The sequence below is a fragment of the Shinella lacus genome (assembly GCF_010994755.1).
GTDB classification, from domain to species: Bacteria; Pseudomonadota; Alphaproteobacteria; order Rhizobiales; family Rhizobiaceae; genus Shinella; species Shinella lacus.
In genome coordinates this window covers 113,954-170,313 of the sequence record NZ_WHSB02000011.1, presented here as the reverse complement: position 1 = coordinate 170,313, position 56,360 = coordinate 113,954, and the positions used below count along the sequence as shown (strand labels likewise).

Sequence of the window (56,360 nt, the reverse complement as noted above, 5' to 3'; positions counted from 1 at the left end):
CCGAGCGCGAAGGACAAGAGGGTGAGCGGAATGGTGAAGACGAGTGCGGCCCAAAGGAGCGGCACAAGCGAGTCCAGCATCAGTTGAAGCCACGGCGGCACGGGCAAACCTCCGGAAATGCGGCTGGCCGGGGGCGATCCCCGGCCAGTTGATGCGTTTATCTATATGCGAGGAACGGGCCGCCGCGAAGCGGCCCTTGAGGCAAGAATTACTTCGAGACGTCCTGTCCGAAATACTTGTCCGCGATCGCCTTGTAGGTGCCGTCGGCCTTGATCTCGGTCAGCGCCTTGTTGATGGCTTCGAGCAGTTCCGGCTCGCCCTTGCGGATGATCACGCCGGAATAGTCGGCATCGGCCTGTTCGGCGGCGATCTTCACGTTGGCGTCAGGCTTGTGCTTCTTGAAGTCGAGGAAGGACAGGCTGTCGTTGATCGTGGCATCGGCGCGGCCGGTCAAAACGAGCTGGATCGACTGGTCGAAGCCGTCGGTGCCGACGAGCTCGGCGCCGGCGCGTTCCGCGATTTTGCCGAAGTTGCTCGTCAGCGACTGGGCGGATTTCTTGCCCTTGAGGTCGGCGAAACCCTTGATGCTGTCATCGTCGGCGCGCACGATCAGCACAGCCTTGGAGGCGATGTATGGCTCGGAAAAGTCATACTTCTGCTTGCGCGCATCGGTGATGCCGACCTGGTTGATCACGGCGTCGTAGCGGTTGGCGTCGAGGCCGGCGATCAGGCCGTCCCACTTGCCTTCCAGGAACTCGGCCTTGACGCCGAGCTTCTTGGCGATCGCCTCGCCAATCTCGACGTCGAAGCCGACCAGCTTGCCGTCGGTGTCATGGAAGGTGAAGGGTGCGTAGGTGCCTTCGGTGCCGATCTTCAGCGCGCCGGCAGCCTGGATGGCGGCGAGGTTTTCGCCGGCATGCGCGGGGGCGAGGATTGCGACCTGGAGAGCCGCGGCGGCGGCGATGGTCTTCAACCAGTTCATCTTGGGACTCCGTTTTTGCGTGAATTCGATTGGGTTCTGCGTGAATTCGATTGGGCGATTGATCGCAGAAATCCGTGCAAAACGATGGGCAGAAAACTGCGAATAAATTCGGCGATTTGAAATATTCTTCTCAATTTTTTTGTCGGATCGGGCTTGAGGCCCTCGTTTTGCCCGGTTTGGCGGGCCGCGCGGGAGTTGAGCCGCGGGTGTGCATTTCCTGTTTTTGGGGACTTGCCAAGCGCGAAAACAGGGACAATTGATTGGGCACCCAAAAAAACAACGGGGAAGGAAAACAAAAAATGGCAAACAGACTGATTGGCTTTCGTGCAGCGCTTCTGGCCGGTGCGATCCTGCTTGGCGCAGGTCCGACGCTTGCAGAAACGGTGCTTCACCGCGGTAATGCCGGCGAGCCGCAGACGCTCGACCAGGCGCACACCTCCATCAATATCGAGGAATTCATCCTCAAGGACCTCTATGAGGGCCTGACGATTTATGACGCCGCCGGCAAGATCGTTCCCGGTGCCGCCGAGAGCTGGACCGTGTCCGACGACGGCACGGTCTACACGTTCAAGCTGCGCGAAAACGCGAAATGGTCGGACGGCTCGCCGGTGACGGCGGAAGACTTCGTCTTCTCCTTCGCCCGTGTCGAGGACCCGAAGACGGCGGCTGGCTACGCCAACATCCTTTACCCGATCAAGAATGCCGAAAAGGCCAACAAGGGCGAGGTCGGCCTCGACCAGCTCGGCCTCAAGGCCGTCGACGCCAAGACGCTGGAAGTGACGCTGGAGCGCCCGACGCCCTTCTTCCTCGAACTGCTCGCGCACCAGACGGCGCTGCCGGTCTCCAAGGCCAGCGTCGAGAAGAACGGCGCAGACTTCGTCAAGCCCGGCGTGATGGTGTCCAACGGCGCGTTCAAGCTCGTCAGCCATGTGCCGAACGACAATCTGGTAATGGAAAAGAACCCGAACCATTGGGACGCCGCCAACGTCAAGCTCGACAAGGTGATCTTCTACCCGATCGACGACCAGGCTGCCTCCGTGCGCCGCTTCGAAGCTAAGGAAATGGACCTCGTCTACAATTTCTCGGCCGACCAGATCGACCGCCTGAAGACGAGCTATGGCGAACAGGTCCACGTTTCGCCGACGCTTGCGACTTACTATTATGCCTTCGACACCCGCACGGAGCCCTATAGCGACGTCAACGTGCGCCGCGCGCTCTCCATGGCCGTCGACCGAGACTTCCTGGCCAAGGAAATCTATTCGGGCTCGCAGCTCCCGGCCTATTCCATGGTGCCCCCGGGCATGGAAGGCTACGAGCCGGCAATGGCCGATTTTGGCTCGCTCTCGCAACTCGACCGCGAAGACAAGGCGCTCGAACTGATGAAGGCCGCCGGCTACGGCGAGGGCGGCAAGCCGCTCAAGATAGAAATCCGCTACAATACCAACCCGAACCACGAGCGCGTGGCGACGGCGGTGGCCGACATGTGGAAGAACACGTTTGGCGCGGAAGTGTCGCTGGTCAATCTCGACGTGTCCTCGCACTACGCCTACCTGCAGGAAGGCGGCGCGTTCAACGTGGCGCGTGCCGGCTGGGTCGCCGACTATGCGGATGCCGAGAACTTCCTGGCGCTGAGCGTCAGCACCAACAAGACCTTCAACTACGGCAAGTTCAACAATGCCGACTACGACGCGCTCATGAAGAAGTCGTATGAAGAGCGTGACCAGGCGGCCCGCGCCAAGGTTCTGCATGAGGCCGAAGCCCTTCTCATGAAGGAACAGCCGATCGCGCCGTTCCTCACGCAGGCCGACCTCTGGCTCGTTTCGAGCAAGGTCCAGGGCTGGCAGGACAATGCCGCCAACCAGCACCTGAGCCGCTTCCTCAGCGTTTCGGAATGATCCGCTGACGGGTGCGCGGCTCCAGCGAGCCGCGCACCGTTTGCTCGGGAGTCTTGGCCATGCTTGCTTTCGTTCTACGGCGCCTCGCTAGCGCCGTGCCGACGCTATTCATCGTCGTCACAATTTCGTTCTTCCTGATGCGCTTTGCGCCCGGCGGACCGTTCAACCTCGAACGCCCCCTTCCGCCCGCCACGATGGAAAACCTGATGCGGGCTTATCAGCTCGATCAGCCGCTCTGGCGACAATATCTCACCTATATCGGCAATGCCGTCACCGGCGATTTCGGTCCGAGCTACATCTACAAGGACAATTCCGTCGCCGAGCTCATCGGCAAGGGCCTGCCCTACTCGATCGAACTCGGCTTCTACGCGCTGCTGCTGGCGCTGATCGGCGGCGTCACCGTCGGCACGATCGCTGCCCTTCGCCAGAACAGCGTGCTGGATTTCGCGGTCATGTCGGTCGCCACCGTCGGCGTCACGGTGCCGAATTTCGTCGTCGGCCCCGTGCTGACGCTGATCTTCGCCATCGTGCTCGCCTGGCTTCCGGCCGGAGGGTGGGGCGACGGGTCGCTGCGCTTCCTCATCCTGCCGATGATCGCACTGGCGCTGCCGCAGCTCGCCGTCTTCGCGCGGCTCACGCGCGGCTCGATGATCGAGGCCTTGCGCACCGACCATATCCGCACCGCGAGGGCCTATGGCCTGCCGGCGAAATCGGTGGTGATCACGCACGCCATGCGCGGCGCCATGCTGCCGGTGGTGTCCTATCTGGCACCCTGTGCGGCCGCACTTCTCACCGGCTCGGCGGTCGTCGAGACGATCTTCACCATCCCCGGCGTCGGGCGTTATTTCGTCCTCGGCGCGATCAACCGCGACTATACGCTCGTCATGGGCACCGTCGTGCTGATCGCGATCTTCGTCATCGTCTTCAACCTGGCTGTCGACATCCTCTATGGCCTGCTCGATCCGAGGGTTCGCCATGACTGATGCCGTCATTTCCCCCGTTCCCGACAGCGAGGTGAAGGGGCGCAGCCTCTTCCAGCTCGCCGTCATGCGCTTCCGCCGCAACCGCCCCGCCATGGCAGGTTGCGTCATGCTGGTGCTGATCGCGTGTTTCTCCTATTTCGGGCCGTTTTTCATCAGCCACAGCTATGACCAGGTCTTCTCTTCCTACGTGACCATCCCGCCGAGCCTCGAGCCGCGGCCGGGCGAGGATTCGCTGGAAGAGGCGATGAACGGTGTCGCGACGCGCGCCCGCGTCGAGCTCCAGTCCTTCTCCGTCGAGGGCGAGACCTTCACGGCCGTCATCACGGCTGCCGAACCGATCGATCCGCGCACCACGCGCTACTTCGACCGCGCCAACGAATTCGACAAGACCGCGGTCACCGCGACCGAGGACGATGGCCGCAAGTTGACGCTGGCCGGCGTCGTCGACCGGGAATATTTCCTGTTCGGCACCGATACCAACGGCCGCGACCTGATGGCGCGCGTCATGCTCGGCGGGCAGATCTCGATTGCCGTCGGCCTGCTCGCCAGCCTCGTCTCGCTCGGCATCGGCGTCGTATACGGCGCGATCTCGGGCTATATGGGCGGGCGCGTCGACAACGTCATGATGCGCTTCGTCGAGATCCTCTATTCGCTGCCCTTCGTCTTCCTCGTTGTGGTGCTCGTTGTGTTTTTCGGGCGCAGCTTCGTGCTGATCTTCATCGTCATCGGTGCGGTGGAATGGCTGGACATGGCCCGCATCGTGCGCGGCCAGACGCTGTCGCTCAAACGTCGCGAATTCATCGGCGCAGCGGAAGCCCTGGGCATGACCGACTGGCAGATCATCCGCCGGCACGTCATCCCCAACACGATCGGGCCCGTCGTCATCTTCGTGACGGTCATCGTGCCGAAGGTCATCCTGCTCGAAAGCTTCCTCTCCTTCCTCGGCCTCGGCGTCCAGGCGCCGCTGACGAGCTGGGGGTCGCTGATTGCGGAAGGCGCCAACAATATCCAGTCGGCGCCGTGGCTGCTCATCTTCCCCGCCATCTTCTTCGTCCTCACGCTCTTCTCGCTGAACTTCGTCGGCGATGGCCTGCGTGACGCATTCGACCCGAAGGACCGCTGACATGGCAGATACCACGAAAACCATGGAACCGATTCTCGCCGTGCGCGGCCTGAAGGTCTCCTTCACGACGCCGGACGGCGACGTGAACGCGGTCAAGGGCATCGATCTCGACGTGCGCCCGGGCGAGACGCTCGCGGTCGTCGGCGAATCCGGTTCCGGCAAGAGCCAGACCATGATGGGTATCATGGGCCTGCTCGCCTCGAACGGCCGGGTCACGGGTTCGGCGAAATACCGGGGCCGCGAGATGGTCGGCCTGCCGCCCAAGGGCCTGAATGAGATCCGCGGCGCCAAGATCACCATGATCTTCCAGGAGCCGATGACCTCGCTCGATCCGCTCTACCCGGTCGGCAAGCAGATCGCCGAGGTGATCGTGCATCACCGCGGCGGTTCGCGCCGGGCGGCCCGCCCGCGCGTGTTGGAACTGCTGAAGCTCGTCGGCATTCCGGAGCCGGAACGCCGCATCGACAGCTATCCGCATGAGCTTTCGGGTGGCCAGCGCCAGCGCGTGATGATCGCCATGGCGCTTGCCAACGAGCCGGACATTCTGATTGCCGACGAGCCAACGACGGCGCTCGACGTGACGATCCAGGCGCAGATCCTAAAACTGCTCCGCGATCTCCAGACGCGTTTCGACATGGCGATCGTGCTCATCACGCACGATCTCGGCATCGTCCGGCATTTTGCAGAGCGCGTCGCGGTCATGCGGCGCGGCGAGATCGTCGAGCAGGGGGCGACGGCCGATATCTTCGAGAACCCGCAGGCCGATTATACGCGCATGCTGATCGAGGCGGAGCCGCACGGCCGCAAGCTTGCGCCGGCGGACAATGCGCCGATCATCCTCGAAGGCCGCAATGTCGTCGTCGACTACAAGATCGACGGTGGCCTGCTCAAGAAGCGGGCCTCCACCTTCCGCGCCGTCGACAATGTCAGCATCAGCCTGCACGAGGGCCAGACGATCGGCGTTGTGGGCGAATCCGGTTCCGGCAAGTCGACGCTGGGCCGGGCGCTGCTGCGGCTCATTTCCAGCAAGGGCGCCTATCGTTTCGGCCGGACGGATATTTCCAACCTCGACCGCAATGGCATGCGGCCGCTGCGCCACAGCATGCAGCTCGTCTTCCAGGACCCCTACGGTTCGCTTTCGCCGCGCCAGACGGTGGGCGAGATCATCACCGAGGGGCTTTACGTGCACGAGCCGCAGCTTTCGCGGGCCGACCGCGACAAGCGGGCGATCGAGGCGCTGAAGGAGGTGGGGCTCGATCCGGCGGCGCGCAACCGCTATCCGCACGAGTTTTCCGGCGGCCAGCGCCAGCGCATCGCGATTGCGCGCGCCATGATCCTTAAACCGCAGGCCGTCATCCTCGACGAGCCGACCTCGGCGCTCGACCGTTCGGTGCAGGGCCAGGTGATCGAGCTTCTGCGCGATCTCCAGGCCAAACACGGGCTGTCCTACGTCTTCATCAGCCATGACCTCTCGGTGGTGCGTGCCATGTCCGACTATGTGGTGGTGATGAAGGACGGCAAGATCGTCGAGGAAGGGCCGACGGACGCCATTTTCAGCGCGCCGCGGGCAGACTATACAAAGACCCTGATCGGCGCCGCCTACAATATCGGGCCGTAGTCCAGGGGGATCGATGGCCGAGAGCCGCTTGCCGCATATCGTGCTCTTTTCGGGCGGCACCGCGTGCCGTTCGACAAACCTGGCGCTGCTGTCCAAGCCGGTGCGGCTGACGCGCATCGTGCCAGCCTGGGACAGCGGTGGCAGTTCCAAGGTCATCCGCGAAAGCCTCGGCGTGCTCGCCGTCGGCGATATCCGCCAGGCGCTGATGACCATGGCCCACGGCGAGGGCCGGGCGGGCGACGTCGTCAAGGTCTGCAACGCCCGCATGACCAGCGGCACGGAGGAGGATGCCCGCACGGAATTCGCGCTCTATGCCGAGGGCGTGCATCCGCTTCTGGAGCGCATGGAGCCGGGCCTGCGCGGCGCGATCCTCAACTATCTGCGCACGTTCCGCGCGGCGATCGGGCCGGATTTCGATTTCCGCAACGGCAGCATCGGCAATTTCATCCTCACCGGCGCGCATCTCGCCCACAACAGCGACATCAACACCGCGATCTTCGTCTTCCGCAAGCTGTGCGACATAGAGGGCCATGTCTGGCCGTCAACGGCGGCCGATGGCGTCGACCTCTCGGCCGTGCTGAACGACGGCACCCGCGTCGATGGTCAGCATCGCGTGACGGCGCTTGACGACGTGGAAAGCGACGTCGGCATTCGCGAGATCGTGCTGTCCGGCAAGGACGGGGCGGGCGTGCCGGCCAACGAGGCAGTGATCGAGAGCCTGGAAAGTGCCGATGCCATCGTCTTCGGTCCGGGCAGTTTCTTCACCAGCGTGCTGCCGCATTTCTTCGTCGAGGACATCGTGCCAGCCATGGCGCGCAACGTCCATGCCCGCCGGATCTTCATCGGCAATATCCTGCAATGCCGTGAGACGCGCGGGATGGACGTGGCCCGCATGCTGGAGGCGGCGGCCGAGGTTTGGCGCGCGCGGGGCGGGGCGGATGTGCGGCCGTTCACCCATGTGTTGGCGAACCGCCAGCTGCTGCCCTTCGAAAAGACCGTCGGTCCCTTTGCCTATCTCGGCAACGGCGCGCTGGAGGATGTGGGCACCCGGCTTGGTGCCGAGGTGCTGATCGGGGAGTTCGAGGACCCTTGGCAACGCGGCCAGCACGATGGCCGCACGGTCGCGGACGTGCTCAGCTCGCTTTTACCGCCGTCGGCTTAGTTTTCGGCATCCATGCGCGCGCCTTGGCGAAGGCGAGGAAATCCTCCGCCCCCATCGGCCGCGCAAAGGCGTAACCCTGCAGCGTATGGCAGCCGAGGCGGCGCAGCAGCTCGGCATGGGCGAGCGTCTCGACGCCTTCCGCCACCGTCTCGATATCGCGCACCTTGCCGATCTCGATGATAGAGCGCACCAGGCTCTGCTGCGCGGTCGATTCCAGAAGCGGCTGCACCAGCCGGCGATCGATCTTCAGCCGCTTCGGCGACAGTTCGAGCAGGCTGATGATGGAGGCATGGCCGGTGCCAAAATCGTCGATCTCGATGTCGATGCCGAGCGCCTTGATCTCCTCGATCGCCTGTTTCAGCCCATCGTCCGCCGTATCGAATGAGATCGATTCCAGGAGTTCGAAGGTTAGCGTGCCGGGCCTGATGTTCATCGCCTTGAGCTTGGCGATCAGGTTTTCGTCGCGCAGGCGCTGGCAGGAGACGTTGACCGAGACGCGCGGAATGCCGAGCCCGTGGCCCTCCCAGCGCATTGCCTGGAACAGCGCCTGGCCGAGGATTGCCTCATCGATTCGGGCGACGACATTGAGGCTTTCGGCGACCGGCAGGAAGGTATCCGGCGCGATGAAGCCGCGCGTCGGGTGGTTCCAGCGCGCCAGCGCCTCGACGCCGACGATCTCCAGCGTTTCCGCATCGAACTGCGGCTGGAAGAACGGATGGAATTCGCCCCGTTCCAGGCCGCGCAGAATATCGTCGCTGAGCCGCTTCACCTCCACGGTGCGCAGGCGCAGCTCGTCGTTGAAGGCCTCGACGCGGTTGCGGCCGCGGCGCTTGGCCTCGTAGAGCGCGATATCGGCATTGACGAGCAGCTGTTCGGCGGATTCTTCCGCCTCGTTGCGCGTGGCGATGCCGATGCTCGCGCCGATGCGACAATCATGGCCCTCGATCGTCATCGGCTCGCTGATCGCCTCGATGAGGCGGGCGGAAAGCGCGCTGAAATCGGCCTCCGCCGGGTCCCGGCGTGACAGCAGAACGAACTCGTCGCCGCCGATGCGGGCGATGAAATCCGCGGCCGGAACGTGGGCGCGCAGCACGCCAGCCGCCTGTTTCAGCACCTCGTCGCCGGCGGCGTGGCCGAGCGTGTCGTTGATGTCCTTGAAGCGGTCGAGGTCGATGTGGAGCAGGGTCAGCGGGCGCCCATCGCCGACGGCACCGGCCAGGGCGAGCTGCTGGTCGAGGAAGCGCCGGTTGGGAAGCCGCGTCAGCGCGTCGTGCAGCGAATTGTGCTCCAGCACCAGGCGGGCGTCTTCGAGCGCGCGGTTCTGCGCCTCGGCGTTGAGCTTGGCCTGCAGCAGCTCGGCTTGCAACCGGATGTCTTCGGTCACATCCCAGTTGGCGCCGACGATGCGTTTTGCGCCGGAGGAGGCGTGGTAGGTCATGCCGTGCGCACGAATGTGGCGTGCCGCGCCGCTGGGCGTCAGGACGCGAAACTCGGTGATGTAAGGCTCTTCGGTTTCGATGGCGCTTGCGAAGACCCGTTCGGCTTCCTCGATATCGTCGGGATGCAGGGCCTTGCGCCAATCCGCATAGCCGCAGATCAGCTGCTTCGGCGGCACGTTGTAGATCTCGCGCATCCGGGCATCCCAGGTGAGCGTGTCATGCTGCGTGTCATATTCCCACACGCCGACCCGCGAGGCGTCGAGCGCCAGTTGCAGCCGCTGCGAGACGATTTCGAGCCGGTCTTCCCGATCCTGGAGCGCCAGGATATGCCGGTGGCGGTCCTTCATCAGGTAACCGGCCCAGAAGATCGGCACGACGATGATGAGGGCGATCGCCAGAAGCCCGCCGCGGAAGAGGCCGAGATCGGCGGAGGGCTGCTGCCAACCCTTGAGCGGCGCGGCCGACAGGGTCCAGGCCTCGTGGCCGATGTCGATGGTCATCACGACCGGGTCTGCATCGACGGCGGCCGCGGAATTGAAGAAGACCTTGTTCTCGCTGCCGTCATGCGCCCCGCTGGAAAGCGATACGGCGATCTTCAGCGCGCTCTTGAAACCGCTTTTCTCAAGCAGCTTGTCGAGGTCGATGACAGCAGACGCGATGCCGATGAAGCCATTGTCCTTGCCGGCATGGATCGGATAGCGCGCGATCACGCCGCGCCCGCCCTGAACGAGATCGACGGGGCCGGTGACGACCATGCGGTCGAGCTCCTGCACCTGCAACGCCGCGGCGCGCTGGCGCTCGTTCTTGCGATAGTCGAGGCCAATGCTGCGCTCGTTGCCCTTGACCGGGTAGACGAGAGAGACGACGAAATCCGGAGCGATGGCCACGCTGCGCAGCTGCGTCTCTTCGCGGAAAAGGCGTCCCGCGAGGTCCGCATAACGCTCCGGCGACATGTCGGGTTCGGTCGACACCGTCGCAACCAGGCCCTGAACCAGCTTGACGTCGCCGAGGATATTGCCTTGCAGGCGGGAGCGGAGCAGGCCGAGCTGTTCCGTGGTGAAGGAGCGCAGATACTCCTCCTCCAGCCGGCGCTTCTGCGCATCGGCCAGCAGAACGGCGATCAACACGGCGAACGCAACGACGATGGCGGGGACGTAGTATCCCAACCCCCGGAAGGATAGTTGCGCATTCCGGTCGTTCATCGCGGTCCGTTCGTCTCCATTCGGGGTTTTCGGGCGGGATTTTTGGCTATCGGGAGACCATTGCAGATGCAGCTTAATATTTACTGACGAGAGGCGTGCCTCTGCGGCCAGGTTGCGGGATGGCCCTATCTTGTCCAACGGGCTTTGCCGGCGGGGCCATTCTGGGGTAGTCCTCGGCGCAATCGAAATCACAGGGGGCAGGTTTGCCGGAGAACGACAGGGCGGAAAGCGCATTCGGCGCGCTCATCCGGGCGATCATCGAGGAAAGCCCGCTGAAGGCCGCCGGCTTCATCGTCACCATCTATGGCGACGTGGTAGAGCCGCGCGGCGGCGTCGTGTGGACCGGCAACCTGATCGAGACCTGCGCCGATGTCGGCATCAGTGAAACGCTGGTGCGCACCGCCGTCTCGCGGCTTGTCGCCGCCGGGCAATTGTCCGGCGAGCGGGAGGGGCGCCGCAGCTTCTATCGGCTGGCAGCACCGGCGCGCACCGAATTTGCCGCCGCCGCCCGCATGCTCTTCGGCCCGCCGGAGGTGGCGGACTGGCATTTCGTGCAGTTGACGGGTTCGGCGCCGGACGAGGCGATGCAGGCGCTGGAGCGCGCCGGCCATGCGCGGCTGGGGCCGAGGCTTGCCGTCGGCGCACGACCTATGCCGTCCTTGAAACAGCCGGCCGTGCTTTTTCGGGCGGAGGTCGTGAGCGGTGAAGGCGACCTCGGCGCCTTTGCGGCCGACCACTGGAACCTTGCGCAGCATGCGGATGCCTATCGCGGCTTCATCGGAAGGTTCAGGCGGCTTGCCGATTTGCTCGGTGGCGGCGCGCGGCTGGGTGCGGCCGACAGCCTTGCCGCCCGGCTGGTGCTGGTGCATCAGTTCCGCCTCGTTGTGCTGCGTGATCCGCGCCTGCCGCAGGCAGCGCTGCCGGCGGACTGGCCGGGCGAAGAGGCGCGGCGGCTGTTCAACGATCTCTACCTTCGCCTTTCGCCCGAGGCGGACCTGCATGTGGCGCACCATTTCGTGACGGCGGATGGTGCGTTGCCCGAGGCGAGCGAGGCGACGCTGCGCCGTCTTTCGCTGTTGCGCGACGCCATCTGAGGCAGTTTTCACACGGAAAAACACCGTTTGTGCTATGATGTCAGCTGCTGGAATGAAACATCACAGAATCTGGAGAAATTGCCATTGATTTGTGACGCATTGGGTGGTAAATAACCAACCGATCGGTCGGCGAATGTTTCGGGAGAGGCAAGCCGGCCCTCGGTACAGGGAGGAAACCGCGTGTCCGAAGCCTTTATCTGCGATGCTGTCCGTACCCCCATCGGCCGTTATGGCGGCCTGTTGTCGTCGGTCCGTGCCGACGATCTGGCGGCCCTGCCGCTTTCGGGCCTGATGGCACGCAATCCGGACGTCGACTGGTCGAAGGTCGATGACCTCATCTATGGCTGCGCCAACCAGGCCGGCGAGGACAACCGCAATGTCGGCCGCATGGCCGTGCTGCTCTCCGGCCTTCCCGTTTCCATTCCCGCCACCACCGTCAACCGCCTCTGCGGCTCCGGCATGGATGCCGTCGGCATGGCCGCCCGCGCCATCCGCGCGGGAGACTGCGATTTCGTCATCGCCGGCGGCGTCGAGAGCATGAGCCGCGCGCCCTTCGTCATGCCGAAGGCTGAAAGCGCCTTCTCCCGCACCAACGCCGTCTATGACACGACGATCGGCTGGCGTTTCGTCAACCCGAAGATGAAGAAGGCGTTCGGCGTCGATTCCATGCCGGAAACGGCCGACAACGTCGCCACCGATTTTGCCGTCAGCCGCGAGGACCAGGACGCCTTTGCCGCCCGCAGCCAGGCCCGTTGGGCCACCGCGCACGAGGGCGGTATTTTTGCCGATGAGATCGTGCCCGTCCATGTGCCGCAGAAGAAGGGCGATGCGCTCGTGGTCGACCGCGACGAACATCCGCGTCCCGGCACGACCGCCGAGCAGCTCGGCAAGCTCAAGGGCGTCAACGGCCCGGACCTGTCCGTCACCGCAGGCAATGCCTCGGGCGTCAATGACGGCGCGGCTGCGCTGCTCATCGCCAGCGAAGCCGTTGCCAAGGCGCAAGGCCTAACGCCGAAAGCGCGTGTCGTCGCGATGGCGGCTGCTGGTCTTGAGCCGCGCATCATGGGCTTCGGTCCCGCGCCGGCGGTGCGCCGGGTGCTGGAACGCGCCGGCCTGTCGCTCGGCCAGATGGACGTCATCGAACTCAACGAGGCCTTCGCCTCGCAGGCGCTCGCCGTGCTACGTGATCTCGGCCTGCCGGACGACGCCCCGCATGTGAACCCGAACGGCGGCGCCATCGCCATCGGCCATCCGCTCGGCATGAGCGGCGCGCGGCTCGTGACGACAGCCACCTATCAGCTCCATCGCCAGGGCGGGCGTTATGCACTCTGTACCATGTGCATCGGCGTCGGCCAGGGCATTGCCATCATTCTCGAACGCGTCTGACGCGCACAGCCTGAGGAGAAGACCATGTATGCACAGATGGTAAAGACTGACGCGGCCCGCGTCCGGTCCCTCGACGAGATGGATCCCGTGGAGCGCGCCTTCCAGGAGCGCGTCGACGCCGGCCAGAAGATCGAGCCGAAGGAGTGGATGCCGGAAGGTTATCGCAAGACGCTGGTGCGCCAGATCAGCCAGCACGCCCATTCGGAAATCGTCGGCCAGCTGCCGGAAGGCAACTGGATTTCCCGCGCGCCAACCCTGGAGCGCAAGGCGATCCTGCTTGCTAAAGTGCAGGACGAGGCGGGCCACGGCCTCTACCTCTACTGCGCCGCCGAAACGCTCGGCATCAGCCGCGACCAGATGTACGAGCAGCTGCATTCCGGCAAGGCGAAATATTCCTCGATCTTCAACTATCCGACGCTCACTTGGGCCGATATCGGCGCGATCGGCTGGCTGGTCGATGGTGCGGCGATCATGAACCAGGTGCCGTTGCAGCGCTGTTCCTACGGCCCCTATGCGCGGGCCATGGTGCGCATCTGCAAGGAAGAAAGCTTTCACCAGCGCCAGGGTTATGACGCCCTGATGCGCATGGTGAAGGGCACGCCGGCCCAGAAGGCGATGGTGCAGGACGCACTGAACCGCTGGTGGTGGCCGTCCTTGATGATGTTCGGCCCCTCGGACGATGCCTCCGTGCATTCGGCCCAGTCGATGGCCTGGAAGATCAAGCAGAATTCCAACGATGAGCTGCGCCAGAAATTCGTGGACCAGACCGTGCCGCAGGCCAAATATCTCGGCCTCACCGTGCCGGACCCGGACCTCAAGTGGAACGAGGAAAAGGGCGGCCACGATTTCGGCGAGCCGGACTGGGAAGAATTCTTCAACGTGATCGCCGGCAACGGTCCCTGCAATGCGGAGCGCCTCGACGCCCGCAAGAAGGCCTGGAATGACGGCGCCTGGTTCCGCGACGGCCTGACGGCCCATGCCGAAAAGGCCGCGGACCGCCGCGCCGCCGCAAAAATCGCCGCCGAGTAAGGGAGAGAGCACGATGTCCAGCGAATGGCCGCTTTGGGAAGTCTTCATCCGGGGTCAGCACGGCCTCAACCATCGCCATGTCGGCAGCCTGCACGCGCCCGATGCCGAAATGGCGATCAACAATGCGCGCGACGTCTATACGCGTCGCAACGAGGGTGTCAGCATCTGGGTGGTGCGGTCGTCCGAGATCACCGCCAGCGCGCCCTCGGAAAAAGGTCCGCTGTTCGACCCGTCGAATTCCAAAGTCTACCGTCACCCGACCTTCTTCGACATTCCGGATGAAGTGGGGCACATGTGATGGCGACCGCGGCGCTTGAACCGGCGGTCGATCGGGCCGCGCTTCTCGAATTCCTGCTGCGCATCGGCGACAATGCGCTGATCCTCGGCCATCGCGTTTCCGAATGGTGCGGGCATTCGCCCGCGCTGGAAGAGGATATCGCGCTCGCCAACACCGCACTCGACCTGATCGGCCAGACGCAGCTCTGGCTCGGCCTTGCCGGCGAGGTGGAGGGCAAGGGCCGCTCGGCGGACGACCTCGCCTATCTGCGCGATGGCTACGACTTCCGCAACATCCTGCTCGTCGAGCGCCCGAACGGCGATTTCGGCAAGACGCTGATGCGGCAGTTCCTGTTCGATGCCTGGCATTATCTGCTGCTGAAGGCGCTGAAAGGTTTGACCGAGAAACGCATCGCCGAGATCGCGGAAAAGGCCTTCAAGGAGGTCTCCTACCATCTCGACCGCAGCCGCGACCTCGTCATCCGCCTCGGCGACGGCACGGCGGAAAGCCACCGTCGCATGCAGGAGGCGCTGGACGACCTCTGGCCCTATACGGGCGAGATGTTCGCCGCCGACGCGGTGGATGCGGCCCTCGTGGAAGCCGGCGTCATCCCCGAACCGCAGAGCCTGAAGGCCGGCTGGGACGAGATCGTGGCCGAAGCACTGACCGAAGGCACGCTGAAGAAGCCCGCTGACGGCTACATGCACAAGGGCGGCCGGCGCGGCGTGCACACGGAGCATCTCGGTTTCATCCTGTCGGAGATGCAGTTCCTCCAGCGCGCCTATCCGGGCGCCACCTGGTAGGGGGCGGCCATGGACCCGGCGCTCCGTCCCTCGATCGATGAGGTCTGGCACTGGCTGGCTGAAGTGCCGGATCCGGAAATCCCGGTGATCTCGCTCACCGACCTCGGCATCATCCGCGATGTCGTCTGGCGGGACGATACGCTGGTGGTGACGGTGACGCCGACCTATTCCGGCTGTCCCGCCACGACGATCATCAATCTCGATATCGAGACGGCGCTGGCCGAAAAAGGTCTTTCGAAGGTGCGGCTGGAACGCCAGCTCTCGCCCGCCTGGACGACCGACTGGATCAGCGCCGAGGGTCGCGAAAAACTGCGCGACTACGGCATCGCCCCGCCGATCGACGGCACGGCGGCCGATGGCGTGCTGATGAAACGCGTCGACCGGCTTTCGGGCCGCTCGAACCTGACGATCGCCTGTCCGCGCTGCGGATCGACGAACACCGAAAAGATCAGCCAGTTCGGCTCGACGCCCTGCAAGGCGAGCTATCGCTGCACCGACTGCCTGGAACCGTTCGACTATTTTAAGTGCATCTGACCCATAGGGAGAGGGCCTACGCATGGCACGTTTTCATCCCCTGACCGTAACCGATGTTCGCCGCGAGACGCGCGATGCGGTCGTGGTCACGCTTAGGCCCGCCGACGAGGACCGCGCCGTCTTCGATTTCACGCAAGGCCAGTACCTGACCTTCCGCCGCAAATTCGAGGACGAGGAGCTGCGCCGCTCCTACTCGATCTGCGCCGGCAAGGATGAAGGCGTGCTGAAGGTCGGCATCAAGCGCGTCGATGGCGGCTGCTTCTCCACCTGGGTCAACGAAAACCTGAAGCCCGGCGACACGCTGGAAGCCATGCCGCCGATGGGCGCCTTCTTCACGGCGCTGGAGCCCGAAACGGCCAAACACTATCTCGGCTTTGCCGGCGGCAGCGGCATCACGCCCGTGCTCTCGATCATCAAGACGGTGCTGTCGCGCGAGCCGCGCGCCCGCTTCACGCTGGTCTATGCCAACCGGCAGATCAGCTCGATCATGTTCCGCGAGGAGCTGGAGGACCTGAAGAACATCTATCTCGGCCGCCTCTCCGTGCTGCATGTGCTGGAGAGCGAGGCGCAGGATATCGACCTCTTCACCGGCCGCATCGATGGCGCGAAATGCGCGGCGCTGTTCAAGAACTGGATCGACCCCAGGTCGGTGACGACGGCCTTCATCTGCGGCCCGGAGCCAATGATGCTGGCGATTGCCGCAGCGCTGCGCGAGCACGGCCTGCGCGACGACCAGATCAAGTTCGAACTCTTCGCCTCCTCGCAGCCCGGGCGCGCGCAGCGCAAGGTGGAGCAGGTCAACGGTGCTGATCACGCCGCCGCCTGCGAGGCGACCGTCACGCTCGATGGCGCAACCCGCATCTTCAAGTTCCCCAAGCACGGCCAGAGCCTGCTCGACGCAGCGCTCGAAAACGCCATGGACGCGCCTTACGCCTGCAAGGCCGGTGTCTGTTCCACCTGCCGCGCCAAGGTTCTGGAAGGTGAAGTCGAGATGGAGACCAACCACGCGCTGGAAGATTACGAGGTGCGCCAGGGTTATGTGCTGACCTGCCAGTGCTATCCGCTCACCGACCGCATCGTCGTCAGCTACGACCAGTAAGGGGAACGCGCATGTCCGATACGATGCCGATCGAGGATTATCTGGCGCAAGGCGGCGTGCTGTCGTCGCCGGCCAATGTGCCGCCGCGCTATCGTGGCGAGCTGCTGCGCCTGATGGCGAGTTTCGTCGACAGCGAGCTTGCGGGTTCCGCTGGTTTTGCCGATACGATCAACGATGCGCCGGGCATCCAGGAGCGCATCTCCGCCGCCCGTATCGTGCTGGAAAAGGCCGATCACGCCGGCAAGGTGCTGCGGGTGATGGAAACCTTTGGCGCGGATGGCGGGCGTTATGCCGTGCATCATCCCTGGGCCGTGCGGCTCGCCCGCGAGGCGGATATCGGCGCGGCGCGACAGGGTGGCGACATGCGCCTTTCCGTCTTCCACTATCCGCTGGAAGGCTGGGTGGATGCCGTGGTCATGAACGTGCTGATGGGCCGGGCGAGCGTCGTGCAGCTCAAGGAATTGTCGCGCGTCTCCTACCAGCCGCTCGCCGAGGTTTTTCGCGCCATCCTGCCGCGCGAGACGCGGCATGCGGAACTCGGCCTCGCGGGCCTCATCCGTATCGTCGATGATGTGGAAGGCCGCGCAAAGGCCAAGGCCTCCGTCGCCTACTGGTATCCGCACGTCGCCGCCAGTTTTGGCCATTCCGGCTCGGCCCGCTTCGAGACGCAGTCGCGTTTCGGCCTGCGGCACACACCCAACGAGACCCTGCTTGCCGAATGGCGGGCGGAGGTCGACGCGCAGCTTTCTGCGCTCGGACTGAAGTGAGAGGATAATGAGATGAATGTCATGGCAAACCGGCCGCGCCGGCTCGAAAGCTATGTCGGCGGCCATTGGGTCGCCGGTGCGAAGGAAGGCGTGCCGCTGCTGGATGCCTCGACGGGCGCCCCGGTGGCCTTCATCGATTCCACCGGCGTGGATTTCAAGGCGGCGCTCGCCTATGGCCGCGAAAAAGGTGGCCCGGCGCTGCGGCGCCTCTCCTTCCACGAACGTGCCGCCATGCTGAAGGCGCTCGGCCAGGCCCTGATGGAACGGAAGGAAGAGTTTTATGCGCTTTCGACCGCCACCGGCGCCACCCGCGCCGACAGCTGGGTCGACATCGAAGGCGGTATCGGCACGCTGCTGTCCTACGCTTCCAAGGGCCGGCGCGAATTGCCGAACACCCGCGTGCTGCTTGACGGCGATGTGGAGCTGCTTTCCAAGGATGGCACCTTTTCCGCGCAGCATATCCTGAGCCCGTTACAGGGCGTAGCAGTGCATATCAACGCCTTCAACTTCCCCTGCTGGGGCATGCTGGAAAAGCTGGCGCCGACGCTGCTCGCCGGGGTCCCGGCCATCGTCAAGCCGGCGAGCCAGACAGCCTATCTCACCGAACTCATGGTTCGCCGTATCGTCGAAACCCGTATTTTGCCGGAAGGTGCCTTGCAGCTCGTCTGCGGTTCGGTCGGCGATCTGCTCGACCATGTCGAAGGCCAGGATGCCGTGACCTTCACCGGATCGGCCTCGACCGGCCAACGTCTCAAGACGCACAAGGCGATCGTCGAAAACTCCGTGCGCTTCACCATGGAGGCCGACAGCCTCAATGCCGCCGTGCTTGGCCTCGACGCCGCGCCCGGCACGGAGGAGTTCGACCTCTTCGTCAAGGAAGTCGCGCGCGAGATGACGGTGAAAGCGGGGCAGAAGTGCACCGCGATCCGCCGCGTCATCGCGCCGCGCGCTTTTAGCGAGGCGCTCATCGAAAGCCTGCGCGCCCGTCTCGGCAAGACGGCGCTCGGCAATCCGGCGGACGAGGCCGTCCGCATGGGTCCGCTCGCCAGCCTCGACCAGCGCGAGGAGGTTCGCGCCCGCATTCGCGATCTCTCCGCCGATGCGGAAATCGTTGCCGGCAATCCGGACAATCCGAGCATCACATCCGGCGATTCGACGGCCGGCGCCTTCCTCAACCCGGTGCTGCTCTATTGCGACAAGCCGGGTTCTGCCCGCGCTATCCACGATGTCGAGGCTTTTGGCCCGGTCAGCACCGTGATGCCCTATGACACCGCGGAAGAAGCGGTGGACCTCGCCCGACGCGGCAAGGGCAGCCTCGTCGCCTCGGTCTTCACCAATGATCCGGCCTTTGCTGAAGAGGTCGTCCTGGGCCTTGCGCCGTTCCACGGCCGCGTGATGATCGGCAACCGCGTCAGCGCCAAGTCGTCCACCGGTCACGGTTCGCCGCTGCCGGGCCTCGTTCATGGCGGCCCCGGCCGCGCGGGTGGCGGCGAGGAACTGGGCGGCATGCGCGGCGTCAAGCACTACATGCAGCGCACCGCCATCCAGGGCGCGCCGACCCTGCTTTCCGCCGTCACCGGCCGCTGGCTTCCGGGGGCCGAGGCGCGGGCGGGCGGCGAACACCCGTTCCGCAAGTCGCTGGCCGAGCTCAAGATCGGCGACCAGCTCATCACAGCGACGCGCACGGTGACGCTCGACGATATCGAGCATTTCGCGAATTTCACCGGCGATACATTCTACGCCCATATGGACGAGGAAGCCGCCAAGGCGAACCCGTTCTTCGACGGGCGCGTGGCGCATGGCTATCTCATCGTCTCCTTCGCCGCCGGCCTCTTCGTCGATCCTGCGCCCGGCCCGGTTCTCGCCAATTACGGCGTCGATAACCTGCGCTTCCTGACACCGGTCAATCCGGGTGATACGCTGAAGGTGCAGCTCACCTGCAAGGAGATCAATCCGCGCGCCAATGCCGAACACGGCGAAGTGCGCTGGGATTGCAACGTGACGAACCAGACGGGCGCCACCGTCGCGCAATACGATGTTCTGACGATGGTGGCCAAAACGAGAGAGTGACCGCATGACGCCGATCGAGCAGGACCCGCGCCGCCTGGAAATGACCGTGTTGATGACGCCCGACATGGCGAATTTTTCCGGAAAGGTTCACGGCGGCGCGCTGCTCAACCTGCTCGATCGCGTCGCTTTCTCCTGCGCGTCGCGCTTTTCGCAGCAATATGCGGTGACGCTTTCGGTCGACCAGGTGATGTTCAAGGAACCGATCAATGTCGGTGAACTCGTCACCTTCCGCGCATCGATCAACCATACGGGGCGCACCTCCATGGAGGTCGGCATCCGCGTCGAGGCGGAAAACATCCGCACCGGCCATCGCCGTCACACCAATTCCTGTTATTTCACGATGGTCGCGGTCGACGAGGCCGGGAGGCCGGTGCGCGTGCCGGAGCTGGAGCCGAAGAGCACGGTCGATATCCGGCGCTACAAGGCGGCGGAGTTGCGGCGCACGCTGCGGCGCGAGTTCGCAGAGCGGCTGGAATCGGTCGCCGCGACGGGCAAGGATGTCGAGCGGTCGGAGGACGGTTAGGTAAGGCTTACGTAACGGCCTTGACGCCCTCAAGGATCAGCGTCGTCGCGATATCCGCATATTCGTCCCGCGTGATCGGCCCGTTCGGGCGGAACCACATGTAGACCCAGTTCATCATGCCAAAGAGCGACATGGTGACGGGCATCAGCAGCGGGCGGTCCTTGTTGAGGTCCGGGTTGATGTCGCGGATGACGCCGGAGAAGCGTTTCACGATCTGCCGCTCGATCGCCTGCAATTCGGCGAGTTGCGCTTCGGACAACGCGCTGGTGCCGTTGAGCTGAACCTTGTGCTCGTTGTCGCGGCCCTCGTAATTCGCCAGCACGGCCTTGACTAGCAGGCGCAGCCGCTCCTGCGGCGCGACGTCGGGGCGGTCGGCGGCTTCGATTGCGCTTTCCAGTTCCGAAAGGTGCGTGCGCACGATGTCGAAGATCAGCGCGTCCTTGCTCGGGTAATAGTGGTAGAGCAGGGCCTTGGAGACGTTGCTGTGCGAGGCGATCAGCGACATGGAGGCCTTCTCCATGCCCATCTCGGCGAAGACCGCCGCGGCACTCGACAGAATGCCCCGCTGTTTTTCCTCGAAATCCACTGCGCGCGTGCGTGCCATGTCGTCCTGCTCTGCTTATTCCAGGCTGATTGGGTCGCGGGAAGGGCGGCCGCCCTTCCTATACACAGTCAAGCCGGTGCCGGGCTATCCCGGCGTTTCATTCTTTCGGGCGGTTATCGACCACACGTTTTGCCTTGCCCTCGGAGCGCGCCACGCCGCCCGGCTCGTGCACGAGGATCTTGGTGGAGACGCCGACCACGCTCTTGATGTGGTGGGCGAGTTCCTTGGCCGATCCCGCCCGCGCGCCTTCGTCGGTCGCGTCCAGCGTACATTCGACATGGACCGTCATATTGTCCATACGGCCGGTGCGGGTCAGCTCGATCTGGAAATGCGGTGCCAGCCCGCGACATTTCAGGATCTGCTCCTCGATCTGTGTCGGGAAGACGTTGACACCGCGCAGGATCATCATGTCGTCGGAGCGGCCGGTGATCTTTTCCATGCGGCGCATGGCGCGGGCGGTGCCGGGCAGGAGCCGCGTCAGGTCGCGCGTGCGGTAGCGGATGATGGGCAGGCCTTCCTTGGTGAGCGTGGTGAAGACCAGTTCGCCCATCTCGCCATCCGGCAGCACGTCGCCCGTCACAGGGTCGATGATCTCGGGGTAGAAATGGTCTTCCCAGATGTGCAGCCCGTCCTTCGTCTCGACGCATTCGTTGGCGACGCCCGGACCCATGACTTCCGAAAGCCCGTAGATGTCGACGGCGTGCATGTCGAAGGCCTGCTCGATCTCTTCGCGCATAGCGTTCGTCCAGGGCTCGGCGCCGAAAATGCCGACCGCGAGCGAGCTTTCGCGCGGGTCGATGCCATGCTTGCGGAATTCGTCGAGGATGGAGAGCATGTAGGAGGGGGTGACCATGATGATGCGCGGCTTGAAATCCTGCATCAGCGTGACCTGGCGCTCCGTCATGCCGCCGGAAATCGGCACCACGGTGCAGCCGAGCTTCTCTGCGCCATAGTGCGCGCCGAGGCCGCCGGTGAAGAGGCCGTAGCCATAGGCGACATGCACGATATCGCCGGCCCGGCCGCCCGAAGCGCGGATCGAGCGGGCGACGACGGTCGCCCAGGTGTCGATGTCCTTGGCCGTGTAGCCGACGACGGTCGGCTTGCCGGTCGTGCCGGAGGAGGCGTGGATGCGGGCGAGCTTTTCGCGCGGCACGGCGAACATGCCGAAGGGATAGGTGTCGCGCAGGTCCTTCTTGGTGGTGAAGGGGAATTTCGCGAGGTCCGACAGGGTCTTGAGGTCGGAGGGGTGTGCGCCGGCCTCGTCGAAGCGCTGACGGTAGAAGGGGGAATTCTCGTAGGCGTGGGTCAGCGACCATTTCATGCGCTCAAGCTGCAGCGCGGAAATCTCGTCGCGCGACGCCGTCTCGATGGCTTCGAGCTCGCCGGGGCGGGGGGACAGGTCTTCCATGGAAATCTCCTCCGAGAATGCGGGATGGTCTGCCTCACTCCGGCAGATGGGTGCCCTTGACTGTTCGCGAGTGGCCGCGGAATTCCGCGACGTGCTCGCCCTCCTGATTGGTGATGCGGATATCGTAGATGCCGCCCCGCCCGCGGCGCGACACTTCCCGCGCCGTCGCCGTCAGCCGGTCGCCCCGGAAAGCCGGTGCGAGGAACGTTACCGAACAGTGCTGGGCGACGGTGCGCTGGTTGTAGGTGTTGCAGGCAAAGGCAAAGGCGGAATCCGCCAGCGTGAACATGTAGCCGCCATGGCAGGTGCCGTGGCCGTTGGTCATGGTTTGCGCAATCGTCATGGTGATCGTCGCCTCGCCGGGGGCGACGGAGACGAGCTCCATGCCGAGATGGCGGGTGGCGTTGTCGTCGTCCCACATGGCTTTTGCGCAGGCTTCGGCCAGCGCCTGCGGGGAAAGGCCGGCGGCGCTCATTTGCCCTTGAACTCCGGCTTGCGCTTTTCGAGGAAGGCGGAGACGCCTTCCGCATAGTCGGCGCTGCGGCCGGCCTCGCGTTGCAGGTCGCGTTCAAGGTCGAGCTGTTCGTCGAGCGAATTCGTGGCGGCGGCCTGGATGGCGCGCTTCGTCATGCCGAGGCCGCGGGTCGGGCCCGCGGCGAGGCGGGTGGCGAGTGCGGTTGCCTCTTCCATCAGCTTGTCGTCGTCGACGGCACGCCAGATGAGGCCCCAGTCGGCGGCGGTATCGGCGCCTAGCGGTTCGGCGGTCAGCGTCAGCGCCTTGGCGCGGGCCTCGCCGATGAGGCGCGGCAGGCTCCAGGTGCCGCCGGAATCCGGCACGAGGCCGATCTTGGCGAAGGCCTGGATGAAGCGGGCGGAGCTGGCGGCGAGCGTGATGTCGCAGGCAAAGGCGATGTTGGCGCCGGCCCCGGCGGCGACGCCGTTGACGGCGCAGATCACCGGCTTTTCGAGGCTGCGGATGAGGCGCAGCAGGGGATTGTAATAGGTCTCGATCGTGTGGCCGAGGTCGGGTACGCCCTTCTTCGGGTCGCGGTCGCCAAGATCCTGGCCTGCGCAAAACCCGCGGCCGGCGCCGGTCAGCAGCACGGCGCGCACGCTCTCGTCCGCATGCGCCTGCTCGAAGCCGGCGCGCAGTGCAAGGTGCATCTCTTCGTTGAAGGCGTTGAGCTTGTCCGGGCGGTTCAGCGTGAGGCTGAGGACGCCATCGGCGAGCGCCGACAGAATGGTGTCGGATTGAGACATTTTTCCTCCCTGTCGCCCTTCCCAGCGGCGACCGTAAAAAAACTCTTGCATAAACCGACCGGTCAGTCAATTATAAAAGCACTGACTGGGAGGAGCCAGAGATGACCGGACTTTTCGAGCGCCATCGCCCGACGCTGCAAGCGGCCCTTGCTGCCGCCGTCAAGCGTGACTTCTGGTCCGCCTATCCCGAAGTCCCGAGCGGCAAGATCTATGGCGAGACCGCCAAGGACGACGGCCTCGCTGCCTATGAGGCGCGGCTCGGCAAAGCCTTCGAGCTGCCCGACCATCCGTCGGAAGGCATGGTCGGTGCGGAAGTCTCGCCTTACGGATCGTCCCTCGGCACCACCTATCCCGCCGCTTCCGCCGACATGCTGATCATGGCCTCGCGCGCCGCCGCGCCGCAATGGGCCGCCGCCGCGCCGGAGGTGCGCACCGGCATCTGTCTCGAAATCCTTGCCCGCCTCAATGCCCGCAGTTTCGAGATGGCGAATGCCGTCATGCACACAACCGGCCAGGCCTTCGCCATGGCCTTTCAGGCTGGCGGGCCGCATGCACAGGACCGCGGCCTCGAAGCCGTGGCCTATGCCTATGCCGAGATGAGTCGCATACCGGCGCAGGCGACCTGGACCAAGCCGCAGGGCAGGGGCGAGCCGATCGTCATGGAAAAACACTGGCGTATCCTGCCGCGCGGCGTTTCGCTTGTCATCGGCTGCAACACCTTCCCGACCTGGAACAGCTATCCCGGCCTTTTCGCCAGCCTTGCCACCGGCAACACCGTCATCGTCAAGCCGCATCCGGCCGCGATCCTGCCGCTCGCCATCACCGTCGAGATCGCCCGACAGGTGCTGGTGGAGGAGGGTTTTGCCGCCGATATCGTGCTGCTCGCCGCCGATGCGCCCAGTGCCGAAATCACCAAGGACCTCGTGCAGCATCCGGCGGTCGCCATCGTCGACTACACTGGCTCCAACAGCTTTGGCAGCTGGGTGCGTGAAAACGCCGGCGGCGCCGATGTCTATACGGAGGAAGCCGGCGTCAATTCCATCGTGATCGGCGCCACCGACAATTTCGCCGGCATGTGCGGCAACATCGCCTTTTCGCTGTCGCTCTATAGCGGTCAGATGTGCACCGCGCCGCAGGATATTTTCGTGCCCCGCGGCGGCATCGAGACGGATGAGGGCCACAAGAGTTTTAACGAGGTCGCGGCCGGAATCGCCGCTGCAGTCGATGGCTTGTTGGCCGATCCGGCGCGCGCCGCCGGCGTCTGCGGGGCCATCGCCAACCCGGCGACGCTCGCCCGCATTGCCACGAGCCGGCCGCTTGGCCGCATCGTGCGCGACTCGGGGTCCGTGGAAGGCCTGGACGATGCGCGCACCGCGACCCCGCTGATCCTCGCCGTCGATGCGGCGGATGCGGAGGCCTATGGGGAGGAGCGTTTCGGGCCGATAGCCTTCGTCGTCGCGGTCGATGACGTGACCGACGGTGTGAACCGCGCCGCTGACCTCGCCGAGCGCAAGGGCGCCATTACTGCTGCCCTCTACGAGACGGACGAGGCGCATATCCTCGCCGCCGCCGATCGTTTCGCAACGGCGGGCGTCAATCTTTCGGTCAACCTGACCGGCGGCATCTATGTGAACCAGAGCGCCGCCTTCAGCGATTTCCACGTCACCGGTGCGAACCCCGCGGGCAATGCCAGCCTGACGGATGCGGCTTTCGTCGCCAACCGGTTCCGCGTGGTGATGTGGCGTCGCCCCGCGGCGGCGTAAACCTTTGTCTTTGTTGGGAGGAGAAACCGACATGAAACTTTCGCTCACCACAACTGCGCTTGCTCTCGTGCTCGGCCTTGCCGCGCCGGCCCTTGCCGATATCAAGATCGGCGCCACCATTTCCGAAACCGGCCCCGCCTCCTTCCTCGGCGATCCGGAGGCGAAAACGCTGAAGATGCTGGTCGAGGAGATCAATGCGGCCGGCGGCGTCAACGGCGAGAAGCTGGAACTCGTCATCTATGACGACGGCGGCGACCCGAACAAGGCGCGCACCTTCGCCACCCGCCTCGTCGAGGACGACGAAGTGGTCGCCGTGATCGGCGGCACGACGACCGGCACCTCCATGGCCATCATCCCGGTCTTCGAAGATGCGGAAGTGCCCTTCATCTCGCTTGCCGGCGCCATCGAGATCATCGATCCCGTCAAACCCTATACCTTCAAGACGCCGCACACGGACCGCATGGCCTGTGCGAAAATCTTCGAAGACATGAAGAAGGCCGGCATCAGCAACATCGGCATGATCTCCGGCTCCGACGGTTTTGGCGCCTCGATGCACAAGCAGTGCCTCGCGATCATCGGCGACTACGGCATCGAGGTTCTGGCTGACGAGACCTATGGCCCGACCGACGCCGACATGACGCCGCAGCTCACCAACATCAAGGGCAAGGAGGGCATCCAGGCCGTGCTGAACCCGGGCTTCGGCCAGGGGCCGGCGATCGTCACGCGCAACTATGCCCAGCTTGCCGTCGGCCTGCCGCTCTACCAGTCGCATGGCGTCGCTTCGGATGGTTTCATCGAGCTTGCCGGGGCCGAGGCCGCGGAAGGCGTTCGCCTGCCGGGCACGGCGCTGCTCGTCGCCGGCCTGCTGCCGGAAAGCGACCCGCAGCGCGCCGTGGTCGTCGCCTATAAGGAAGCCTATGAGAAGGCGACCGGCAAGCCGGTCTCGACCTTCGGCGGTTATGCCCATGATGCGCTGCGCATCCTCGTCGATGCGATCAAGCGGGCGGGCAGCGCCGAGCCGTCGGCGATCCGCGATGCGATCGAAGGCACGTCCGGCCTCGTCGGCACGACGGGCACGGTGACCATGTCGGCGGAGGATCACCTCGGCCTCGATCTCTCGGCGTTCCGCATGCTGCAGATCGAAAAGGGCGGCTGGAAGATCGTCGAATAATCCTCTCGTGCCACCGGCCTGCACGATGGTGCGGCCGGCGGAACCATCGCGCGGACCGCGGAGGCATCCATGCCCGAACTCCTGCAATTCCTTCTGTCCGGGATCACGGTCGGCGCGGTCTATGCGCTGGTCGCCCTCGGCTTCACGATCATCTACAACGCTTCCGACGTCGTGAACTTCGCCCAGGGCGAGTTCGTCATGCTCGGCGGCATGATCACCTTCTTCGCGCATGCCGCCGGCCTGCCGCTGCCGCTTGCCGCACTCATCGCCATCATCGTGACGGCGGGCATCGGCGTGGCGCTCAACAAGCTCGCCATCGAGCCCGCGCGCGGCGCGCCGGTCGTCTCGCTCATCATCATCACTATCGGTGCTTCCATCTTCATTCGCGGCGCGACGCAGCTCGTCTTCGACAAGCAGATCCATCGCTTCCCGGCCTTCTCCGGCGACCAGCCGATCCTCATCGGCGGCGCGACCATCCTGCCGCAGAGCCTGTGGGTCATCGCCGGCGCGCTCGCCGTCTTCGTCTGTCTCTGGCTGTTCTTCACGCGCACGCTGATCGGCCGCGCCGTGCTGGCGACGGCGAACAACCGCGTCGCCGCGCAGCTCGTCGGCATCAACACGAATTATGTGATGACGCTCTCCTTCGCCATGTCCGCCGCCATCGGGGCGCTCGCTGGCGTGCTGGTGACGCCGATCACGCTGACGAGCTACGATGTCGGCCTCGCGCTGGCGCTCAAAGGGTTTGCCGCCGCCATGCTCGGCGGCATGGGTAACCCCAAGGGCGCGCTGGTCGGCGGCCTGCTGCTCGGCATTCTTGAGGCGATGACGGCCGGCTATATCAGCTCGCAGTATAAGGACGCGGCCGCGTTCGTCGTCATTCTCGCGGTGCTCTTCGCCATGCCGCAGGGCCTGTTCGGCCGCAAGTCGACGGATCGGGTGTGACCATGCGGCTCTCCAGCAAGGCAACCACGCTCCTCATCCTCGCAGCGGTCATCGCGATCGCGCCGGTGTTCTTTCCGTCGTCCTATTATTTCCGTGTCGGCTCGCTGATCTTCGTCAACGGCCTGGCGGTGACGGGCCTCGTCATCCTCATCGGCTATGCCGGTCAGATCAGCCTCGGCCACGCCGGTTTCGCCGGCATCGGCGCCTATGCCTGCGCGCTGGCGCCCGTGCATCTCGGCCTGCATCCGGCGCTTGCCGCCGTGCTCGGCGCGCTTCTCTCCGCCGCCATCGCCTTCCTCGTCGGCCGGCCGATCCTGCGGCTCAAGGGCTATTATCTCGCCGTGGCCAGCCTCGGCTTCGGCATCCTCGTTTCCATGGTGCTCTCGAACGAGGCGCAGTTGACCGGCGGGCCGGATGGCATGGCGGTGCCGGAACTGGGCCTGCGCGCCGTGCTGAAGGCCATCGGCATCGACCTGTCGAACACCGAATTCTGGTATGCCTTCTCCGGCCTCGTGCTGGTGATCGGCGCCTGGCTGGCGCTCAATCTCTACCACAGCCCGACCGGCCGGGCGCTGCGTGCGCTGCATGGGTCGGAGGTCGCCGCCCGCACGGTCGGCGTCGATGTCGCGCATTACAAGCTCGTCGCCTTCGTCATCTCCGCGGTCTATGCCTCTGTGTCCGGCTCGCTCCTGGCATTGCAGAACAAGTTCATCACGCCTGACGTCGCGGGCTTCATGCATTCGATTGAGATGGTCACCATGGCGGTGCTCGGCGGCGCCGGTTCGGTGCTCGGCGCCATCCTGGGGGCGGCGATCCTCACGACGCTGCCGCAGGTTCTGACGGTCTTCCAGCAATATGAACAGCTCATGCTCGGCCTCGTGATGATGCTGGTCATGATCTTCATGCGCGCGGGCCTGTTGCCCTCCATCGCGCGCCGCATCCGGGGGAGAGCAGAATGAGCCTGCTTCAGATCGAAGGTTTGGGCATCGATTTCGGCGGCCTGCGCGCCGTCCACGATGTCGGCTTCTCCTTGAAACCCGGCGAGATCGTCTCCGTCATCGGCCCGAACGGCGCCGGCAAGACGACGCTGTTCAACATGATCTCCGGCGTCTATGCCCCGGCGCGTGGCCGCGTCGTGCTGGATGGCGAGGACGTCACCCGCATACCGCCGCACCTTCTGGCGCGGCGCGGCCTTTCGCGCACCTTCCAGAATTTGCAGATCTTCCAGTCGATGAGCGTGCTCGAAAACGCCGTCGCCGGCCATCACCTGCACGAGCGCGGCTCGGTCTTCGCCGACCTCTTCTCGCTGCCCGCCGCGCGCCGCCGCAGCAAGGCATCGGAGGACAGCGCCCGCACGCTGCTCGACCGCGTAGGCCTCGGCCGTGCTGCCGAGCAGGAGGCGGGCTCGCTCTCATACGGCGCGCTGAAGCGGCTGGAGATTGCGCGTGCGCTGGCGCTGAAACCGCGCGTGCTGTTGCTCGATGAGCCCGCCGCCGGCTGCAATGCCGTCGAGACGGAGGAGATCGATCATCTGATCGCCAAGGTCGCGGCCGAGGGCGTGTCGATCCTGCTGGTGGAGCATGACATGAAGATGGTCATGCGCATTTCCAACCATATCGTGGTGCTCGATCACGGTGAGAAAATCGCAGAGGGCGAACCCGCGGCGATCTCGCGCAATCCGCGCGTCATCGAAGCCTATCTCGGCGCCCAGGCGACGGAGGTCCAGAATGCTGACGGTTGAGGGACTGCGTTCACGCTACGGCCGCATCGAGGTGCTGCACGGCATCGATCTCGACGTCGCCTCCGGCGAGATCGTCACCGTGGTCGGCGCGAACGGCGCGGGCAAAACGACCTTGCTGAAATGCCTCTCCGGCATCCAGCCGGTGTCTTCGGGCTCCATCGTCTTCCGTGGCGAGGCGCTGACGACCGTGCCGGCGCATGCCCGCGTGCGGCGTGGCCTCGCCCAGTCGCCGGAGGGACGGCAGATCTTCACCAACCTGACGGTGGAGGAAAATCTCCGGCTCGGCGCTTACCTCTTCGCCGATGACAAGGTGGAGCGCGACATGCAGGACGCCTTCGCCATGTTCCCGATCCTCAAGGAGAAGAAGAACCTTGCGGCGGGTGGCCTTTCCGGCGGCCAGCAGCAGATGCTGGCAATTGCCCGCGCGCTGATGGCGCGCCCCTCCTGCCTGCTGCTCGACGAGCCGAGCATGGGCCTCGCCCCCATCCTCGTCGCGCAGATCTTTGACGTGGTGAAGAGCCTGAAGGCGCTCGACGTCACCGTGCTTCTCGTCGAGCAGAACGCTTTTGGCGCGCTTTCGGTCGCCGATCGCGGTTATGTCATGGAGACGGGGCGCATCACCATGGCCGGCCCCGCCGCCGCACTGATCGCGGACGAACGCATCCGCGCCGCTTACCTGGGAATATGACACCATGACCGTCACCATCGCCCGCGAAAACGCCATCGCCGTCGTCACCGTCGACAACCCGCCCGTCAACGCCCTGTCGCAGGCGCTGCGGCAGGCGCTCGTCGAGGCGGTTGCAGAGCTGGATGCGGACGCGACGGTCAAGGCCGTCGTGCTCATCTGCGCCGGACGCACCTTCATCGCGGGGGCGGATGTCAGCGAATTCGGCAAGCCGCCGCAGCCGCCGCATCTGCCGGATGTGGTCGCGCGCATCGAGGCGGCGAAAAAGCCCTGGGTCGCGGCGATCCATGGCAGCGCGCTTGGCGGCGGGCTGGAAGTGGCGCTCGGCTGCGCCTATCGCGTGGCGATTGCCTCCGCCAGCCTCGGCCTGCCGGAAGTGAAGCTCGGTATCATTCCTGGTGCCGGTGGCACGGTGCGCCTGCCGCGGCTGATCGGCCCCGCAGCGGCCGTCGATCTTGTGACGGGCGGCAGCCCGGTCGGCGCCAGGAAGGCCGAAGGGCTCGGCCTCATCGATGCGGTTCTTGACGGCGATCTCAGGGCCGGCGCGATCGCCTTCGCCGGGGACGTGGCGGAAAAACCCTTGCCGCAACCGATCTCCAGCCGCGAGGTGCCGCCGGTCGAAGCGGGTTTCTGGGAAAGCGCGGAGAAGGCGGTCGCCGCCAAGGCCAGGCGCGAAATTGCGCCGCTCAGGGCGCTCGCTTCCGTGCGCAAGGCGAGCGAAACGGATTTTGACGATGCCATGGCCTTCGAGCGCGAGACCTTTTTGGATTTGCGCGGTTCCAAACAGGCGGCGGCGCTGCGCCATGTCTTCTTCGCCGAGCGTGCCGCGCCGCGCCCGCCGGAGCTTGCCGGGGTCACGCCGCGCGACACCCGCTCTGCGGCGGTCATCGGTGGCGGGACGATGGGCGCGGGTATCGCAGCCGCGCTGCGCGACGCCGGCTTGCCTGTGGTTCTCATCGAGCGGGATGCGGCGGCGGTCGAGCGCGGGCTTGCCAATGTGCGGGCCATCTACGAGGGGTCGGTGAAGCGCGGGCGTATGACGCAGGCGGTCGCTGATGAGCGCATGGCCAGCGTCACCGGTGGTGACGATTATGGCCTGCTGGCCGATACGGATCTCGTGATAGAGGCGGTGTTCGAGGACCTCGCCGTCAAGCGCGCCGTCTTCGAAAAACTCTCGTCGGTCTGCCGGCCGGATGCGGTGCTGGCCACCAACACTTCCTATCTCGATCCGAATGCGATCAGCGAAGGCGTAAGCCATCCCGAACGCTTCCTCGGCCTGCATTTCTTCAGCCCGGCACATATCATGAAGCTGCTGGAGATCGTACCGACGGAAACGACGGCACTGGACGTTCTGGCAACCGGCTTCGCGCTCGTCCGCCTCCTGGGAAAAATCCCCGTCCGCGCCGGCATCTGCGATGGCTTTATCGGCAACCGCATCCTGAAGGTCACACGCGCGCAGGCCGAGCGGCTGCTGCTTTCCGGCGCGACGCCCTCTGCCGTCGACGCCGCCATGCGCGCCTTCGGCCTGCCGATGGGGCCGTTCGAGGCGCAAGATCTCGGCGGTCTCGACATCGCCGCCTTCCAGCGCAAGGCCGCCCGCGCACGCGGTGAAACGCCCTTCGCGCCCGTTGCCGAACGGCTTTGCGCCATCGAGCGTTTCGGCCAGAAATCCAGCGGCGGCTGGTACGATTATCAGCCGGGCGACCGTGCGCCACAACCGTCGGAAGCGGTGGCGGCGATCATCGCCGAAGAGGCGGCGGGCCAGCCGCAGCGCGTGTGGAACGAGGCCGATATCGCCGACGCCATCTTGCTGCCGATGGTCAACGAGGCGACGCGCATTCTGGAGGAGCGCGTGGCGCTGCGCGCGGCCGACATCGATCTCGTGAAAATCCACGGCTATGGTTTTCCGCGCTGGCGCGGCGGGCCGATGCATTATGCCGAAGCGCGTGGGCTTTCCGAGGTTGTGGCGGTGCTCGACCGGCTCGCTTCGGACGGCCTTGCCGATCCACCTTGCGCAGGCCTGCGCCGGGCGGCGGAAGCCGGCAGTTTTTCAGCGCTTGCGAAATAGAGAACGATAGGCAAGCGCTGCGGACTGTGATGAGATAGTTTGGGAGTGTGGGCATTCTGCTGGAGCCGGGGAGGGCGCGATGCAGTCGCTGATGACGCCGGGACACAAGCCGGTGGCGGTGGAAATTCTGGAGGCCGAGATCCGCCGGGTCTGCGGCTCCTTCGACCTGGAGCCGATGCGGCGGGGCGGTGTCGTCAATGGCGACGTCACCACGCGGCGCGTCGGGCCGTTCGATACGGCGATCGTGGCGCTCGATGCCTCCGAGGTGGCGCGCAACACCCGCTCTATCCGGCAGGACCCCGGCGAATATTTCTTCCTGCTGGTGCAGGATGCCGGCCAGTGTCGCGTCGAGCAGGGCGATCATGTCGCGGAGCTCTCGCCCGGCGACATGTTCCTCGTCGATTCCGTCAAACCCTCGACCTTCCTCTATCGCGGCGAGCGCTCGAACCAGGTGTCGCTGCACATTCCGCGCGACGAGATGGTGCACCGCTTCGGCAATGCCTGCACCGGCGGGCTTTCGATCTCGCGTGATGATCCGCTCTGGCTCGCCATGCGTGCCGTCATCGCCAAGATGCTGATGGAGGAGGGCGCGCAGGCGCAGCTTGGCGAAGCGTTCCTCTGCCTGATGGGCGCCTACCTGCATTCGACGCGCGTGATGGGCGCCGCCAGCCCGGCCGAGACGCTGCTGTCACGAGCGCTTGCGATGATCGATCGCCACCGTGCGGACCCGGCTTTCGGCCCGCGCGAACTGGCCTCTCGCCTCAACGTGCCGGAGCGCACCTTGCAGCGGCATTTCCGGCCGCTCGGCGAGACGCCCGGGCACCGGCTGCTGAACCGCCGGCTGGAGCTTGCCCATGCGCGGCTTTCCACCCGCAAGGGGGATCAGCCGGCCGAAGGGGTGACGGCCGTCGCCTTCGATTGCGGCTTCAACGACCTTTCCTATTTCTACCGCGAGTTCCGCAAGAAATACGGCACGACGCCGGGTGCGGTCGCGCGCTGCCATTGACGCTTTTGTCCAAAAGGCGGGACGGCACCGTCCAAGTCTGACGCCCCGCCAACGCCTATTCTCTGCCACCAGATGTGCCCGCCGGAGGTGGGCCGTTCCTTGGAGGAGGCGGAAATGATGGAATTCAAGGCAACGATTGGCGGCAAGCCGGCCAGTGTCGGCTCGGACTTTGCCGTGCTGAACCCGGCGACGGGCGAGGAAGTCGGCCGCGCGCCGAACATGGGCGGAGCGGAACTCGATGCCGCCGTCGCCGTCGCCAAGGCAGCGTTCGTGACGTGGTCGGCGCAGAGCGACGAGGCCTTGCAGGCCGCCTGCGCCGCCGTGACGGCGAAGATCGAGGAGCATGCGGCGGAACTCGCCGAGATCATCACGCTGGAGCAGGGCAAGCCGCTGAACGGGCTCGGTTCGCGCTGGGAGATCGGCGGCGCCGTCGCCTGGGCCGGTTACACGACCGGGCTCTCGATCCCCGTCAAGGTATTGCAGGACAACGAGCAGGGCCGGATCGAGCTCACGCGCAAGCCGCTCGGCGTCGTCGGCTCCATCACGCCGTGGAATTTCCCGGTGATGATTGCCGTCTGGCACATTCTTCCGGCGCTGCGCACCGGCAATACGGTCGTCGTGAAACCCTCGCCCTATACGCCGCTTTCGACGCTGCGCCTCGTCGAGATCATGAACGAGGTGCTGCCGCCGGGTGTCGTCAATGTGGTGACCGGTGACGACAAGGCGTTCAATCTCGGCGGTGCCATGTCGGCGCATCCGGATATCCGCAAGATCGTCTTCACCGGCTCCTGCGCCACGGGGCAGAAGGTCATGCAGTCCGCCGCCGAGACCATGAAGCGGCTGACGCTCGAACTCGGCGGCAACGATGCCGGCATCGTGCTGCCGGATGCCGATCCGCAGCAGATCGCCGAGGGCCTGTTCTGGGGCGCCTTCATCAACAACGGCCAGACCTGCGCGGCGATGAAGCGGCTCTATGTACACGACTCGATTCATGACGCCGTCTGCGATGCGCTCGTCGCCTATGCGAAGGCGATCCCGGTCGGCAACGGCATGGAGGAGGCAAGCATTTTGGGGCCGATCCAGAACCGTATGCAGTTCGACAAGGTTTCGCGCCTCGTCGCGGATGCCAAGGGGCGCGGCAAGGTGCTGCTCGGTGGCGAGCCGGGCGAGGGCCTGTTCTTCCCGCCCACCATCGTTTCCGGCCTTCGCAACGGCGATGCGCTGGTCGACGAGGAGCAGTTCGGCCCGGCGCTGCCGATCATCCGCTACTCCGATGTTGAGGAGGCGATCCGGCTTGCCAATGACAGCCCGAACGGGCTCGGCGGCTCCGTCTGGTCCTCGGATATTGCGGCGGCGAAGAAGGTCGCGAGCCGGCTCGCCTGCGGCTCCGTCTGGATCAACAAACACGGCGCCATCCAGCCGAATGCGCCCTTCGGCGGCGTGAAGGCCTCCGGCATCGGCGTCGAGTTCGCCGAAGAGGGGCTTGCCGAATACACCGATATCCAGGTGGTCTTCGCCTGACAGAACCAAGCAAGAAGAGGGAACGATCATGAGACTTTTCAAACACCTGGCCTCGACGGCGCTGGCGCTCGGCCTTGCCGCCGGTGCCGCGGCCGCGCATCCGCTCGACGGGCTGACGGCCGAGGAATACCAGAAGATCAACCAGATCCTGCGCGGTGAGAAGGTCGCGGACGACAACACGCTCTATCCGCTGATCGAGCTGAAGGAGCCCGCTAAGGCCGACGTGCTGGCGTGGAAGGAAGGCGATAGCCTCGACCGGAAGGCGACGGTCTATTTCACCAGCGCCGAGGGGTTCAGCGAGGCGGTCGTCAACATCACCAAGGGCACGGTCGAGAGCAACGCCAAGACGGCCGGCCAGCCGATGGTGCTTTTCACCGAGTTCATGAATGCGCTGGAAGGCGCGCTCGGCCATCCGGACATGGTGGCGGGGCTTGCCAAGCGTGGCCTGAAGCCGGAACAGGCCTTCTGCCTGCCGCTGACCGGCGGCAACTTCTTCACGGAGGAATACCAGAATTCCCGCCTGATGAAGGTGCCGTGTTACCAGGTGCCGGAAGGCTCCAATTTCTATGCCAAGCCGGTCGAAGGCCTCTTCGCCGTCTACGATATCGGCAAGAAGGAAGTGCTGCGCGTCATCGATACGGGCGTCGTCGAAGGGCCGAAGGATGGCTGGGGTTATACGGAAGAGGAGGTCGCCAAGCGCCTGCCGCTCAGGCCGGAAACCAAGCCTGTCAAGCTCGTGCAGGAAGGCGGCCCGAACTACAAGATCGATGGCAGCCATATCGAATGGGACATGTGGCGCTTCAACTTCCGCGTCGACAAGCGCCCCGGCCTCGTCGTCTCCAATCTCGATGTCAACGATGCCGGCACCTGGCGATCGGTCATCTACCAGGCGCATCTTTCCGAAGTCTTCGTGCCCTATATGGACCCGACGGAAGGCTGGTACTGGCGCACGTACATGGACAGCGGGGAATATGGTTTCGGCCTGTTCCTGAGCCCCTTGCGCGCCGGTATCGATTGCCCCTCGCACGCGACCTTCCTGCCGGCGACGATTGCCGACGACAAGGGCGCGCCGCTCGTCATTCCTGATGCGATCTGCGTCTTCGAGCGCAATATCGGCGATCCCGCATGGCGCCATTTCGAAGTCTTCGCGCAGACGCCGGAAAACCCGGTGCCGGCGGAAGGCCGCCCGGCAACGGAACTCGTGGTGCGCACGGCCTCGGAAGTCGGCAACTATGACTACCTGATCGACTACCGCCTGCAGCAGAACGGCCAGGTCAACATCTATGTCGGCGCCACCGGCCTCGATGCAGTGAAGGGCGTTGCCTCCACCTCGATGAAGGACGCGACGGCCAAGGCGGACACGGCCTATGGCACGCTGATCGCGCCGAACCTGGTCGCCGCCAACCATGACCACTACTTCAACTTCCGCATCGACTTCGACGTCGACCAGCCGATCAACCATTTTTCGACGATGGATATCGTGCCGGCGAAGCTCGATGCGTCGAGCCCGCGCAAGTCGATGTGGACGGTCGAGCACAAGATGCCGATGACGGAAATGGAAGCGCGCTACAAGCTTTCGTCCTCGCAGCCGCGCTACTTCCACATTTCCGACCCGTCGCGTGAAGGCTATCTCGGCCATGAGCCGGGCTACATGATCCACCACGGCGACGTGTCCTATGGTCCGTTCGACTTCGAGAACGACCCGCCGATGAAGCGCAACGCCTATATCGAATATTCGGTGTGGAACACGGTCTACGATCCGGAACAGCGTTATGCCGGCGGCAAGTTCGCCATGCAGAGCGATGGCTCCGATACGCTCGCCGAATGGGTGAAGAAGGACCAGAGCCTGATGGGCAAGGACATCGTCACCTGGTTCTCCGCCGGCTTCCACCACATTCCGCGCATGGAAGACTGGCCGGTCATGTCGACGGAGTGGAAGACGGTGCATATCATGCCGCACAACTTCTTCGCCCATAACCCGGCGCTGACGATCAGGAAGTAGCCTCGGCGCTGCCCCTCACAAACGTAAAAAGCCCGGGAGCGACCCCGGGCTTTTTTCATTCCACCGGCTGCATGTCCCCGAACACCGTCGGAATCAGCTCCGCCACCGTCGGGTGGATATGCACCGCATGCGTGATCGTCGTGTAGGGCTTGCCCGCATACATGACGTCCAGGATGCTCTGCACCGCCTCGTCGCAGCCGGTGCCGAGGAGGGAGGCGCCGAGGATTTCCTTGGTCTCGGCATCGGCGATCACCTTCATGAAGCCGAGGGTTTCGCCCTTCTCCTTGGCGCGGCCGACCCGTGTCATCGGGCGGGTGCCGACGAGCAGCTTGCGGCCGGTCTTGCGTGCCTCCGCCTCGCTCATGCCGGCGCGGCCGAGCGGCGGGTCGATGTAGAGCGCGTAGGTCTGGATGCGATCCGAGACCTTGCGCGGCTCGTTGTCGAGCAGGTTGGCGGCGACGATTTCGAAGTCGTTATAGGCCGTGTGGGTGAAGGCGCCGCGGCCGTTGCAGTCGCCCATGGCGAAGATGCCGGGCACGTTGGTTTCGAGCCGCTCGCCGACGGTGATGTAGCCGCGTTTGTCCACCGCGACACCCGCCTTGTCGAGGCCGAGATCGTCGGTGTTCGGCCGCCGGCCGGTTGCAAGCAGGATGTGCGAGCCGACGATCTCCGGCGGGCCGGCCGTGCAATCGACGCCCACCCCGACGCCATCCTCCTGCCGGAAGAAACGGATGCATTCCGCCCCGGTGCGGATATGGATGCCCTCGCGTTCGAGAATGTCGCGCACGGCGGCGCTGACGTCCTCGTCCTCGCGGGCGATCAGCCGCGGGCCTTTCTCGACGACCGTGACCTCCGAGCCGAAACGGCGGAACATCTGGGCGAATTCCAGCCCGATATAACTGCCGCCGATGACGACCAGGTGTTTCGGCACCTCGGCCAGGTCCATCATCGACACATTGTCGAGATAGGGCACATCACCGACGCCCGGGAAATCCGGCACCACGGCCCGGCCGCCGACATTGAGGAAGATCTGTTTCGCCGACAGCAGCTCGTCGCCGACGCGGATCTCGGTCGGGCTTTCGAAACGCGCATGGCCACGGATGAAGGTGAGGCCCTCCATGCCCATCAGCCAGTCCTCGTTGCCCTTGCGGGCATCGAAACGCACCTTGTCCTTGCGGGCCATGACCTTGGCGAAGTCGATCGAGATATCCCCCGTCACCACGCCATACTCGGCGCCGCGGCGGGCGAGGTGGGCGGCGTAAGCGCTGGCGACCATGGCCTTGGTCGGCATGCACCCGGTGTTGACGCAGGTGCCGCCGACGAGTTTTCGCTCGATGAGGGCGACCGTCTTGCCGGCAGCCGTCAGCCGGCCGGCAAGCGACGGGCCGGCCTGGCCTGCGCCGATGATGATGGCGTCGAACGTGCGCATCAGACGACCGACGAGACGACGAAGAGACCGAGCAGCACGGCGACGGCATCTTCCAAGAGCGCGATCGGCAGGTCCCTGCCGCCGGTGGCAGCCACGAGGCGCTGGCGGGCTTCCGCGCCGCCGAGCGTGCCGATGACCGCGCCGATGACGCCGGCAACGAGGCCGCCGATCAGCGCGCCGCCGGCCGTGCCGATGACCGCGCCGCAGAAGGCGCCGCTGACGATGCGTGCGCCGAATTGCTGCGGTACCTTGCGGCTCGGCGTGCTCGGCAACTGGTCGGTGACGAATTCGACCAGCGCCAGGATGCCGAAGATATAGGGCGTGAAGCGATAGCCCATGAAGGCCGCCCAGGTGCCGGAAACCGGCAGCCAGCCGAGTGTGGCGCCGATGCTGACGGCGGCCGGTGCCGTCATCGCCCGAAGCCCCGCCACCACGCCGATCAGCAAGGCAAGAATATAGATGCTCATGTGTCCCCTCATGAAATCTGCGCCGGACATCGGCCCGGGATGTTTCCCCGGCAAGGTGATGAAATACGGTCTTTGAAAATGGGAGCGGGCCTTCGCGAAGAGTGTCGGATGCGACCGGCAATTGCAACGCGTTTCTGTTGCCAAAACCGTTCTCGTCGCACAATCTTGAAAGCGCTTTGAACGCGGCAACAAACGTCGTGCAAAGTCTCGCTGGCGCGGTCTATTTTTTGCGATTCACTGCCATATATGAAATGCTTTGCCCGGACGAGCGTTCCCAAACGTGGTCTGAATGCCACTCCGGGTTCCCGCACAGAACGAAAGGTTTTCTCATGCGCCCTGCAGTCAAATTCATCGGAGCCGCTCTGGCCCTCGGCCTCATGGCTGGTGCCGCCCAGGCCCAGGTCGTCGTCTCGTCGAAGATCGACACCGAGGGCGGTGTGCTCGGCAACATCATCCTCGCGGTGCTGAATGCCAACGGCATCGAGACGACGGACCGCGTGCAGCTTGGTGCGACCCCGGTCGTGCGCCAGGCGATCATCGCGGGCGAGATCGACATCTACCCGGAATATACCGGCAACGCGGCCTTCTTCTTCGAGAAGGCCGACGACCCGGCCTGGAAGGATGCGGCCAAGGCCTATGAGCTCGCCAAGACGCTCGATTTCGACGCCAACAAGATCGTCTGGCTGACGCCGTCGCCGGCCAACAACACCTGGGCGATCGCGCTGCGCAAGGATGTGGCCGAGCCGAACAAGCTCGTGACGCTCACCGACTTCGGCAAATATGTCGCCGGTGGTGGCCAGGTGGTGCTCGCGGCCTCCTCCGAATTCGTGAACTCGGCTGCGGCCCTTCCGGCCTTCCAGACGACCTATGCCTTCACGCTGAAGCCGGAACAGCTGATCACGCTTTCGGGCGGTGACACGGCTGCCACGATCGCCGCCGCCGCAAACCAGACCAACAATGCCAATGCCGCGATGGTCTACGGCACGGATGGCGGCATCGCGCCGTCGGGCCTCGTCGTTCTGGAAGACGACAAGGGCGTGCAGCCGGTCTACCAGCCGTCGCCGATCATCCGCGAGGAGGTGCTGAAGGCCAATCCGCAGATCGAGGAAATCCTGAAGCCCGTCTTCGAAAAGCTCGATCTCGTGACGCTGCAGGATCTTAACGGCCGCGTCCAGGTCGGCGGCGAGCCGGCCAAGGCCGTTGCCGAGGACTTCCTGAAGAAGAACGGCTTCATCAAGTAAGCTCGCTTGTCCTCCGCCCGGCCGGGCGGAGGACGTCTCTCCCCGAAAGGTGCGCATGCGGTTCAGGATCGACAAGCTCGGCGTGGTGATCGCCGCATTGCTGGCCTATGGCGCGTTTCTGGCGCCGTTCGCCAATTTTCGCGCAAACCGCATCGTGCCCGGCGAGGCGCGGTCGATCATCGAGGCGCTTCCCGCGGGGCTGGGTGCCGCGTTCCTCGCCTTTGCTGTCGTCGCCGTCGTCCTCATTGTGGCGAAGACGCCGACCCTCTTCCGGCTGGTGCTCGGCCTTGTCGCGCTGCTTGCGTTGGCCATCCTCATCGGCCTTGCCGCCGGCCACCTGACGCCACCGGAAAATACCTATGCCCGCGTCTCGCCGGCCTCGGGCTTCTGGCTCACGAGCTTCGCCTTCGCCCTGGTGACCACCGATGCGCTGGCGCGGCTGAAACTCTCGCCGCTTGCCCGGGTCGCGCTGCTCGCCGCCGTCGCTGCGGCTGCCGCAGCACTGCTGATGTCCGGTGTCTGGGATGGCCTGTCGATCCTCAAGGAATATGGCAGCCGCGCCGAAACCTTCTGGCTGGAGGCGAGCCGGCATGTCGTGCTGGCGCTCGGCTCGCTGGCGGCGGCAGTGCTCGTCGGCCTGCCGCTCGGCATCCTCTGCCACCGCGTCGAGGCGCTGCGGGCCGGCGTGCTCAATGTGCTGAACATCATCCAGACGATCCCGTCGATCGCGCTGTTCGGCCTGCTGATCGCGCCGCTCGGCTGGATCGCGCTCAATGTGCCCGGCGCCGCGGCAATCGGCATTCGCGGCATCGGCGCAGCGCCCGCTTTCGTCGCGCTCTTTCTCTATTCGCTGCTGCCGGTCGTCGCCAATACGGTGGTCGGCCTTGCCGGCGTGCCGCGGGACGCCAACGATGCCGCGCGCGGCATCGGCATGACGGATCGCCAGCGGCTCTTCGGCGTCGAACTGCCGCTCGCCTTCCCGGTCATCCTCACCGGCATCCGCATCGTGCTCGTGCAGAATATCGGGCTTGCGACGATTGCGGCGCTGATCGGCGGCGGCGGGTTCGGCGTCTTCGTCTTCCAGGGTATCGGCCAGACGGCCATGGACCTCGTGCTGCTCGGCGCGGTGCCGACCGTCGCGCTCGCCTTCGCCGCCGCCATCGTTCTCGATGCCGCGACCGAACTTTCCAGCAACAAACCCGGCAGGGCCGCATGATCGAGATCGACACCATCACCAAGCGTTACGGCGAGACGACCGTCGTCGACACGGTCTCGATGACGATCGCGCCGCGCACGATCACCGTCATCGTCGGCACGTCCGGCTCCGGCAAGACGACGCTGATGCGCATGATCAACCGCCTCGTCGAGCCGACGTCGGGAAAGATCCTGATCGACGGCGAGCCGAACAGCGCGATCCCCGGCTACGAGCTGCGCCGCCGCATCGGCTATGCCATCCAGGGCCATGGCCTCTTCCCGCATCGCACCGTCGCGGAAAACATCGCCACGGTGCCGACGCTGCTCGGCTGGGACAAATCCCGCATCGACGCCAAGGTCAAGGAACTGCTGACGCTGTTCCAACTCGACCCCGCCGCCTTCGGCCCGCGTTATCCGCACGAGCTTTCCGGCGGCCAGCAGCAGCGCGTCGGGGTGGCCCGTGCGCTTGCGGCAGAGCCGAACATCCTGCTGATGGACGAACCTTTTGGCGCGCTGGACCCGGTCATCCGGGCGAAGGCGCAGGAGGACCTGCTGGCGATCCAGAAACATTTCGGCACGACCATCGTGCTCGTCACGCATGATATGGAGGAGGCCTTCCATCTCGCCGACAAGATCGCCGTCATGGACAAGGGCAAGATCGTGCAATATGCCGCGCCCCAGGACATGCTGGTGAACCCGGCGACCGATTTCGTCGAGACACTGATCGGCGCCGGCGAGCGCCCGTTCCGGCTGCTGTCGATCGGCACCGTCGCCGATGCCGCGGAGGCCGGCGAGGCGGACGGTGAACCGATCGCCGCAGCGCTCAGCCAGCGCGATGCGCTTTCCGCGCTGCTCTGGTCCGGCCGGCAGGCCCTGCCGGTCGTCGGCGCGGATGGCGCGCCGCTCGGCCGCGTGACGCTCGCCTCCCTGACGCGCCGTGCCGCGAGGCCGCAATGAAGCGGCTCCTGCCCAATCTTCTGCGTCTGGCGGTGCTGGTGATCCTGATCGCCTTCCTCTTGCAGCCCATGCTGTTCGAGCCGTTGCTGAAGCCGCTCGTGCAGGCCAATGCCCCGGCGGTCTATAACCAGGGCAGCCTGCTGTCGCTGACGCTCTCGCATCTCGCGACGGTCTTCACCGCGACGCTCGCCGCGACCATCGTCGCCGTCGGGCTTGCCATTCTCGTTACAAGGCCGATCGGCGCGGAATTCCTGCCGCTGTCGCGCAGCCTGGTGAATATCGGCCAGACCTTTCCGCCCGTCGCGGTGCTGGCGCTCGCCGTTCCCGCCGTCGGTTTCGGCGAGAAGCCGACGCTGATCGCGCTGTTCCTCTACGGCCTGCTGCCGATCTTCGAGAATGCCATGACGGGCCTCTCCACCCTGCCGCCGGCCATCGTCGAGGCCGCGCGCGGCACCGGCATGACGGCCTGGCAGCGGCTGATCAAGGTGGAGCTCCCGCTGGCGCTGCCGGTCATTCTCGCCGGCATCCGTCTCTCGGTGACGATCAGCCTCGCCACCGCCACCATCGGCTCGACGGTGGCGGCCAAGACGCTCGGCGAGGTCATCATCGCTGGCCTGCAATCCAACAATCTCGCCTTCGTGCTGCAGGGCGGCCTGGTCGTCGCCGTGCTCGCGGTGTTGATCTACGACGCCTTTTCCGCCGTCGAGCGGGTGTTGTCGCGTCGGGCTGGACGGGTCTAGAGCATTTCCGCTTTTCTTCGAATCGCGAAAACGCTCTATCTCTTTGTTTTTACGCAATTCCGGACGCAAAACCGCTGCGCACTTTTGCTGGAATTGCTTTAGTCGTCGGTTTCGAGGTCGTAGACGAGGATGCCCGCGATGCCGCCTTCGGCGGCGGCGACGAGCCGGCCGCCGGTCTGCTTGTGCTCCGGGTCTTCCAGATAGGCATCCCGCGCGAAACTGTCGGCGAAGTCGACGATGAATCCGTCGGCAAAGCCCTTGTCCATGCCCTCTTCCGGGCTGACATTCGTGCCGATATGCACGGCGAGCATGCCCGGCAGGCGCTCCTTCAGGGCGTCGATCTCGTTGAAGAGCTCGGCCTTGTAGTGGGCGGAAATGGTCGGCTTGAAGTGGATGAAGACGCAGTGGCGGATCATGGTATCCCCTATCTTATGTCGGCGCGGGCACGGGGCCGCGCATCGTTGCGTTCATGCAGGAAGACCTGAGCCGGCAGCGCCGGCAGGCCGCGGATGATGTCGGCGCCCTTTTCGCCCACCATGATGGTCGGCGCATTGGTGTTGGACGAAGGAACGCGCGGCATGACAGAACTGTCGCAGACGCGCAGGCCTTCAAGCCCGTGCACCTTCAGATCGAGGCCGACAACGGCGTCCGCCCCCGTGCCCATCTTGCAGGTGCCGACGGGGTGGTGGTCGGTCTTGGCATTGGCGCAGCCGTAGGCAAACAGGTCCTCTTCGGTCATCGCCTTCGGCCCCGGCAGGCGCTCGGCCAGCACATAGGGTTTCAGCGCGGCCTGCTGCATGATCTCGCGGGCGAGCTTCAGGCCTTCGATCGACATTTTCCGGTCATGCGGGTCTTCCCAATAGTTCGGGTCGATCAGCGGCGCGGCGGAGGGATCGGCGGAGGACAGCCGGACCGTGCCGCGTGAGCGCGGATGCAGGTAGGCGGAGTTCAGCGTCACGCCGGCATTCTTCAGCTTTTCCACGCCCGCCTCGATGCCGGAGCCGAGGCCGAGGTGGAACTGGATGTCCGGCGAGCGGGCATCCGGATCGGCATACCAGAAGCCGCCGGTCTCGAAGAGCGAGGAGGCGACGGGGCCGGAGCGGAACAGCACATATTGCAGGCCGGCCCACAGCGTGCGATGCAGCTTGGCGACGCCGTCATAGGTGTGGTCGCCGGTGCATTCGGAAATCACGAACAGGTCGAGATGATCCTGCAGGTTGGAGCCGACGCCGGGCAGGTCGTGTTTGACCGCGACGCCGACGGATTTCAGGTGGTCGGCCGGGCCGATGCCGGATTGCTGGAGCAGTTTCGGCGAGCCGATCGCGCCGGAGGAGACGAGCACCTCGCGTTCCGCTCGGATCGTCTCCATGCCCTTTGTTGTGACAACCTCGACGCCGATGGCGCGCGTGCCTTCCAGCACAATGCGGGCCACGCGGGCGCCGGTGCGGATCGTCAGGTTCTTGCGATCCTTGATCGGCGAGAGGTAGGCGAGCGAGGCGGAGGAGCGGCGGCGGTTGCGCTGGGTCAGTTGGTAGAAGCCGACACCCGCCTGCTGGCGGCCGTTGAAATCGTGGTTGTAGGGAATGCCGAGCTCCTGGCCGGCGCGCAGATAGGCGTCGCAGATCGGCAGCGCCGAAACCGGCATGGAGACGCCGAGCGGCCCGCCATAGGAATGGTAGTCGTCGGCAAAACGCTGGTTGTCTTCGGCGCGCTTGAAATAGGGCAGGATTTCCCGGTAGCTCCAGCCCTCGCAGCCGTCTTCGCTGGCCCAGAGGTCGTAGTCGGCGGCATTGCCGCGGGCATAGAGCTGCGCATTGATCGAGGAGCCGCCGCCGAGAACTTTCGCCTGCGTATAACGTAGCACGCGGCCCTTCATATGTTTTTGCGGCACGGTCTCCCAGCCCCAGCTCGCAACACCCTTGGTCATCTTGGCGAAACCGGCCGGCATGTGGAACAGCGGGTTCCAGTCCCCGCCGCCGGCTTCCAGCAGCAGCACGCGCACGCTCGGATCTTCCGAAAGGCGGTTTGCCAGCACGCAGCCGGCAGGCCCGGCGCCGGTGATGATGTAGTCGTAGGTCATGCCTTGGTCCTCAGAATTTTCAGAGCCGGCCGATCGAGAGCCCGCCGTCGAGATTGATCACCGAGCCGGTGGCGAAGGCGAACTGGCCTGTTGCGAGCGCGGCGGCGGCGGAGCCGATGTCGTCCGGTTCGCCCCAGCGCTTCATCGGCACGAGGCCGCCCTCGATCAGCGTGTCGTATTTTCCCGAAACGCCGGCCGTCATGTCGGAGCGGATGATGCCGGGGCGGATTTCGAAGACGGAAATGCCGGTGTCAGCCAATCGCAGCGCCAGCCCCTGGCTGAAGGCGGCAAGCCCGGCCTTTGTCATGCAGTAGTCCAGCCGTTCCGGCGAGGCGAGCGAGGCGGAAACGGAGGTGATGTTGATGACCGAGCGCGGGCCGGCCGCCTGTTTGGAATGCAGCATCGCCTTCAGCACGGCTTGCGTGAAGAACACCGTGCCGCGCAGGTTGGTGCCGACGATCGTGTCGAAATTTTCCGGCGAAAGATCGAGGAAATCGCCGCGCACGACGGAGGCGATGCCGGCATTGTTGACGAGGCAGCCGATGGCGCCGAGTTGGTCTTCTATCGCCTTGACGGTGGCTGCGTGGCCGGAGAGATCGGCGAGGTCGGCCTTGAGATAGATCGCGCGGCCGTCGAACTCGGCCAGCATGGCGTCGGTCGCGGCATCGCTGTCGCCGATGCCGGTGATGGCGATGTCGAAGCCCTGCGCCGCGAGCGCTTTTGCGATGCCGAGGCCGATGCCGCGGCGGCCGCCGGTGACGATGGCGACGGGGCGTGCTGGTGTCGTCATACGGCGAGATCCCTCGATTTGATGCGGTCCGCGACGCGCAGCGCCTGGGCGGCAACGGACAGCGCCGGGTTCACCGCGGCCGAGGTCGGCAGGTAGGAGGCGTCGACCACGAAGAGGTTCGGATGGTCATAGGCGCGGCTCCAGATATCGAGCGGCGCCGTTGCCGGATCGTTGCCGATGCGCACCGTACCGCATTGATGCGAGGGCGTGCGCTTGTCGAAGGCGCGGGCGAGCACGATGGGGAAACCGGCCTTCTTCAGCGCGGCCTTCAGCTTGGTGACCAGGTCGAGATGGGCCTGCCAGTTGGTGCGCGTCCATTTCATGACGATGCGGTCGCGGTCCACCGTGATGCGGCTTTCCGGATGCGGCAGGTCCTCGCTCATTGCGTAGAAATCGATAGCGCGGGCGGCGACCTGTTCCAGCAGCCATTCCGGCACGGAGGGCATGTTGGCCTTGAGTATCTTTCCCGAGACGCGGCCGAGGAGCTGCACATTGCCGAGCGGCGCGCCGCCATTGCCGTCCGAGAGGTAGTAGTCGTTGAAGCCAAAGCTCTTCTGGTAGACGGATGTGTTTTTATAGAAGGGCGAGACGCCGATCACGGCGCTCGAATTGTGGTTCATGAAGTTGCGGCCGACCTGGTCGGAGCTGTTGGCAAGCCCCTTCGGAAAGGCCTCCGAGGCCGAGCGCAGCAGCAGCACGGCCGATTGCACGGCGCCCGCCGAGAGGATGACCAGTTTTGGCGAGATGCTGTGCGCCTCGCCATCGCGCATGTAATGCACTGTAGAGATGGTGCGGCCATGCGGTGCGGTGGCGAGCCGGGTCACCCGGCAATTGGTGCGCAGCTCGACATTCGGGTGCCTGAGGGCTTCGGCGAGTGCCGTGCTTTCGGCATCCATCTTGCCGTCGTTGGCGTTCGGATGCGCATCCCACGGCGTCTTCGCCTTGGCGAGCCAGCGGTCGATATCGACGCCGAGCGGCAGCGAATAGGGGTGCAGGCCGTTTGCCTTCATCTTCGCGCGCACCTTCGCGATGGCGGGTTCGTCCGGCACGGGCGGGAAGGGGTAGGGCGCGGAATGGTGCGGCTCGCTCGGGTCCTCGCCGAGCGTGCCGCGCACATTGTAGAGCTTTTCCGCCGCCGAATACCACGGTTCCAGCTCTTCATAGGGAAAGGGCCAGGCTGGGGAGACGCCGTCGCGGTGGCGCATCTCCTCGAAATCTTCCTTGCGGTAGCGCACCAGCACCGCCCCGTAGAATTTCGAGTTGCCGCCGACATTGTAGTAGTTGCCGGGATTGAAGGCGGTGCCGTCGGCCTCGTACCACATCTCCTTCGGGCGGAAATGGCCGCGCTGGAAGATGGCGCGCTGGTCGCGGTTTTCCGGACGATCGGGCAGGTGGTCGCCCGCTTCCAGGATGACGATCCTTGCGCCCGTCGGGGCAAGCGCGGCGGCCATGGTGGAGCCGCCGATGCCCGATCCGATGATGACGATGTCCGGCTGCGTTGTCATGGTCTACTCAGGCGATGCGAAGCTGGCTGGCGGGGTCGAAGAACACCGCCTTGTCGAGGTTGAAGGCGAGGCGTGCGGTCTGGCCGGCGGCGATGCGCACGTCGGCGCGAAGCCGCGCGACGATTTCCTTGCCGCCGAGATGGGTGACGGCGAAGGTGTCGGCGCCGGCGGGCTCCACCACCTCGATCAGGCAATCGCCTTCCGCGACGGTGCGGGCATTGCGGTCCGCGCCGTCCGGGTCGGTCAATGCTTCCGGGCGGATGCCGAAGATCACATCCTTGCCCTTGTAGGCGGCCAGTCCGCCGGGCGCGTTCGGCACGGACAGCACCAGCGGCTCCGCCTGGTGGCGGGCGAGCGAGACGGCCATGCCGGCGCCGTTCTGCTCGATCCTCGCCGAAAGCAGGTTCATCGCTGGCGAGCCCATGAAGTCGGCGACGAAGATGTTGGCGGGGTTGTTGTAGATTTCCGCCGGCGAGCCGAACTGTTGCAGCACGCCGTCCTTCAGCACCGCGATCTTGGTGGCGAGCGTCATCGCCTCGATCTGGTCATGCGTCACGTAGACGATGGTGGTCTTCATGCGCTGATGCAGGCGCTTGATTTCCGTGCGCATGTCGACGCGCAGCTTCGCGTCGAGGTTCGATAGCGGCTCGTCGAACAGGAACAGCTTCGGGTCGCGCACCAGCGCGCGGCCCATGGCGACGCGCTGGCGCTGGCCGCCGGAGAGCTGGCCTGGCTTGCGCTCCAGCAGATGTCCGATCTGGAGCATGTCGGCGACCTGCTTGATCGCCTTGTCGCGCTCTTCCTTCGGCACGCCGCGAATTTCCATGCCGAAGGCGATGTTTCCGCCGACCGTCATGTTGGGGTAGAGCGCGTAGGACTGGAACACCATCGCAATGTCGCGCTTCGAGGGATGCAGGCCCGCGACCGAGCGGCCGTCGATGGCGATGTCACCTGACGTGATCGGCTCCAGGCCGGCGATGGTGTTGAGCAGCGTGGACTTGCCGCAGCCGGACGGGCCGACCAGCACGAGGAAGCCACCCTGCTCGATCTCGAGGTTGATGTCCTTGAGGATTTCGAGCGAACCGTAGGATTTGCGCAGATTGCTGATCTTGAGGAACGACATGAGGTTATCCTTTCACGGCGCCGGACATCAGGCCGCGCACGAAGTACCGTCCGGAGACGATGTAGACGATAAGGGTGGGCAGTGCGGCGAGGATCGCGCCTGCGAAGTGAACGTTGTATTCCTTCACGCCGGTCGAGGACGAGACGAGGTTGTTGAGCGCCACCGTCATCGGCGTGGTGTTCGCGCCGGAGAAGGAGGCGCCGAACAGGAAGTCGTTCCAGATATTGGTGAACTGCCAGATGACGGAGACGACGATGATCGGCCCCGAGGACGGCAGCAGGATGCGGTAGAAGATCTGGAAGAAGCTCGCGCCGTCGATCTGTGCCGCGCGCACCAGCTCGGTCGGGAAATTTTCGTAGTAGTTGCGGAAGTAGAGCGTGGTGAAGCCGAGGCCGTAGACGATGTGCACCAGGATGAGGCCCCAGAGCGAACCAGCTAGTCCCAGCATGCCGAGGATGCGCGCCATGGGGATCAGCACGATCTGGAACGGGATGAAGCAGGAGAGCAGCAGCAGGCCGAAGAAGATGTTCGAGCCCTTGAACTGCCACTTGGTGAGCACGTAACCGTTCAGCGCGCCGATGATGGTGGAGATCGCCACGGCCGGAACGACCATCAGGATCGAGTTGATGAAGAAGGGGCGAAGGCCCGTCGGCTGTACGCCGATCTGCGCGGTCGACCAGGCTTGCAGCCAGGGCTCGATCGTCCAGACCTGCGGCAGGTTCAGCATGCCGCCCTGGCGGATTTCGTCCAGCGGCTTCAGCGAGTTCACCAGCATCACGTAGAGCGGCAGCATGTAGTAGACGGCGAACAGGATGAGCGCGGTATAGATCAGCGCGCGCGTCAGCTTGTTGTGCGAGATGACGTTGTCGGGATTTTGAGCGCTCATCGGCCTTTGCCTCCGCGGATTTCGGAATAGAGGTAGGGGATGATGATCGAGAAGATCATGACCAGCATGATGATGGCCGACGAGGCGCCGATGCCCATCTGGTTGCGGGTGAAGGTGTAGGAATACATGAAGGTTGCGGGCAGTTCGGTCGCCTGGCCGGGGCCGCCGCCGGTCAAGGCAACGACGAGGTCATAGGCCTTGATGGCGAGGTGGGCGAGCACGACGAAGGCCGACAGGAAGACCGGGCGCATTAGCGGAATGATGATGCGGCGATAGATGGTGGTGGTCGAGGCGCCGTCGATCTGGGCGGCCTTGATGATCTCGTTGTCGACGCCGCGAAGGCCGGCGAGGAACATGGCCATGACGAAGCCGGAGGACTGCCAGACGGCGGCGATCACCACGCAGTAGATGGCGTAGTTGCGGTCCTTGATCCAGTTGAAGGCGAAGCTTTCCCAGCCCCAGAGGTGCATGGTGTTCTCAAGCCCGATGCCGGGATCGAGGAACCACTTCCAGGCCGTGCCCGTCACGATGAAGGAAAGCGCCATCGGGTAAAGATAGATCGGCCGCAGGATGCCTTCCGCGCGGATCTTCTGGTCGAGCAGGATGGCGAGCCCCAGGCCCAGCACCGAGCAGATGACGATGTAGAGCGAGGCGAAGATCGCGAGATTGGAGATCGCCCGCCACCAGTGCGGCAGCGCCCAGAGCTTGGTGTAGTTGCTCAGTCCCACGAAGTTGTAGGAGGGCAGCATCTTGCTGTCCGTCAGCGACAGGAAGCCCGTATAGGCGATGAAGCCGTAGACGAAGACGAGCACGATGAGGAAACTGGGTGCCAGCACGAGCTTCGGCAAAAGCTCCTGCAGCCGGCTGCGGCTATCCATGGTCGATACCACCGTTGAAATCGGGTTGCAGGGCGGCGCGTGGCCCCCTCATCCGGCTGCCGCCACCTTCTCCCCGCTGGGGAGAAGGGCTTTGCCGCGACGTTCAAATCCCCTCTCCCCAGTGGGGAGAGGGTAGGGTGAGGGGCTAGCCTCTTACTTCGCAGCCTCGACGGCGGCCTTGAGTTCCGTCACGGCTTCCTCGGAGGAAAGCTCGCCGTTGAACTGGCGGGTCACGACGTCATAGATCGCGTTCTTGACGGAGGCCGGGTTGGCGTGGCCGTGTGCCATGGAACCGAACAGCGAGCCGTTGGTGTTGGCTTCCGCGAGGTCCTTGATGGCCTTCTTGCCGCAATCGTCGAAGGCTTCGTCCGAGACGTCGGTGCGGGCCGGCGCCGAGCCCTTGACCACGTTGAAGGCCGACTGGAAGGCCGGGCTCTCGATGGCGGATGCCATCACGAGCTGCGAGGGAACCTTGTCGTCGGCAACCTTGAACATCGCGAACTGGTCGGAGTTGAAGGTGACCGAACCCTGCGTGCCCGGGAAGCGCATGCAGACGAAGTCCGTGCCCGGCTTTTTGCCGGCCTTGATGAATTCGCCCTTCGCCCAGTCGCCCATGAACTGAACGCCGGCCTTGCCTTCGATGACCATGGCGGACGCGAGGTTCCAGTCACGGCCCGAGAAGTTGTCGTCCACGTAGGAACGCAGCTTCGTCATGCGGTCGAAGGCTTCCTTCATCTGGGGGCTGCCCAGCGTTTCCGGATCGAGGTCGATGAACGCCTTCTTGTAGAAGTCGTTGCCGAAGGAGAGCACGACCGCGTCGAAGATCGTCGCGTCCTGCCACGGCTGGCCACCATGCGCCACCGGCGTGATGCCCTGTTCCTTGAACTTGTCGAGAAGGGCGACGAGTTCATCCCAGTTCGTCGGCTCCTTGCCGCCGGCTGCATCGAGGGCTGCCTTGTTGACCCAGACCCAGTTCGTGGAGTGCACGTTGACCGGCGCTGCGATCCAGTGGCCGTCATACTTCGAGAACTGCTGGAGCGCGGTCGGAATGACCTTGTCCCAGCCTTCCTTTGCGGCCACGTCGTCGAGATTGCCGAGTGCGCCTTCCTTGGCCCAGTCGAGAATGTCGAAGCCGAGCATCTGCACGGCGGTCGGCGCATTGCCGCCTGTGACGCGGGCGCGCAGAACCGTCATGGCTTCCGTGCCGCCACCGCCGGCAACCGGCATGTCGGTCCAGGAAATGCCCTTGGCTTCCAGGTCCTTCTTCAGGACGTCGAGGGCGGCTGCCTCGCCGCCGGATGTCCACCAGTGCAGAACCTCGACGCCTTCGGCTGCCTTGGTAGCGGACATGCCGCCCATGGTCATCATCACCGCGGCGATCGCAGTGGTTGTCAGAAACTTGCGCATCGTATTCCTCCCGTTTGCAAGTTCGAGGGCGAGAGCCTCCTCCCGCCGATTTCCCCGACGCCCTTGAAGGCATCGGAATTCCGTTTGCGGCTCAAAGTGCCGCGCCAATTTAAAACGTTGTAAATTTGCGGAGTCAAGTCGCTCCGGTAGCAGAGGCCATGTGCTTTCGCAAATGCGGTAAATTCAGGCAGTGCAGGCGATTGCCGCAAATCCGGGCGCTTTTTGCAGTGCACGGAAAACGTTTTAAATTCTGTGCAGCGCAAGATTGCTAGAGGCGGGGTGCGCCGGTATGGTGCCGCCGATCGACGTCCGCCATCCAAAGAAACGCACCCGTGTCCCGCATCGAAAAGCCCGCCGACAGTGAACCCGCCCGCAGCCCGCCCCGAGCCGGCAAGCCGACGCTGAAGACCATTGCCGAACTGACGGGCCTTGCGATCACCACGGTCTCCCGCGCGCTCGGCAATGCGCCGCAGATTTCGGAAAACACCCGTCGGCGCGTGCACGAGGTGGCCGCCGAGATCGGCTACCTGCCGGACCGCGCCGCCCAGCGCCTGAAGACCGGCCGCACCAATGTCATTTCCGTGCTGCTCGACCCGCACGAGGAAATCCTGGGCTTCGGCACATCCATCATGCATGGCCTGGCGCGCGCGCTCCAGGCGACGCCCTACCATCTCATCGTCACGCCGAATTTTCTCGACGGCAGCAATGTCGATGCGGTCAACTACATCATCCGCAACGGCATGGCCGATGGCCTGATCTTTTCGCGCACCGAGCCTTTTGACCCGCGCGTGCGGCTGCTGCTCGAAAACGGCTTTCCCTTCGTCACGCATGGCCGCACGGAATTCTCCACCCCGCATGCCTTCGTCGACTACGACAATTTCGCCTTCGCCTACGAGGCCGCCAAGCGGCTGATCGTCAAGGGCCGGCGCAAGGTGACGATCATCCTGCCGCCCAAGCGTCTCACCTTCTACCAGCACATGCTGCACGGCTTCATGACCGCGGTGCGCGAGGCGGGCATCGCCTACGAAATCCCCGAGACGCTCGATCTCGACAGTCCCGCCGACATGATCCGCGACTATGTGCGCCGCCGCAGCGCCGAGCCCGACGCGCCGGATGGCTTCGCCTGTCCCGGCGAAGTCTCGGCGCTTGCCACCATCACCGGTATGAGCGACCAGGGTTTTACGCTGGGCACGGAATACGACATCGTCGCCAAGCAGACCTCGCTGCTCTTGAGCCAGATCCAGCCCAAGGTCGAGACGATCTACGAGGACCTGAAGGCGGCCGGCGAGGCCATGGGGCAGTTGCTCCTGCAGCGCATCGTCGGCGAGCCGGTCGAGGACCTGACGATCCTGCAGAACCCGCAATTCAGCTTCCCGACGCCCTGAGCGGGCGGCGGAGCCGGTCCCTGCCTTGGTTGTCGGGAAGGATTTGCTCATCGCGGCATCCACCAGCCGGTGCGTGCACCCATATGCATGTTGAGCGTCTTGGTCTCGGTGTAGTCTTCCACGGCATGGCGTCCGAGTTCGCGGCCGAGGCCGGACTGGCGGTAGCCGCCGAAGGGCAGTTCCGAGGCGCCGTCCATGAAGGTGTTCATCCAGACCGTGCCGGCGCGCACCTTGCGGCCGATGGTCAGGCAGGTGTCGAAATCGCGGCTCCACACGCCGGCCGACAGGCCGTAGTCGATGGCGTTGGCGATGCGAATAGCCTCTTCCGTCGTCTCGAAGGTCAGCACCGAGAGGACAGGGCCAAAGACCTCTTCACGGGCGACCGTCATGTCGGGCAGCACGCCGGAGAGGATGGTCGGCGTCATGAACTGGCCGAGGCCGAGATCGAGCGCGCCGCCGCCAAGCGCGACCGAAGCGCCGGCCTTGGTCGCGCCGTCCACATAGGAGCCGATCTTTTCGAGGTGCTGCGGCGTAATGATCGCGCCGACCTGGGTCGTCGGATCGAGCGGATCGCCGACCTTCACCTTTTTCGCCAGCTCCGCGATGCGGGCGGTGACATCCGCGGCAATCGACTTGTGCAGGATCAGCCGCGAGCCGGCATTGCAGCATTCGCCGGCATTGAAATAGGCGCCGAAGACGGCGGCGTCGATAAACTCGTCGAGATTCGCGTCCGGGAAGACGATCTGCGGGTTCTTGCCGCCGAGTTCCAGCGAGACCTTCTTCAGCGTCTGCGCGGCATTGGCCATCGTCAGGCGGCCGACGCCGGTGGAGCCGGTGAAGGAGACCATGTCGACATCCGGATGCGTCGTCATCGGCGCGCCGACTTCGGGGCCGGTGCCGGTGAGGATGTTGACGACACCGGCCGGAACGCCGGCTTCGACGAGGATCTCGCCGAGAACCAACGTCGAGCCGGAGGTGAGCTCCGAGGGTTTGACCACCGTGGTGCAGCCGGCAGCGAGCGCGAAGGGCAGCTTCTGGCTGACAATCAGGAAGGGGAAGTTCCAGGGCGTGATGATCGAAACGACGCCGATCGCCTCGCGCAGCACCACGCCGAGCGTGCCTTGGCCGAGCGTGTTGTAGCTTTCGCCGTGCAGATCACGGGCAAGCGCTGCGGCATAGCGCCAGATGTCGGCGGCACCACCGAGTTCGCCCTTCGCCTGGCTGATCGGCTTTCCGCTCTCGATGCAGTCGAGGAAGGCGAGTTCATCGGCGCGGGCGGCGATGAGGTCGGCGGCCTTCAGCAGGATGTTGGAGCGCTCGGCGCCCGTCATGCTCGGCCACGGACCCTCGTCGAAGGCCTTGCGGGCTGCGGCGATGGCGCGTTCGGCATCGGCCTTGGTGCCGGCCGGATAGCGGCTCACCACGATGCCGTGGCCGGGTGCCACGCGCTCAAGTGCCGGGCCGGCACCTTCCGTCCAGACGCCGTCGATCAGCATGCGGAAATCGCGTGCCTGGAAGTTGTCAAGCGCCTTGGGTTTCACATGCGCGGTCATTACCATTCTCCCTTGAAGTCTGCGGGGCGTTTTCCCGTGAAGGCGGCGACGCCTTCCTTCAGGTCCCCGGTCTTGGCGACGAGGATCGAGCCGAGGGCCTCCACCGCCGCACCATTGTCTTCATTGTTCGCCACCGCGATCATCAGCTTCGACACTTCCGTCGCCGCCGGCCCGCGCGCCGCAATGCGCGCCGCATAGGTCTTCGCCGCTTCGACGGCTGTTCCGGTCTCCACGACCTGATCGAGGATGCCGAGTGTTTCCGCTTCCGCCGCCGCCAGCACTTCGCCGCCGAGCAGCATGCGCCGCACCGCCTGCGCGCCAAAACGCTTCACCAGCCGCTGCGTGCCGGACCAGCCGGGCACCATGCCGAGGCCCGCTTCCGGCAGGCCGATCTTCACCTGCGTTTCGGCGATGCGGATATCGGCCGCAGCCGCCAGTTCCAGCCCGCCGCCCAGCGCATGGCCGTTGACAGCGGCGATCAGCGGCATGCGCAGCGTCGCCAGCCGTTCGAAGACGCGGTGGCCGAAGCGCACCCAGGCGTGGCCGAATTCGTTGGCCTCCATGCCGCCCCAGGCGCGGATGTCGCCGCCGGCGGAAAAGGCCTTGCCTTCGCCGGTGAGGATCGCGACGCGCACCGCGGCATTCGCCTCGACATCGTCGCAGGCGGCGGACAATTCCTTCAGCATGTCGATGTCGAAGGCGTTGAGCTTCTCCGGCCGCGCGACGGTGATCGTCGCGATGGCGCCTTCGATGGATATGCGGATGCGCGGTTCAGCCATGGTGCGCTCCTGCCAGCTTGCGCGGTGCCTTCTGCGGCAGCGTCAGGCCGATCGGCGCATCGGTGAAGAGTGCTGTGTCCATCACCTTCAGGTCCGGCGAAACGATCAGTGCAAATTCCGACTGGTCGAGGATATGCGCCTGGAGATCGACGCCCGGCGCGATCTCGGTGAGCATGACACCCTCGGGCGTCAGCTTCAGCACGCAGCGCTCGGTGACATAGGTGATGTCCTGCCCCTGCGCGACACCGCGCGGGCCGGAGAAGGTGACATGCTCCACGGCATTGACCAGCTTCTTCAGCTTGCCTTCCTTCTCGATCACCAGCTTGCCGCCTTCGACGGAGAGTTTCGCGCCGGCATTGAACATGCCGGAGAAGACGATCTTCTTCGCCCGCGCCGTGATGTCGACGAAACCGCCCGCGCCCGCCGTCACATGCGGCCGGAACGACAGTTTCGAGACGTTGACCGAGCCGTCCTTGCCGATTTCGAGGAAGGAGAGCAGCGAGGCATCGAAGCCCGCGCCCTGGAAATAGGTGAACTGGTAGGGCGAGGGCATGAAGGCATCGGCATTCGAAGCGCAACCGAAGGCGAAATCGAGCAGCGGCACGCCGCCGACGGCCCCCTGTTCGATCACCCACGTCACTGCGCCATGCAGGCCTTCTTCGAGTAGGATGCGCGGCACGTTAGCGGAAATGCCGAAGCCGAGATTGACGGCGCTGCCGGCTTCCAGCTCCTGCGCCACGCGGCGGGCGATGACCTTCTGGATGTTGAATTCCGGCACGCGGAATGTGTCGAGCGGCCGAAAGATCTCGCCGGAAATCGCGGGGTCGTACAGCGTCTGCGTCGTCTGCTTCTGGTCCGGATCGACCACGACATAATCGACCAGCACGCCCGGCACGCGCACGTCATGCGGTTTCAGCGAGCCTTCCTTGACGATGCGCTTGACCTGCGCGATCACGATGCCGCCATTGTTGCGGGCGGCGAGCGCCTGGTCGAGCCCGCCGAGATAGGCGCCCTCGTGTTCATAGGTCAGGTTGCCGCGTTCGTCGGCCGTGGTGGCGCGGATGATCGCCACCTGCGGCGCGATCGCCTTGAAATAGAGCCATTCCTCACCGGCGAAGGTGATCTTCTCGACCACCGGTTCGCGTGCCGCCGAAGCGTTCATCGCGCAGCCTTCGCGGCGCGGGTCGACGAAGGTTTCGAGGCCGACCTTGGTGATGACGCCGGGGCGTTTTGCTGCGGCCTCGCGGTGCATGTCGAAGAGGATGCCGGAGGGGATGTTATAGGCGGCGACCTCGTCGCTACCGATCATCTGCCAGATCAGCGGCGGTTCGGAGGAGGAGGGGCCGGACGGGTAGGAGCCGCCGATGATCTTCTTCAAAAGACCCTTTTTCGCAATGTAATCCACGCCCTTGATGCCGCTCATGTCGCCGGCGGCGATCGGGTGCAGCGTCGTCAGGTTCTTCGGGCTGCCGGTCTCGTCGAAGCGTTCGCCGATCGCCTTCAGCATCAGGTCCGGGCAGCCAAGACCGGAGGAGGAGGAGACCGAAACGACGGCGCCGTCCGGGATCAGATCTGCGGCCTGGCGCGGGGTGATATGCTTGCTCATAGGACTTAAATTCCGGGTTCGATGCGGACCGCCCGGCCCGTGCGCGCCGCCTCGACGACGGCAAGCCCCGCGGCCAGCGACCAGACGCCGTCTTCGCCGGTGGCGGACGGTTTTCCGTCGCCCTTGATGGCCGCATGGAAGGCCGCAAGGGCGGTTTCATAGAGATTGCGATGGTCGAGCGGC

The 56,360-nt window shown here is 65.0% G+C and carries 51 protein-coding genes (2 of these 51 running past the window's edge); 30 read left to right on the top strand and 21 right to left on the bottom strand.

Annotated features, from left to right (window positions below):
• Together GB927_RS24780 and GB927_RS24775 are read right to left on the bottom strand one after the other, a co-directional pair.
• Nucleotides 1-101, bottom strand: partial view of an amino acid ABC transporter permease gene (locus tag GB927_RS24780; RefSeq protein WP_256119908.1) — the start only. 580 nt of this gene lie to the left of the window's left edge; only the first 101 of its 681 coding nucleotides appear in the window; its start codon is at nt 99-101; its stop codon lies off the left edge, out of view.
• A 107-nt stretch (nt 102-208) separates the two neighbouring features.
• Entirely contained in the window at nt 209-982 is a 774-nt protein-coding gene (locus GB927_RS24775; RefSeq protein ID WP_256119907.1) for an amino acid ABC transporter substrate-binding protein, read from the bottom strand.
• Nucleotides 983-1,281: 299 nt separating this feature from the next.
• Here GB927_RS24775 and GB927_RS24770 point away from each other — a divergent pair, with 299 nt between their 5' ends.
• The 5 genes from GB927_RS24770 to GB927_RS24750 are packed head-to-tail and all read left to right on the top strand — an operon-like array spanning nt 1,282 to nt 7,763.
• Nucleotides 1,282-2,877: a peptide ABC transporter substrate-binding protein gene (locus tag GB927_RS24770; protein WP_256119906.1), complete on the top strand. Its 1,596-nt coding sequence runs from the start codon at nt 1,282-1,284 to the stop codon at nt 2,875-2,877.
• A 59-nt stretch (nt 2,878-2,936) separates the two neighbouring features.
• The gene (gene oppB, locus GB927_RS24765; RefSeq protein WP_256119905.1) at nt 2,937-3,860 is read left to right on the top strand and encodes an oligopeptide ABC transporter permease OppB; all 924 of its coding nucleotides are present in this window, start codon (nt 2,937-2,939) and stop codon (nt 3,858-3,860) included.
• Complete coding sequence (locus GB927_RS24760; RefSeq protein WP_256119904.1) at nt 3,853-4,983, top strand: ABC transporter permease; 1,131 nt, start codon at nt 3,853-3,855, stop codon at nt 4,981-4,983. The genes oppB and GB927_RS24760 overlap by 8 nt, the downstream gene beginning before the upstream one ends.
• A 1-nt stretch (nt 4,984) precedes the next feature.
• Nucleotides 4,985-6,601, top strand: coding sequence for an ABC transporter ATP-binding protein (locus GB927_RS24755; RefSeq protein ID WP_256119903.1), 1,617 nt, complete (start codon nt 4,985-4,987; stop codon nt 6,599-6,601).
• A 13-nt stretch (nt 6,602-6,614) separates the two neighbouring features.
• A complete protein-coding gene (locus GB927_RS24750; protein ID WP_256119902.1) occupies nt 6,615-7,763 on the top strand; it encodes a gluconeogenesis factor YvcK family protein in 1,149 nt (382 codons plus the stop codon).
• On the opposite strand, the gene GB927_RS24745 is transcribed toward GB927_RS24750, so the two are convergent.
• Entirely contained in the window at nt 7,735-10,404 is a 2,670-nt protein-coding gene (locus tag GB927_RS24745) for a bifunctional diguanylate cyclase/phosphodiesterase (RefSeq protein ID WP_256119901.1), read from the bottom strand. The two genes, GB927_RS24750 and GB927_RS24745, sit on opposite strands and share 29 nt — an antisense overlap.
• 203 nt (nt 10,405-10,607) lie before the next feature.
• Between GB927_RS24745 and paaX the strand changes: the two genes are divergently transcribed.
• From paaX to GB927_RS24695, 10 genes are all read left to right on the top strand, one after another.
• The gene (paaX, locus tag GB927_RS24740) at nt 10,608-11,498 is read left to right on the top strand and encodes a phenylacetic acid degradation operon negative regulatory protein PaaX (protein ID WP_256119900.1); all 891 of its coding nucleotides are present in this window, start codon (nt 10,608-10,610) and stop codon (nt 11,496-11,498) included.
• Between the two features lie 180 nt (nt 11,499-11,678).
• The gene (gene pcaF / locus GB927_RS24735; protein WP_256119899.1) at nt 11,679-12,884 is read left to right on the top strand and encodes a 3-oxoadipyl-CoA thiolase; all 1,206 of its coding nucleotides are present in this window, start codon (nt 11,679-11,681) and stop codon (nt 12,882-12,884) included.
• A 24-nt stretch (nt 12,885-12,908) separates the two neighbouring features.
• On the top strand, nt 12,909-13,913 hold the full coding sequence (paaA, locus tag GB927_RS24730; protein WP_256119897.1) for a 1,2-phenylacetyl-CoA epoxidase subunit PaaA: 1,005 nt from the start codon (nt 12,909-12,911) through the stop codon (nt 13,911-13,913).
• Nucleotides 13,914-13,926: 13 nt separating this feature from the next.
• Nucleotides 13,927-14,211, top strand: coding sequence for a 1,2-phenylacetyl-CoA epoxidase subunit PaaB (gene paaB, locus GB927_RS24725; protein WP_069061017.1), 285 nt, complete (start codon nt 13,927-13,929; stop codon nt 14,209-14,211).
• On the top strand, nt 14,211-14,993 hold the full coding sequence (gene paaC / locus GB927_RS24720) for a 1,2-phenylacetyl-CoA epoxidase subunit PaaC (RefSeq protein WP_305112439.1): 783 nt from the start codon (nt 14,211-14,213) through the stop codon (nt 14,991-14,993). Before paaB ends, paaC begins: the two co-directional genes overlap by 1 nt.
• Before the next feature lie 9 nt (nt 14,994-15,002).
• Nucleotides 15,003-15,527 carry a 1,2-phenylacetyl-CoA epoxidase subunit PaaD gene (gene paaD / locus GB927_RS24715; RefSeq protein ID WP_256119895.1) on the top strand — a complete coding sequence of 175 codons (525 nt, stop codon included), beginning with the start codon at nt 15,003-15,005 and terminating at the stop codon, nt 15,525-15,527.
• A gap of 22 nt (nt 15,528-15,549) precedes the next feature.
• Entirely contained in the window at nt 15,550-16,626 is a 1,077-nt protein-coding gene (paaE, locus tag GB927_RS24710; protein WP_256119893.1) for a 1,2-phenylacetyl-CoA epoxidase subunit PaaE, read from the top strand.
• A gap of 11 nt (nt 16,627-16,637) precedes the next feature.
• Nucleotides 16,638-17,393: a Phenylacetic acid catabolic protein gene (locus tag GB927_RS24705; protein ID WP_256119892.1), complete on the top strand. Its 756-nt coding sequence runs from the start codon at nt 16,638-16,640 to the stop codon at nt 17,391-17,393.
• Between the two features lie 12 nt (nt 17,394-17,405).
• The gene (gene paaZ / locus GB927_RS24700; protein ID WP_256119890.1) at nt 17,406-19,463 is read left to right on the top strand and encodes a phenylacetic acid degradation bifunctional protein PaaZ; all 2,058 of its coding nucleotides are present in this window, start codon (nt 17,406-17,408) and stop codon (nt 19,461-19,463) included.
• 4 nt (nt 19,464-19,467) lie between these two features.
• On the top strand, nt 19,468-19,986 hold the full coding sequence (locus tag GB927_RS24695; RefSeq protein ID WP_256119888.1) for an acyl-CoA thioesterase: 519 nt from the start codon (nt 19,468-19,470) through the stop codon (nt 19,984-19,986).
• A gap of 7 nt (nt 19,987-19,993) precedes the next feature.
• On the opposite strand, the gene GB927_RS24690 is transcribed toward GB927_RS24695, so the two are convergent.
• From GB927_RS24690 to paaG, 4 genes are all read right to left on the bottom strand, one after another.
• The gene (locus tag GB927_RS24690) at nt 19,994-20,590 is read right to left on the bottom strand and encodes a TetR/AcrR family transcriptional regulator (protein WP_256119887.1); all 597 of its coding nucleotides are present in this window, start codon (nt 20,588-20,590) and stop codon (nt 19,994-19,996) included.
• A 97-nt stretch (nt 20,591-20,687) separates the two neighbouring features.
• Nucleotides 20,688-21,998, bottom strand: coding sequence for a phenylacetate--CoA ligase PaaK (paaK, locus tag GB927_RS24685; protein WP_256119886.1), 1,311 nt, complete (start codon nt 21,996-21,998; stop codon nt 20,688-20,690).
• 34 nt (nt 21,999-22,032) lie between these two features.
• Nucleotides 22,033-22,473 carry a hydroxyphenylacetyl-CoA thioesterase PaaI gene (gene paaI / locus GB927_RS24680; RefSeq protein WP_256119885.1) on the bottom strand — a complete coding sequence of 147 codons (441 nt, stop codon included), beginning with the start codon at nt 22,471-22,473 and terminating at the stop codon, nt 22,033-22,035.
• On the bottom strand, nt 22,470-23,258 hold the full coding sequence (gene paaG / locus GB927_RS24675; protein ID WP_256119883.1) for a 2-(1,2-epoxy-1,2-dihydrophenyl)acetyl-CoA isomerase PaaG: 789 nt from the start codon (nt 23,256-23,258) through the stop codon (nt 22,470-22,472). The genes paaI and paaG overlap by 4 nt, the downstream gene beginning before the upstream one ends.
• A gap of 101 nt (nt 23,259-23,359) precedes the next feature.
• On the opposite strand from paaG, the gene paaN reads away from it, so the two are divergent.
• The 10 genes from paaN to GB927_RS24625 all read left to right on the top strand — a co-directional run bounded on the left by paaN (nt 23,360) and on the right by GB927_RS24625 (nt 36,157).
• A complete protein-coding gene (paaN, locus tag GB927_RS24670; RefSeq protein WP_256119881.1) occupies nt 23,360-25,021 on the top strand; it encodes a phenylacetic acid degradation protein PaaN in 1,662 nt (553 codons plus the stop codon).
• 31 nt (nt 25,022-25,052) lie between these two features.
• Entirely contained in the window at nt 25,053-26,192 is a 1,140-nt protein-coding gene (locus GB927_RS24665; protein WP_256119880.1) for an ABC transporter substrate-binding protein, read from the top strand.
• Nucleotides 26,193-26,261: 69 nt separating this feature from the next.
• Nucleotides 26,262-27,134, top strand: a complete 873-nt coding sequence (locus GB927_RS24660) for a branched-chain amino acid ABC transporter permease (RefSeq protein WP_256119879.1) — start codon at nt 26,262-26,264, stop codon at nt 27,132-27,134.
• Between the two features lie 2 nt (nt 27,135-27,136).
• Complete coding sequence (locus GB927_RS24655; protein WP_256119877.1) at nt 27,137-28,093, top strand: branched-chain amino acid ABC transporter permease; 957 nt, start codon at nt 27,137-27,139, stop codon at nt 28,091-28,093.
• Entirely contained in the window at nt 28,090-28,875 is a 786-nt protein-coding gene (locus tag GB927_RS24650) for an ABC transporter ATP-binding protein (RefSeq protein ID WP_256119876.1), read from the top strand. The genes GB927_RS24655 and GB927_RS24650 overlap by 4 nt, the downstream gene beginning before the upstream one ends.
• A complete protein-coding gene (locus GB927_RS24645) occupies nt 28,862-29,563 on the top strand; it encodes an ABC transporter ATP-binding protein (RefSeq protein WP_256119874.1) in 702 nt (233 codons plus the stop codon). Before GB927_RS24650 ends, GB927_RS24645 begins: the two co-directional genes overlap by 14 nt.
• Before the next feature lie 4 nt (nt 29,564-29,567).
• Complete coding sequence (locus tag GB927_RS24640; protein ID WP_256119872.1) at nt 29,568-31,628, top strand: 3-hydroxyacyl-CoA dehydrogenase NAD-binding domain-containing protein; 2,061 nt, start codon at nt 29,568-29,570, stop codon at nt 31,626-31,628.
• 79 nt (nt 31,629-31,707) lie between these two features.
• Nucleotides 31,708-32,634 (top strand): helix-turn-helix domain-containing protein, encoded by a 927-nt coding sequence (locus GB927_RS24635; RefSeq protein WP_256119871.1) that lies wholly within the window; start codon nt 31,708-31,710, stop codon nt 32,632-32,634.
• A gap of 114 nt (nt 32,635-32,748) precedes the next feature.
• Nucleotides 32,749-34,155, top strand: coding sequence for an aldehyde dehydrogenase family protein (locus tag GB927_RS24630; protein WP_256119870.1), 1,407 nt, complete (start codon nt 32,749-32,751; stop codon nt 34,153-34,155).
• Nucleotides 34,156-34,183: 28 nt separating this feature from the next.
• Entirely contained in the window at nt 34,184-36,157 is a 1,974-nt protein-coding gene (locus GB927_RS24625; RefSeq protein ID WP_256119869.1) for a copper amine oxidase, read from the top strand.
• Between the two features lie 55 nt (nt 36,158-36,212).
• Here the strand turns inward: GB927_RS24625 and GB927_RS24620 are convergent, their stop codons facing one another.
• The gene (locus GB927_RS24620; protein WP_256119931.1) at nt 36,213-37,589 is read right to left on the bottom strand and encodes an FAD-containing oxidoreductase; all 1,377 of its coding nucleotides are present in this window, start codon (nt 37,587-37,589) and stop codon (nt 36,213-36,215) included.
• Nucleotides 37,586-38,053, bottom strand: a complete 468-nt coding sequence (locus tag GB927_RS24615) for a DUF4126 domain-containing protein (RefSeq protein ID WP_256119930.1) — start codon at nt 38,051-38,053, stop codon at nt 37,586-37,588. Before GB927_RS24615 ends, GB927_RS24620 begins: the two co-directional genes overlap by 4 nt.
• A gap of 329 nt (nt 38,054-38,382) precedes the next feature.
• Between GB927_RS24615 and osmF the strand changes: the two genes are divergently transcribed.
• From osmF to GB927_RS24595, 4 genes are read left to right on the top strand one after another with little or no spacing between them, the layout of a single operon-like run.
• Nucleotides 38,383-39,294, top strand: coding sequence for a glycine betaine ABC transporter substrate-binding protein OsmF (gene osmF / locus GB927_RS24610; protein ID WP_256119868.1), 912 nt, complete (start codon nt 38,383-38,385; stop codon nt 39,292-39,294).
• A 55-nt stretch (nt 39,295-39,349) separates the two neighbouring features.
• Nucleotides 39,350-40,510: an ABC transporter permease gene (locus GB927_RS24605; RefSeq protein WP_256119867.1), complete on the top strand. Its 1,161-nt coding sequence runs from the start codon at nt 39,350-39,352 to the stop codon at nt 40,508-40,510.
• Nucleotides 40,507-41,445: an ABC transporter ATP-binding protein gene (locus GB927_RS24600; protein WP_256119866.1), complete on the top strand. Its 939-nt coding sequence runs from the start codon at nt 40,507-40,509 to the stop codon at nt 41,443-41,445. The genes GB927_RS24605 and GB927_RS24600 overlap by 4 nt, the downstream gene beginning before the upstream one ends.
• Entirely contained in the window at nt 41,442-42,185 is a 744-nt protein-coding gene (locus GB927_RS24595; protein ID WP_256119865.1) for an ABC transporter permease, read from the top strand. The genes GB927_RS24600 and GB927_RS24595 overlap by 4 nt, the downstream gene beginning before the upstream one ends.
• 98 nt (nt 42,186-42,283) lie before the next feature.
• Here the strand turns inward: GB927_RS24595 and GB927_RS24590 are convergent, their stop codons facing one another.
• The 8 genes from GB927_RS24590 to GB927_RS24555 all read right to left on the bottom strand — a co-directional run bounded on the left by GB927_RS24590 (nt 42,284) and on the right by GB927_RS24555 (nt 50,815).
• Nucleotides 42,284-42,601 carry a Dabb family protein gene (locus GB927_RS24590; protein ID WP_256119864.1) on the bottom strand — a complete coding sequence of 106 codons (318 nt, stop codon included), beginning with the start codon at nt 42,599-42,601 and terminating at the stop codon, nt 42,284-42,286.
• Between the two features lie 8 nt (nt 42,602-42,609).
• Nucleotides 42,610-44,265, bottom strand: coding sequence for a GMC family oxidoreductase (locus GB927_RS24585; RefSeq protein ID WP_256119863.1), 1,656 nt, complete (start codon nt 44,263-44,265; stop codon nt 42,610-42,612).
• Nucleotides 44,266-44,284: 19 nt separating this feature from the next.
• Nucleotides 44,285-45,055, bottom strand: coding sequence for a 3-ketoacyl-ACP reductase (locus tag GB927_RS24580; RefSeq protein WP_256119862.1), 771 nt, complete (start codon nt 45,053-45,055; stop codon nt 44,285-44,287).
• Entirely contained in the window at nt 45,052-46,560 is a 1,509-nt protein-coding gene (locus GB927_RS24575; protein WP_256119861.1) for a GMC oxidoreductase, read from the bottom strand. The genes GB927_RS24580 and GB927_RS24575 overlap by 4 nt, the downstream gene beginning before the upstream one ends.
• Before the next feature lie 7 nt (nt 46,561-46,567).
• Nucleotides 46,568-47,683 carry an ABC transporter ATP-binding protein gene (locus GB927_RS24570; RefSeq protein WP_256119860.1) on the bottom strand — a complete coding sequence of 372 codons (1,116 nt, stop codon included), beginning with the start codon at nt 47,681-47,683 and terminating at the stop codon, nt 46,568-46,570.
• A 4-nt stretch (nt 47,684-47,687) separates the two neighbouring features.
• Nucleotides 47,688-48,569 (bottom strand): carbohydrate ABC transporter permease, encoded by an 882-nt coding sequence (locus GB927_RS24565; protein WP_256119859.1) that lies wholly within the window; start codon nt 48,567-48,569, stop codon nt 47,688-47,690.
• A complete protein-coding gene (locus GB927_RS24560; protein WP_256119858.1) occupies nt 48,566-49,447 on the bottom strand; it encodes a carbohydrate ABC transporter permease in 882 nt (293 codons plus the stop codon). Before GB927_RS24560 ends, GB927_RS24565 begins: the two co-directional genes overlap by 4 nt.
• A 153-nt stretch (nt 49,448-49,600) precedes the next feature.
• Nucleotides 49,601-50,815 carry an ABC transporter substrate-binding protein gene (locus GB927_RS24555; RefSeq protein ID WP_256119929.1) on the bottom strand — a complete coding sequence of 405 codons (1,215 nt, stop codon included), beginning with the start codon at nt 50,813-50,815 and terminating at the stop codon, nt 49,601-49,603.
• 371 nt (nt 50,816-51,186) lie between these two features.
• Between GB927_RS24555 and GB927_RS24550 the strand changes: the two genes are divergently transcribed.
• The gene (locus GB927_RS24550) at nt 51,187-52,239 is read left to right on the top strand and encodes a LacI family transcriptional regulator (protein ID WP_256119857.1); all 1,053 of its coding nucleotides are present in this window, start codon (nt 51,187-51,189) and stop codon (nt 52,237-52,239) included.
• Nucleotides 52,240-52,286: 47 nt separating this feature from the next.
• Here GB927_RS24550 and GB927_RS24545 read toward each other — a convergent pair whose 3' ends face one another.
• The 4 genes in view from GB927_RS24545 to GB927_RS24530 are tightly spaced (at most 5 nt apart) and all read right to left on the bottom strand, a layout consistent with a single transcriptional unit that may run on beyond the window.
• Nucleotides 52,287-53,792 (bottom strand): aldehyde dehydrogenase family protein, encoded by a 1,506-nt coding sequence (locus GB927_RS24545; protein ID WP_256119856.1) that lies wholly within the window; start codon nt 53,790-53,792, stop codon nt 52,287-52,289.
• Nucleotides 53,792-54,571, bottom strand: a complete 780-nt coding sequence (locus GB927_RS24540) for an enoyl-CoA hydratase/isomerase family protein (protein WP_256119855.1) — start codon at nt 54,569-54,571, stop codon at nt 53,792-53,794. The genes GB927_RS24545 and GB927_RS24540 overlap by 1 nt, the downstream gene beginning before the upstream one ends.
• Complete coding sequence (locus GB927_RS24535; RefSeq protein WP_256119854.1) at nt 54,564-56,177, bottom strand: acyl CoA:acetate/3-ketoacid CoA transferase; 1,614 nt, start codon at nt 56,175-56,177, stop codon at nt 54,564-54,566. Before GB927_RS24535 ends, GB927_RS24540 begins: the two co-directional genes overlap by 8 nt.
• A gap of 5 nt (nt 56,178-56,182) precedes the next feature.
• Nucleotides 56,183-56,360: the 3' end of a Gfo/Idh/MocA family protein gene (locus tag GB927_RS24530; protein ID WP_256119853.1), read on the bottom strand. The gene runs 824 nt beyond the window's last position; 178 of the gene's 1,002 nt are visible here — the last part of the coding sequence; its start codon lies beyond the right edge, outside the window; it ends in the stop codon at nt 56,183-56,185.

What these genes read in the sequence shown, in the direction of transcription:
- GB927_RS24640 (WP_256119872.1), top strand. Translation starts at nt 29,568, where the DNA reads ATGACCGTCACCATCGCCCGCGAAAACGCCATCGCCGTCGTCACCGTC.
- GB927_RS24535 (WP_256119854.1), bottom strand. Translation starts at nt 56,177, where the DNA reads ATGAGCAAGCATATCACCCCGCGCCAGGCCGCAGATCTGATCCCGGAC.
- GB927_RS24690 (WP_256119887.1), bottom strand. Translation starts at nt 20,590, where the DNA reads ATGGCACGCACGCGCGCAGTGGATTTCGAGGAAAAACAGCGGGGCATT.
- GB927_RS24645 (WP_256119874.1), top strand. Translation starts at nt 28,862, where the DNA reads ATGCTGACGGTTGAGGGACTGCGTTCACGCTACGGCCGCATCGAGGTG.
- paaA (WP_256119897.1), top strand. Translation starts at nt 12,909, where the DNA reads ATGTATGCACAGATGGTAAAGACTGACGCGGCCCGCGTCCGGTCCCTC.
- GB927_RS24565 (WP_256119859.1), bottom strand. Translation starts at nt 48,569, where the DNA reads ATGAGCGCTCAAAATCCCGACAACGTCATCTCGCACAACAAGCTGACG.
- GB927_RS24705 (WP_256119892.1), top strand. Translation starts at nt 16,638, where the DNA reads ATGTCCGATACGATGCCGATCGAGGATTATCTGGCGCAAGGCGGCGTG.
- GB927_RS24580 (WP_256119862.1), bottom strand. Translation starts at nt 45,055, where the DNA reads ATGACGACACCAGCACGCCCCGTCGCCATCGTCACCGGCGGCCGCCGC.
- GB927_RS24665 (WP_256119880.1), top strand. Translation starts at nt 25,053, where the DNA reads ATGAAACTTTCGCTCACCACAACTGCGCTTGCTCTCGTGCTCGGCCTT.
- GB927_RS24605 (WP_256119867.1), top strand. Translation starts at nt 39,350, where the DNA reads ATGCGGTTCAGGATCGACAAGCTCGGCGTGGTGATCGCCGCATTGCTG.
- GB927_RS24770 (WP_256119906.1), top strand. Translation starts at nt 1,282, where the DNA reads ATGGCAAACAGACTGATTGGCTTTCGTGCAGCGCTTCTGGCCGGTGCG.
- GB927_RS24650 (WP_256119876.1), top strand. Translation starts at nt 28,090, where the DNA reads ATGAGCCTGCTTCAGATCGAAGGTTTGGGCATCGATTTCGGCGGCCTG.
- GB927_RS24615 (WP_256119930.1), bottom strand. Translation starts at nt 38,053, where the DNA reads ATGAGCATCTATATTCTTGCCTTGCTGATCGGCGTGGTGGCGGGGCTT.
- GB927_RS24545 (WP_256119856.1), bottom strand. Translation starts at nt 53,792, where the DNA reads ATGACCGCGCATGTGAAACCCAAGGCGCTTGACAACTTCCAGGCACGC.
- paaE (WP_256119893.1), top strand. Translation starts at nt 15,550, where the DNA reads ATGGCACGTTTTCATCCCCTGACCGTAACCGATGTTCGCCGCGAGACG.
- GB927_RS24585 (WP_256119863.1), bottom strand. Translation starts at nt 44,265, where the DNA reads ATGACCTACGACTACATCATCACCGGCGCCGGGCCTGCCGGCTGCGTG.
- GB927_RS24750 (WP_256119902.1), top strand. Translation starts at nt 6,615, where the DNA reads ATGGCCGAGAGCCGCTTGCCGCATATCGTGCTCTTTTCGGGCGGCACC.
- paaC (WP_305112439.1), top strand. Translation starts at nt 14,211, where the DNA reads ATGGCGACCGCGGCGCTTGAACCGGCGGTCGATCGGGCCGCGCTTCTC.
- GB927_RS24625 (WP_256119869.1), top strand. Translation starts at nt 34,184, where the DNA reads ATGAGACTTTTCAAACACCTGGCCTCGACGGCGCTGGCGCTCGGCCTT.
- GB927_RS24660 (WP_256119879.1), top strand. Translation starts at nt 26,262, where the DNA reads ATGCCCGAACTCCTGCAATTCCTTCTGTCCGGGATCACGGTCGGCGCG.
- GB927_RS24600 (WP_256119866.1), top strand. Translation starts at nt 40,507, where the DNA reads ATGATCGAGATCGACACCATCACCAAGCGTTACGGCGAGACGACCGTC.
- paaD (WP_256119895.1), top strand. Translation starts at nt 15,003, where the DNA reads ATGGACCCGGCGCTCCGTCCCTCGATCGATGAGGTCTGGCACTGGCTG.
- paaG (WP_256119883.1), bottom strand. Translation starts at nt 23,258, where the DNA reads ATGTCTCAATCCGACACCATTCTGTCGGCGCTCGCCGATGGCGTCCTC.
- GB927_RS24570 (WP_256119860.1), bottom strand. Translation starts at nt 47,683, where the DNA reads ATGTCGTTCCTCAAGATCAGCAATCTGCGCAAATCCTACGGTTCGCTC.
- GB927_RS24695 (WP_256119888.1), top strand. Translation starts at nt 19,468, where the DNA reads ATGACGCCGATCGAGCAGGACCCGCGCCGCCTGGAAATGACCGTGTTG.
- paaB (WP_069061017.1), top strand. Translation starts at nt 13,927, where the DNA reads ATGTCCAGCGAATGGCCGCTTTGGGAAGTCTTCATCCGGGGTCAGCAC.
- GB927_RS24630 (WP_256119870.1), top strand. Translation starts at nt 32,749, where the DNA reads ATGATGGAATTCAAGGCAACGATTGGCGGCAAGCCGGCCAGTGTCGGC.
- osmF (WP_256119868.1), top strand. Translation starts at nt 38,383, where the DNA reads ATGCGCCCTGCAGTCAAATTCATCGGAGCCGCTCTGGCCCTCGGCCTC.
- paaZ (WP_256119890.1), top strand. Translation starts at nt 17,406, where the DNA reads ATGAATGTCATGGCAAACCGGCCGCGCCGGCTCGAAAGCTATGTCGGC.
- GB927_RS24555 (WP_256119929.1), bottom strand. Translation starts at nt 50,815, where the DNA reads ATGATGACCATGGGCGGCATGTCCGCTACCAAGGCAGCCGAAGGCGTC.
- GB927_RS24655 (WP_256119877.1), top strand. Translation starts at nt 27,137, where the DNA reads ATGCGGCTCTCCAGCAAGGCAACCACGCTCCTCATCCTCGCAGCGGTC.
- paaN (WP_256119881.1), top strand. Translation starts at nt 23,360, where the DNA reads ATGACCGGACTTTTCGAGCGCCATCGCCCGACGCTGCAAGCGGCCCTT.
- GB927_RS24760 (WP_256119904.1), top strand. Translation starts at nt 3,853, where the DNA reads ATGACTGATGCCGTCATTTCCCCCGTTCCCGACAGCGAGGTGAAGGGG.
- GB927_RS24575 (WP_256119861.1), bottom strand. Translation starts at nt 46,560, where the DNA reads ATGACAACGCAGCCGGACATCGTCATCATCGGATCGGGCATCGGCGGC.
- GB927_RS24635 (WP_256119871.1), top strand. Translation starts at nt 31,708, where the DNA reads ATGCAGTCGCTGATGACGCCGGGACACAAGCCGGTGGCGGTGGAAATT.
- GB927_RS24745 (WP_256119901.1), bottom strand. Translation starts at nt 10,404, where the DNA reads ATGAACGACCGGAATGCGCAACTATCCTTCCGGGGGTTGGGATACTAC.
- GB927_RS24755 (WP_256119903.1), top strand. Translation starts at nt 4,985, where the DNA reads ATGGCAGATACCACGAAAACCATGGAACCGATTCTCGCCGTGCGCGGC.
- GB927_RS24540 (WP_256119855.1), bottom strand. Translation starts at nt 54,571, where the DNA reads ATGGCTGAACCGCGCATCCGCATATCCATCGAAGGCGCCATCGCGACG.
- GB927_RS24775 (WP_256119907.1), bottom strand. Translation starts at nt 982, where the DNA reads ATGAACTGGTTGAAGACCATCGCCGCCGCCGCGGCTCTCCAGGTCGCA.
- GB927_RS24560 (WP_256119858.1), bottom strand. Translation starts at nt 49,447, where the DNA reads ATGGATAGCCGCAGCCGGCTGCAGGAGCTTTTGCCGAAGCTCGTGCTG.
- paaI (WP_256119885.1), bottom strand. Translation starts at nt 22,473, where the DNA reads ATGAGCGCCGCCGGCCTTTCCCCGCAGGCGCTGGCCGAAGCCTGCGCA.
- oppB (WP_256119905.1), top strand. Translation starts at nt 2,937, where the DNA reads ATGCTTGCTTTCGTTCTACGGCGCCTCGCTAGCGCCGTGCCGACGCTA.
- GB927_RS24590 (WP_256119864.1), bottom strand. Translation starts at nt 42,601, where the DNA reads ATGATCCGCCACTGCGTCTTCATCCACTTCAAGCCGACCATTTCCGCC.
- paaK (WP_256119886.1), bottom strand. Translation starts at nt 21,998, where the DNA reads ATGGAAGACCTGTCCCCCCGCCCCGGCGAGCTCGAAGCCATCGAGACG.
- GB927_RS24595 (WP_256119865.1), top strand. Translation starts at nt 41,442, where the DNA reads ATGAAGCGGCTCCTGCCCAATCTTCTGCGTCTGGCGGTGCTGGTGATC.